The following is a 54942-nucleotide window of genomic DNA, read 5'->3' as shown; positions in this document are numbered from 1 at the left end:
CTTCACCGAGCTAGGGGTGCCGCTCATCTGGGCGCCGCTGGAGGAGGAGCCCTCGGCGCGAAAGGCCGTGGAAGCCTATCTCCTCGCCGTGGCGGCGAATTTCCCCGTGACCAGCGACAAGCCTGCGGGCTGCATGGTCACCTTGTCGGCGGTCGGCCAGGAGGGCTGCGAGACGCTCGGCGAACTCGTGGCGAGCTATCGCCGGGAGGGGATGAGGCGGCTGGAAGCGCGCCTTTCCCGCGCGGTCCGCGAAGGGGAGCTGCCGCCCGGCACCGACACGGCCGCGCTCGCCCGCTTCTTTCTCGCCGTTCAGCAGGGAATGGCCATCCAGGCCCGCGACGGCGCGAGCCGGGCCGAGCTGGAAAGCATCGCGTTGGCTGCGATGGAGCGTTGGCCTCGCGCATAATCTCGCTCGTCCTTTGTCCATCTTTCTGCCAAGCCATGGTCGGGCTATGAGACGCGAGATGCATAAGCGCATGCCTATCTCTGAACCGGATGCGCTCGGGCGTGGCGCTTACGGAGCGGCAGAGAGCCTACGCCTCCTCAACTTCGCTCGTGATCCGGCGGCAGGGCATCGTAAGCTCTCGCGGCAGACGCTCTCGCGCTGGCTGCGTGGCTATGATTTCGGGGCTGGCGAGCACGCTGGACATTCCGATCCGCTCTGGCAGCCGGATTACGCGAACGACGACGATCGTATCGAGCTGAGCTTTCGCGACCTGATCGAGCTGCGCTTCGTGAAGGCCTTCCGCGATCTCGGCCTTGCACTGCCGACGATCCGGGAATGCTTCGAGCGGGCCGTCGAGGAAGTCGGCGACGAGCGCCCCTTCTCGACCCGGCGGTTTCGGACCGACGGCAAGACCATCTTTCTCGACATCACGCGTGACGTGCGCGAGGGCGAGCTTGTCGACCTGAAGCGGCGTCAGGGTGTGTTCCGGGCGGTAGTGGAACCGAGCCTGCGCGACCTGGAGTTCGATGCCGATGTCGTGGCGCGCTGGTTCCCGCTCGGGATGGGCCGGCGCTCGATCGTGATCGATCCCGCCCGCGCCTTCGGCCGGCCGGTGGCAGCGGAAGCCGGCGTTCCGACCGAGGTGCTGGCGGATGCCGTCGCCGTCGAGGGATCGCCCGAGAAGGTGGCTCGGCTCTATGAAGTGTCACCTGCGGCGGTCCGAGATGCGCTGCGCTTCGAGCAAGTTCTCGCTGCTTGAAGCTGCTGCTGGATCACAATCTCAGCCCGCGCATTGCGCGAGCTCTCAATGCCCTATTCTCGGGTGAGCATCAGATCTTCGCTCTCCGGGATCACTTCCACCCCGCTGCCACGGATACCGAGTGGATCAAGGCTCTTGATCGCGAGGGTGGCTGGGCGGTGCTGACACGAGACCTTCGTCTCAGAACGCGGCCGCACGAGCGGGACGCTCTGGATCGGGCTCAGATCGTGTTCTTCTTCCTCGATGGCAGTTGGCGGAAATACGACGTCGCGGAGACGACCGCACGGCTCATCAGGTTGGTGCCGAAAATGGCCGCGCAGGTTGACCTCGCGGAGCGTGGCCGCTTCGACCTGCCGATCAACGCGGCGTCGAAGCTCCGGCCGCACCGGGATTGAACTCGGGGCCTCACATCACTGCCCCGATCTGCCACGGCACAAATTCCGCATCGCCGTACCCAAGCTCCTCGCTCTTCGTGTGCTCGCCGGATGCGACCGCGAGGATCCTGGAAAAGATCTCGCGGCCCTTCTCCTCCACCGACATGCCTTCGAGGATGTCGCCGCAATTGATGTCCATGTCGTCGATCATGCGGCGGTAGATGTCGGAGTTGGTAGCGAGCTTGATCGAGGGGGCGGGTTTTGCGCCGAAGGCGGAGCCGCGGCCGGTCGTGAAGCAGATGAGGTTCGCGCCGCCCGCGACCTGCCCGGTGGCGGCGACCGGGTCGTAGCCCGGCGTGTCCATGTAGACGAAGCCCTTCTCCGTCACGGGCTCGGCATATTCGTAGACGGCTCGCAGGGTCGAGCGGCCGCCCTTGGCGGCGGCCCCGAGCGATTTCTCGAGGATCGTCGTGAGCCCGCCCGCCTTGTTGCCGGGCGAGGGATTGTTGTTCATCTCGCCGCCGTTCTTGGCGGTGTAGTCCTCCCACCAGCGGATGCGGTCCACGAGCTTCTGGCCGACCGCGACGGACGCGGCCCGGCGGGTCAGCAGGTGCTCCGCGCCGTAGATCTCGGGTGTCTCGGACAGGATCGAGGTGCCTCCGTTGCGCACCAGGATGTCGGAGGCGGCGCCGAGCGCCGGGTTCGCGGTGAGCGCCGAATAGCCATCGGAGCCGCCGCATTGGAGGGCGAGAACGAGGTCGGAGGCGGGGCGGGTCTCTCGCCTCGCGGCGGCCGCGAGCGGGAGCATGTCGCGGATCGCCGCGACGATCGCCTCCACGGTCTTCTTCGTCCCTCCCGTCTCCTGGATGGTGAGGGTCCGGAAGGTGTCGGATTCCGACAGCCCGTATTCCTGCTTCATCCGGCCGATCTGAAAGACCTCGCAGCCGAGGCCGACCATCACGATCCCGGCGAAGTTCGGGTGGCTCGCATAACCCCACTGGGTGCGGCGGAGGACCTCGAAGCCCTCGCCATAGGCGGCATGGCCGCAGCCGGTGCCGTGCACGATCGCCACCACGCCGTCGACGCCCGGATATTCGGCCAGCAGGCCCGAGCGCTCCACCGCGTCCGCCGCGAACCGCGCCACGGAGGCCGAGCAGTTCACGCTCGTCAGGATGCCGATGTAGTTCCGCGTGCCGGTCTTTCCGGAAGCGCGTCGAAAGCCCTGGAAGGTGGCGCGCTCCGCTTCGGGCAGGAGGCCGTCGTCCCGGGCGTCCTCCGCGAAGCGATAGTCGCGCTCGAAGTCGTGCAGGCCGACATTGTGCTCGTGCACCCATTCGCCGGGCGCGATGTGGCTTTTGGCGAACCCGATGATCTGGCCGAATTTCACGATCGGCTCGCCTTCGCGGACGGGCAGGACGGCCATCTTGTGGCCCTTCATGATCTTCTGCCGCGCCGTGATGCCGTGGGCCGTATCGCCCTGCCCGACGACATCGACCGCGATCACGACGTTGTCCGTACCTCCAAGGTGAATGACGCGCGGCGCGTTCATGGCGAGTTCATGCCTCCCTTTGGAAGCATTCCATACGGCGTTTCCGAGCACGATGCGAACGACATCGGGCCGCGCCGTACGGGGGAGCAAGGTCATGTCGGGGGGATCTGCCGGTCGCGCGCCGGTGCTGAACATCTGGGACGATCACTGGGATTTCCGCCCAGAAGACTGCCCCTGCGACGTGGATTTCGTCGCATGGCTCGACGAGCAGGGCATCCGGGATGCCTCGATCTATCATTTCGGCACCGGCGGGCATCACCATGTCGGCATCGAATGCGCCAAGCCGGAGCGGCAGAACCACGTCCTCGCCATCACGGCCGCGCCGCGCGAACACGAGGCCTTCGTCCAGCTCGCCGTGTCGCGGCCGGAGGTGCTGCGCTTCTACAATGCCGTCTTCGGCGACATCTATCTTATCAACGAGCAGCTGCTGCCCGAATTCGACGTCGTCACGCTGTTCCACCTCTGCGAGTTCAGGGGGGCGGCGAACGACGAATACGGCGCCCTGACCGATCTCGACGTGACCCGGATCCTGACGCGCCGGCTCAGGCCCGGCGGGTATATCCTGTTCTTTCCCGGTTCCTTCGCCTGGGATCGTACCAACGACAGCGCCAAGGATGTCGTGGCGGAATGGGAGCGCGACGGCGGCGTGGAGTTGGTCGGCCGCTTCAAGTCGCTGATCGTCTATCGAAAAGCGCCGTAGGGCGGTCGGCAAACCCTCGCGACAATCGCCATCCGGAGGGGAAGAAAAGCCCGAACGCGCAGGCTCCATCCTCTCCGGCAGTATCGAACCCCCTCATCCGGGCCGCGTTTGCGGGACAGGCCAGGACGGCCGGACAGGAGGCGGCGATGCGGAGCGTGTTGCTGGGATTCGCGGCGAGTGCCGCCGTGTGCCTTTCGGCGGCTGCAGCGAGCGCTGCGCCGGGCATGCCAGGCGGGACAGCCGGTGCGGGCGCGGCGCGGCCGGTCGCGATGTGCGGCTATTCGTGCCGGGACGGCGGACGCTACATGCCGGGCCCGCCGAGCGTCTGCCACGAGGAGGGCATGCGCCATTGCGGCCCCATGATGCGCGACATGATGCGCGACGACCGTCCGCGTTACCGCGAGCGCCGGCGCGATTGGGACGATGACGACTACGACCGTCCACGGCGCCGCGATCGTGGCGACGACTACGACCGTCCGCGGCGGCGGGACTTCCACGACGAAGAGTGACGAACGGGCCCCGCCGCGGCACGCAGCCGACTTGCCGGAAATTCGGGGTCGGGTCATGAGTGCGGGATGACCATCCATGCCGTCCCGCCGCTGACCAACGCGCCCGCGCAGGTCCTGCTGGAGCATCTCGTCGAGCGGCTCGGCGCCGCCCATGTCCGCACCGACCCGGACGAGATCGCCCTGCACCTGCGGGAGGAGCGCGGCCTCTACCAGGGAAGCGCCCTCGCGGTCGTGCGACCGGGCTCCAGCGAGGAGGTCGCCGCCGTGGTGCGGGAATGCGCGGCGGCTGGCGTCGCCATCGTGCCGCAGGGCGGCAATACCGGGCTCGTCGGCGGCGGCGTGCCCTATGGTGGAATCGTGCTCTCCCTCGCGCGCCTCAACCGCATCCGCGAGGTCGATGCCGTGAACGCCACCATGGTGGTCGAGGCCGGCTGCGTCCTGGCGGACGTGCAGAAGGCCGCCGATGAGGTCGGGCTCCTGTTTCCGCTGTCGCTGCCCTCCGAAGGCTCGTGCCGGATCGGCGGCAACCTCGCCACCAATGCCGGCGGCACGGCGGTCCTCCGCTACGGCAATGCGCGCGAACTCGCGCTCGGGCTCGAGGTCGTGCTGGCCGACGGGCGGATCTGGAACGGGCTGACGGCCCTCCGCAAGGACAATACCGGCTACGACCTCAAGAACCTTTTCATGGGCTCGGAGGGCACGCTCGGCATCATCACGGCCGCGGTGCTGAAGCTGTTCCCGGGCATACGCTCGCGGGCGACCGCCTTCGTCGGCCTCGCCTCCCCGGGCGATGCCCTGAAGCTGTTCGAGCGGCTCCGTGCCGCCGCGGGCGCCGAGCTCACGGCCTTCGAGTACATGCCGCATTTCGCGCTCGAGATCGTGCTGCGGCACCACGCTGCGGCCGTGAAGCCGCTGGCCGGCGAGCACCATTCCTACGCCCTCATCGAACTCGCCTCGCCGCAGCAGGATGCGGACCTCACCTCCATCTTCGAGGAGGTCATCGGGGGCGCCATCGAGGACGGATTCGTGGAGGACGCGACGATCGCCGCCTCGGATGCGCAGCGCCTCGCCCTGTGGGACCTGCGGGAGCGCCTGTCGGAGGTGCAGCGCTTCGAGGGCGGCTCGATCAAGCACGACGTCGCGGTGCCGGTCTCGCGCGTCGCCGAGTTCGTGGAGCGCGCGAGCGCCGCCTGCGAGGCCGAGATGCCCGGCGTCCGGGTCTGCGCCTTCGGGCATTTCGGCGACGGCAACATCCACTTCAACCTGTCCCAGCCCGTCGGGATGGACAAAGGCGCCTTCCTGGCGACCTGGGAGACCTTCAACCGCATCGTGCATGACATCGTGCGGGAGATGCACGGCTCCATCTCGGCCGAGCACGGGATCGGGCTCATCAAGCGCGACGAGCTTCCCCACTATAAGGACCCGGTCGCCCTCGACCTCATGGTCACGCTCAAGCGTGCGCTCGATCCGGAGAACATCCTCAACCCCGGAAAGGTTTTGGCCTTAGGCGAAAACCTCCCGGATGCGCTTCCCGGCGGAGGTGCCTGACCATGGCGGCCGAGGCGGAGTTCGATCTTCTCGCCTTCGGCGAGCCGTTGATGGAGTTCGCCGAGATCACCCGGGACGGCGAACGCCTCTATCTCCCGGGCCATGGCGGCGACACCTCGAACGTCGCCATCGCGGCGGCGCGCTGCGGCGCCCGGACGGCGTTCTTCTCGCATCTCGGCGATGACGCATTCGGGCGCGGCTTCCTCGAACTCTGGGACCAGGAAGGTGTCGACCGCTCGAGCGTCGTGATCCGCAACGGTGTCCGCACCGGGATCTACTTCATCTCCTACGGCCCGGACGGGCACGAATTCAGCTATTTCCGGGGCGGCTCGGCCGCGAGCCTGGTCCGGCCGGAGGACCTGCCGCTCGACCTGATCGCGCGGGCCCGGGTGCTGCATCTCTCCGGCATCAGCTCGGCCATCTCCGCCTCCTGCGCGGATTCGGTCTTTGCGGCGATGCGGCACGCGAAGGCGAATGGCCGCCTCGTCTGCTACGACACCAATCTGCGGCTCGCGCTCTGGCCGCTCGATCGCGCGCGCGCCACCATCCACGCGGCCGTGGCGCTCTGCGATATCGCCCGCCCCGGTCTCGACGATGCGAGGAAACTCACCGGCCTCCAGACGCCGGACGAGATCGTCGATTTTTATCTCGGACTCGGCCCGAAGATCGTGGCCATGACGCTCGGCAAGGACGGCACGATCGTGGCGACCCGGGACGAGCGCAGGATCGTGCCGAGCCAGCGCGTCCAGGCGGTCGACGCCTCGGGCGCGGGCGACACCTTCGGGGGGGCGTTCGTGGCCGAATGGCTCCGGTCGGGCGATCCCTTCCGGGCAGCCGAATTCGGCAACGCCGCCGCGGCCCTCAAGACGCTCGGCTACGGCGCGGTGGCGCCGATGCCGCGGAGGGACGCGGTGGAGCAGTTCATCAGGACGGGCGAGGTGGAGCCCGCCTCCTGACGATCAGGCAGGAAGCAGGGCTTCGCAGACTGCAACGACGACGACGGCCGAGGCGAGGACGGCCAGAGCAATACGCAACACGATGCTTGGTCCAAAGTAACGTGCGAACCGAACGCCCGTAGGCGCGGTCTGTTCAGGGCCGCGACGCTGCTTCGCACCGGAAGAGGCCGCGGCCGGCATCTGGAGATGCCACCACGGATGTCCTAAGACGCCGTCAACCCGGCTCGCCTCGTGCGGCCACGGAGGAGACAGACAGATATGTATCCAGAGGTCCTTCTGCACGTGGCCGGCGAGTGGCGCGGCGCCCGCTCGGGTGAGACCCGCCCGATCGTGAACCCGGCGACCGCCGAGGAAATCGGCCGCCATCCGGTTGCCGGCAAGGCGGACATGGACGAGGCCCTGGATGCAGCCGAGCGCGGCTTCAAGACCTGGCGCGCCGTCTCCGCCTTCGAGCGCAGCAAGATCATGCGCAAGGCCGCGAACCTGCTGCGGGAGCGCGTGGACGAGATCGCCCGGATCATGACGATCGAGCAGGGCAAGCCGATCGCCGAGGCCAAGGGCGAGACGCTCGCCGGTGCCGACACGATCGACTGGTTCGCCGAGGAGGCCCGCCGCGCCTATGGGCGCGTGGTGCCCGCCCGGCAGGACGGCGTGATGCAGATCGTGGTGCGCGAGCCGGTCGGGCCGGTCGCGGCCTTCACGCCCTGGAACTTCCCGATCAACCAGGCGGTCCGCAAGGTCTCCGCCGCTCTCTGCACCGGGTGCTCGGTCATCCTGAAGGGCCCCGAGGAAACCCCCGCGAGCTGCGCCGAACTCATTCGCGCCTTCCTCGACGCCGGCGTCCCGAGCGATGCCCTGTCGTACCTGGTGGGCGTCCCGGCGGACATCTCGTCCTACCTTATCCCGCACCCGGTCATCCGGAAGATCTCGTTCACGGGCTCGACCGCCATCGGCAAGCAGCTCGCCGCGCTCGCGGGCCAGCACATGAAGCGCGTGACGATGGAGCTCGGTGGGCACGCCCCGGCGATCGTGTTCAAGGACGCGGACCTCGACAAGGCGGTCTCGGTCCTCAGCGCGAACAAGTTCCGCAATGCCGGCCAGGTCTGCGTCGCCCCGACCCGCTTCCTGGTGCACGACTCGGTGAAGGACGAATTCGTCACCCGGTTCACGGCCGCCGCGAAGGCCATCAAGGTCGGTGACGGCCTGGATCCGAACAGCCGCATGGGACCGCTCGCCCACGACCGCCGTATTTCCGCGATGGAGAGCTTCGTCGCGGACGCGCAGGCGAGCGGTGCGGAGCTGACGACCGGCGGCAAGCGCATCGGCAACCAGGGCTACTTCTTCGAGCCGACCGTCTTCACGGACGTGCCGCTCACCGCCAAGCTGATGAACGACGAGCCCTTCGGACCGATCGCCGCCATCCGTGGCTTCTCGGACGAGGAGGAGGCCTTCGCCGAGGCGAACCGCCTGCCCTATGGGCTTGCGGCCTATGCCTATACGCGCTCGACGGATACGGCCGAGAAGATCGCCAGCCGCGTGGAATCGGGCATGGTCTCGATCAACCACCACGGCCTCGCCTTGCCCGAGGTGCCCTTCGGCGGCATCAAGGATTCCGGCTATGGCAGCGAGGGCGGCTCGGAGGCGATCGAGGCCTACCTGAACTCGAAATTCGTCACGCAGGCCCGGGCCTAGCTCTCCAGGATGGGCGGTGCGCCGCCTGGCGCGCCGGTCTCGATCGCGACGCTCTTGACGATCGCGTAGACGGGCCGGCCGGGCTCCAGGCGAAGCTCGGCCGCCGAGAGGCGCGTGATGCGCGCCACCAGGGTTTCGCCTCCGCACGAGACGGAGACGAGCGTCGATGCGGGGCCGTTCTCCCCCACGCTGACGACGCGCCCCTCCAGGACGTTCAGGGCGCTGATGCCGGCCGGGCGCTCGGTCGCCAGCATCACGTCGCGCGCCCGGATATGGACCCGCACCGAGGCCCCGATGGCGAGGGGTGGATGGGGCACTCGTAGCGGCCCGGCCTCCGTCGCCAGGGTCGCGAGCCCGAAGTGGCCGTCATGCCCCGTGACCCTTCCGCGGATGACGGTACCCGCCTCCGCGGCGAGGCCGGGGCGGCGCAGGATCTCCCCGGCGGAGCCCATCGCCACGACCCGGCCGCTCTCCAGGAGGACGACGCTGTTGGCGAGCCGTGCGACCTCGCCGGCCGCATGCGACACGAAGAGGATGGGCACCTTCGCGACGTCGCGCAGGCGCTCGAGATAGGGGAGGATCTCGGCGCGACGCCCTTCGTCCAGGTTGGCGAGTGGCTCGTCGAGCAGCAGGAGGCGCGGGGAGGCGAGGAGCGCCCGGCCGATCGCGACACGGCTCCTCTCGCCGCCCGAGAGGGACACGGGGCGGCGCCCGAGAAGATGCCCGATCCCGAGCAGTTCCACGATCCCGTCCATGTCGGGGGCCGGCTCCGCCCGGGGCGCGAACCAGCGCCCGAAGCGGAGGTTCTGCCGTACGGAGAGATGCGGAAAGAGGCGCGGTTCCTGGAAGACGTAGCCGATCCGGCGGCGGTGCGCGGGCACGACGATGCGCCGCTCCGTGTCGAGGAGCACGCGCCCGTCCACCCTGACGCGCCCGCGATCCGGCCGAAGCAGGCCCGCCACGATGCGCACGAGCGATGTCTTTCCCGAACCGGAAGGCCCGAAGAGCGCCGTCACGCCACCCTCGGCCACAAAGGCGGCCTCGAGCCGGAACGCGCCCTGCCGGTGCGCGACGTCGATCTCCAGGCTCATAGGGCGTGGCTGCGCCTGTTGACCATCCGTGCGAGGGCCTCGGAGGCGGCGAGCGCCGCGACCGAGATCACGACCGACACGAAGGTCAGCCGCAGCGCGCCGGCTTCGCCTCCCGGAACCTGGGTCAGGGCATAGATCGCGGTCGGAAGCGTCTGGGTCTCGCCGGGAATGTTGGACACGAACGTGATGGTCGCGCCGAACTCGCCCATGGCCTTGGCGAAGCAGAGGATCGCGCCCGCGATGATGCCGGGAAGGCTGAGCGGCAGCGTGACGATGAGGAAGACCAGGGTTGGGTTGGCGCCGAGCGTCGAGCCCGCCTCCTCCAGCCCGCGGTCGACCGCCTCGATGGACAGCCGGATGGCCCGGACCATGAGGGGAAAGCCCATCACGGCGCAGGCGAGCGCGGCTCCCGTCCACCGGAAGGCGAAGACGATGCCGAATGTCTCCGCCAGGAAGGAGCCGATCGGGCCGCGGCGGCCGAAGCCGAGCAGGAGGAAGTAGCCGGTGACCACCGGCGGCAGCACGAGCGGCAGGTGGACGAGGACGTCGAGCGCGCCGCGCCCCCAGAATCTCCCGCGCGCCAACGCGTGCGCGACGAGGATCGCCGGAACGAGGCTCGCGGCCGTCGCGGTCGCGGCGACCAGGAGGCTCAGCCGGACAGCGGTCCACTCCTCAGGCGTGAGCCAGCCCGTCACGATCCGGAAGAGGGGCGTCCGAGAACCGCAAATCCCTGTCGTTCGAAGGCCTGCCGGGCCGCCGGGCCGCGCAGGTAGATCAGGAGCGCCTGCGCGTCGGGATTGCGCGAATCCCGTGTGACCGCTGCCGGATAGACGATCGGCGGATGCAGGTCCTCGGCGAAGGTCGCCACGATCCGGACATTCGGCTCCGCGGCCGCGTCGGTGCGGTAGACGATCCCGAGCGGGGCCTCGCCCCGTGCCACGAGCAGGAGCGCCGCCCGCACGTTGTCCGCCAGCGCGACGCGATCCTTCACGCCGGCCCATGCTCCCAGCCTGTCGAGGGCGCTGCGACCGTATTTGCCGGCGGGCACGGCATCGACATTGGCCATCGCCAGGCGCCCGTCTCCGAGCGCGGCCTTGAGGTCGAGCCCTGGAGCAAGCGCCAGGTCGGCCTTGGAGTCCTTCGGGGCGACGAGGACGAGCCGGTTCGCGAGCAGGTTCAGCCGCGTCTCAGGCCGGATGAGGCTGCGCTCCGCGAGATAATCCATCCAGTCGAGATCGGCCGAGAGGAAGAGATCCGCCGGCGCGCCCGCCTCGATCTGCTTGGCCAGCGTGTTCGATCCCGCATAGGAGATCCGGGCGCGCTTGCCGGTGTCCCGCGTCCAGCCGGCCGAAATCTCGTCGAGCGCCGTCTTGAGGCTCGCGGCCGCGAAGATCACGACATCCCCGCCTTGGGCGAGGGCGAGGCGCGGGAAGGCGGCCAAAGCCGCGGCGCCTCCCAAAAGGCCGAGGACCTCTCGCCGTGTCATCCGCAAGCTCCCTGAAAGACTGCCCGGGAGCCTATCAGCTCGAAGCGGCGACCGGAACGGCTAGGCTCTGGCCAAGGCCCCCTGTTTCGAGGCGTCGCCCTGCCGGATCATCAGCACGGCGATCGCGGCCAGCATGCAGGCGGCGCCTGCCGTGTAGAAGGCTGGCAGATAGCTCGCGAAGGCGTCGCGGCTGATGCCGGCGCCCAAAGCGGCGGTCGCGGCACCGAGCTGGTGCCCGGTGAACACCCAGCCGAAGACCAGCGCTGCCTTCTCGCGCCCGAATTCCTGCCCGGCGAGCTTCACGGTGGGCGGCACGGTCGCGATCCAGTCGAGCCCGTAGAAGACCGCGAAGAGCGTCAGCCCATAGAACGAGAAGGTCGACATGGGCAGGAACAGCAGCGAGAGACCGCGCAGCCCGTAGTACCAGGCGAGAAGCTTGCGGCTGTCGTAGCGGTCGGAGAGCCAGCCCGAGAGCACCGTCCCGACGAAATCGAAGGCGCCCATCATGGCGAGGACCGAGGCCGCCTCGACGTTCTGCATTCCGAAATCGAGGCAGAGCGGGATGAAGTGGGTCTGGACGAGCCCGTTCGTCGAGAGCCCGCAGACGTAGAAGGAGAAAAACAGCACCCAGAAGGCCGGGCTGCGCGAGGCCGCGCCGAGGATGATGAACGCCGTCTTGAACGGGTTGGACGAGGGCGGCGGAGGAGGGGGCGCGACGGCCTTCTCGCCATAGGCGGGAAGGTTCACGTCGGACGGGTGGTCGCGCCCGAGCAGGAGCATCAGCAGCCCCGCCGCCGCGCAGGCGATCACCGCCGGGATGATGGCCATGCGCCAGCCGGCATTGTCGGCGATCATGGCGGCGAGCGGCAGGAAGGCGAGCTGGCCCGTGGCCGAACTCGCCGTCAGGATGCCGATCACGAGGCCGCGGCTCTGCGTGAACCAGCGGTTCGCCACGGTCGCGCCGAGCACCATGGCGGTCAGGCCGGTGCCGAGCCCGGTGAGCAGGCCCCAGTAGAGCCAGAGCTGCCAGAGCTGGTTCATCAGGGTGGAGAGGCCGAGCCCGACCACCACGAGCGCGAGCGCCACCGTCACGATGCGGCGTAGCCCGTAGCGCTGGATCAGGGCGGCGGCGAAAGGCGCTATGAGGCCGAAGAGGAGGAGCCGGACCGCGAGGGCGCCGGAGATCGAGGCCGTGTCCCAGCCGTATTCCTTCTGCAGCGGCACGAGGAAGACGCCGAGATTGCCCATGGCGGCCGCGGTCGCGACCATGACCAGGAAGGTCACGGCCACCATGACCCAGCCGTAGTGGATGCCGCGCCGCGCCAGAGCCGGCGCCAGGACGTTCGAGAGCATGGAGACCTCCGGGCCGCTCAGCGGGCCTTCTCGAAATCGAGGGCGGTGACGCCCGCAAGGGTTTCCCGGAGCGCTGCCGCGCGCTCCGGGCCATAGACCTCGTCGAACCTGGCCTGGGCGGCGGCCCAACCTGCGCGCGCCGCGCGCAGGCGCTCCAGCCCGAGATCGGTCACGCTGAGCGCCCGCCGCCGCGCATCGCGCGGATCAGGCGTGATGGAGACAAGCCCGTCGCGCTCGAGCGGCCGGACGTTGCGACCCATGGTCGTGCGGTCCATCGCCATGATGGAGGCGAGCTCGTTGATCGTGCGCGGCCCGAGGCGCTGGAGGTGGGCGAGCACCGAGTACTGCGTCACCTTCAATCCCGTCCCCGCGAGGTGCCGGTCATAGTGGCTCGTGATGTGACGAGCCGCTTTGCGGATCGCGAGCGCGTTGCACAAGTCAGGTTTCGTGATGGGAGACATCAAGCATTCTGCGCCGCTGGCTCTTGCGTCGGCCATATAGGTGCATATACGCTTATTTTGCAACCTCCTCGGTGAAGGGGTGCGGAGATGCGGATGAGCGATGGACGCGAAGCCGGCGAGCGCCGCCGTACCGTAACCTGGTCGGACCCGAAGGCGCTCGCGGCGGCAGGCCGCGGCCTTTCCGGAGCCGCTCACCTGCGGGCCATGATGGCGGGCGACCTGCCGCCCCCTCCCGTGATGGCGCTGCTCGGCATCACGCTCGACACGGTCGACGAGGGGCTCGTGCGAATGCAGCTCCAGGCCGCGGAGTACCTCTACAATCCGATCGGCACGGTCCATGGCGGCATCGTGGCCACGATCCTGGATTCCGTGATGGGCTGCGCCGTGCACAGCACCCTGCCGGTCGGGCGCGGCTACACCACCCTCGAGATCAAGGTGAACTACCTGCGGGCGGTCACCGAGGCGGCGGGCATCGTGACGGCGGAAGGCCGCGCCGTGCATGTCGGGCGGACCACCGGGGTCGCCGATGCCCGGCTCTTCGACGCGGCGGGCCGCCTCTACGCGACCGCATCGACGACCTGCCTCGTCTTCGACCTGCCGCCCGCGAAAGCCGGCGCGTGAGCGGGCCCGGCGTCGCGCTCGATCCGCGCACACGGACCCTCCTCGAGGCGCCCATCCTGCCGACGCTGGTGCGGCTCGCCTGGCCGAACCTCCTGGTCATGCTGGCCCAGGCCTCGACGGGGCTCATCGAGACCTATTGGGTCGGCAAGCTCGGCACGGATGCGCTGGCCGGGATGGCGCTCGTCTTCCCGGGCGTAATGCTGATGCAGATGCTGTCCGGCGGTGCGCTGGGCGGCGGGATATCCTCCGCGGTCGCCCGCGCGCTCGGGGGAGGGCGGCGGGAGGACGCGAACGCGCTCGTCCTCCATGCGATCGTCATCAATGCCCTGATCGGTGCCGGCTTCTCGGTCGCGATGCTCCTCTTCGGACGGCCCTTCTATCGGGCCCTGGGCGGCGAGGGCGCCTCGCTCGAGGCCGCGCTCGCCTATTCGAACGTCGTGTTCTGCGGCAACACCATCCTTTTCGTGATGAACGCGCTGGCGAGCGTGCTGCGGGGCACGGGCAACATGCTGGTGCCCGCGCTCGTGACTTGCATCGGGGTGGTGCTGCTTCTGCCCCTCTCGCCCATCCTCATCTTCGGATGGGGCCCCGTGCCGGCGCTCGGCGTGGCCGGAGGCGGGTTCGCGCTGCTCGCCTTCTACGTCGCGGGCGCCGCAATCCTCGCCTGGTACCTGCTGGCGGGGCGAAGCGTCGTGCGGCCCGCCCTCGCGCCCCTGCGCTGGCGGCTGTCCCGGGACATCCTGCGGATCGGCGCCGTGGCGGCGGTGTCGTCGATCCAGACCAATGTCGTGATCGGCGGCGCGACGGCGCTCGTGGGCCTGCAGGCGGGTGCCGCGGCGCTGGCGGGATTCGGCACGGGTGCCCGGCTGGAATACCTCCTCGTCCCGCTCGTGTTCGGGATCGGGGCTCCCCTCGTCGCCATGGTCGGGACGAGCGTCGGCGCGGGCCGTCACGACCGGGCCCTGCGGGTCGCCTGGTCGGGCTGCGCCCTGGCCTTCGTGGTGACGGAAACGGTCGGCATCGCGGCTGCGATCTGGCCGCGCGCATGGCTGGGCCTGTTCGGCACGGATCCCGCCATGCTCGATGCCGGCGCCGCGTACCTCCGCGCCGTCGGGCCGTTCTACGGCTTCTTCGGCATCGGCCTGTCGCTCTACTTCGCGTCTCAAGGAGCCGGGCGGCTGCTCTGGCCGCTGGTCGGCGGATTTCTCCGCATGATCGTCGCGCTCGGCGGGGGCTGGATCGCGATGCGCCTTACGGGACGGATCGAGGCGCTCTACGTCGCCCTCGCGCTGGGGCTCCTGGCCTATGGGGTCACGGTCGCGACGGCGGTCGCCCGGGGCGTGTGGTTCGCACGGCCCGAGACCTCGCCCGCGCCAGCGACCGATCTGGGGCCCGCGCGGGCCTGATCCGCCGGTTTCACCCGACCGGGTTTATGTCGCCTACGAACCGGATGAGGTCGGCCATGGTGAAATGGCCGGCCTGCGCGGATGGCAATTCCGGCTTCCAGTTGGAGCGCTGCCAGAGGAAGGATTCGTGGTCGCCGTGAACGAGGCCGAGAAAGGTCTCGGCCACGATCGTCGAGGCCATGGGCCCGAGGCGCTTTCCGCCGTGGAAGTGCTCCGCCTCCTTGAGGACGTAGTACCAGAGTGGCGTCGCCTCATGCAGGCCCTGCCGCTTGGCGGCGGCCCCGTCCGGACCCTTGGCGACTTCGAGCGGCGTGAGCGGCGTCAGCCCCATCGCGCGGCAGACGTCCTGGCCGGAGGGCAGCCCGATCTGCACGCCGCGACGCAAGTTCCGGAACGGCAGGATGAACTCCCGCCGTTCCGTCTCCGTGGGATCCTTGCGCAATCCTGGAAGCGTGTGGAGCGCGGGCGTGATGAAGGGGTCGAGCCGGCGCGAGTGGTTGAACGTGAAATCGTCGCCGCCCTCGCCCTCGATGTCGAAGAACCGGCGCCAGTCGATGATCCAGTTCGAAGGGAGGAGAGCTTGGGCGGCGGGCGGAGGCTCGGGAGGGCTCGGGGCCAGTTCTCCGACGATGAAGCCAGACTTGCCCGTGAACCGGAAGAGAAGCTCGAGCGTGCCGTTCCCGATCGTCCCGTCGACCGGGTTGAACACCCGGTTGTGGCTGTAGGTCTCGCGCACCATCGAATGGCCGAGCCGATAGGCGGCCGCGGCGAATTCGGCCGGCATATAGGGCCGCTCGCGGAACCGGTAGAACCGCCGTCCTCCTGCTTGATCTTCATCACCAGGCCCGGCTCGGTCAGCCGCTCGACGAAGTCGAACAGCACGATCCACTGGTAGTGCCAGGTCACGATGCGCCGGGCTTCCTTGAAGAGCGCCGCGCCCTTCAGGCCGGGCTGCTTCGTGCCGAGCAGATCCACCACCTTGTTGTGAAACTTCAGCATCAGGAGGTGGAACTGCGCGACCAGCAGGTTTTCGTCGTTCCGTTCGTCGAAGATGAGGGCATGGCCGACCTGGTTCCTGGGCAGGTCGTTTGGATGGGCTGGGACCTTTGCGCCGCCCTGGATATCCGCGATGGATTCCGCCGTGTGGCCGATCAGCAGCTTCGCCGTGACATGAAAATCCGTCGGGTCGCGCTGGTAGAGGTACGGATGAATGCCAGGGCCGTCGCCGTACACTGAATCGAGGTCGAGCGCCGGCGTTCGAAAATTCGTGGTCGCCTTCGGGTCCGCGTGCTGCTGGTCCAGCGGCGTCGTGTCGAGCGTGATGTCGTGGTCGACGAACTGGCCGAGATAGGTGTAGCCGGCCGGAATCTCCGGATTATCCCCGCCGGGGAGCGGGTTGCCGTCCGAATCGAGCTTGTCCTTCATCGCCTCGGCGAGCTTGACGAGGGCGTCGTCCCCCACCGTGAGCGGGACGAGGTTCGGGAACATGAGCCCGAACTTGCCGGGATCCCCGATGCCCGAGAAGGAATGAAGCGTTTCCGGCTTCATGCCGCGTACGCCGTGGCCATGCATCGCGAGCTCGGTCATGCCGCCCCCCTCTTGGGCGCCGGCACCCTCGCCGACACGGAGGTTATGATCGCATAGGTTGTGTTGATTGCAATCTAGATGTGTGTGGATCGGTGATTAGGGTGACAGGCAGGGCCGGCCGTGCATCCTGGGCACGCGCTGGAGTGCCCCGATGAATCCCGAACAGAAGCTCGCAGAGCTCGGCCTCGAACTGCCGGTCCTTTCGACGCCGGTTGCGAACTACGTTCCGTTCAAGCGGGACGGGAACATCGTCTACCTGTCTGGCCAGGGTCCCCGCCGACCCGACGGCACCTACCCGGCCGGCAAGGTCGGGCGCGACGTCACGATCGAGGAGGCCTACGGCCACGCCCGCCAGACGGCGCTCGGCCTGCTCGCGGCCGCCAAGGCGGCCGCCGGATCGCTCGACCGGGTGGAGATCCTGAAGGTTTTCGGGATGGTGAACGCCGTTCCGGACTTCGCCGACCAGCCCAAGGTCATCAACGGCTGCTCGGATCTCCTCGTCGAGGTGCTGGGCGAGCGCGGGCGGCATGCCCGCTCGGCCGTCGGCCTCGGCTCCCTTCCTAACAACATGACGGTCGAGATCGAGGCCGTCATCCGCGTGCACGAGTGATGCGCGCGCTCTACGAGACGGTCGCGCGCGAGGTCGGCACGCCCGCCGCGATCGTCGATCTCGACATCGTCGAGCGGAACATCGCGCGCATCCAGCGTGCCTGCGACGAGGCCGGGCTGAAGAACCGCCCTCACATCAAGACGCACAAGAGCCCGCTCCTCGCGGACATGCAGCGGGAGGCGGGCGCGGCCGGCATCACCTGCCAGAAGCTCGGCGAGGCCGAGATCTTCGCCGAGGCGGGCCACCGCGACATCCTGATCAGCTACAACATCATGGGCGAGGAGAAGATCGCCCGCCTCGCCCGGCTGACCGAGCGCGCGGACATGATCGTTGCCACGGACAATCCGGTCAGCATCGCGGCGGCTTCGGAGGCTGCGACCCGGGCAGGGCGCGAGATCGGTGTCGTGGTCGAGTGCGATACCGGCCGCAGGCGCGCCGGCGTCGAAACTCCCGGGGAGGCGATCGCGCTTGCTGGCGAGATCGCCCGCGCGGCCGGCCTGCGCTTCGACGGCTTCCTGCTCTACCCGCCGGAGGACGCCTTTCCGGCCACCCAGGCGTTCCTCGATGCCGCGACGGAGGGGGTCCGCGAGTTCGGCCTGTCCCCGCGCATCGTCTCGACGGGAGGCACCCCCAACCTCGCCAATCTCGGCCGCATCCGGGGCGCGACCGAACACCGGCCGGGCACCTACATCTTCAACGACCGCATGATGATGGCGGCGGGCGTCGCGGCGCTCGGGGATTGCGCCCTGACGATCGTCTCGACCCTTGTCAGCCGCGCGACACCTGCCCGTGGCATCCTGGATGCCGGGTCGAAGACGCTGACGAGCGATCTCGGCAAGCTCAAGGGGCACGGCCTCGTCCGCGAATACCCGGAGGCCGTCATCCATGCCCTCGCCGAGGAGCACGGCTTCGTCGATCTTTCCGCCTGCGCGAGGCTGATCGAGGTCGGCGAACTGGTCGGAATCGTGCCGAACCACGTCTGCGTGGTCGTGAACCTGATGGACCGGCTGATCGCGACCCGCGGCGGCGAGATCGTGGGCGAGATCCCGGTCGCCGCGCGGGGACGGATCAGGTAGCCGCCGCGCTCCTCGCGACAGCATCCTGTCGACTGCTTCGACCAGAGGCGTATCCTCCCTGCGGGCAGGCCTGCCCGCAGGGAGGACCGAGCATGGATCGGGATACGACGCGCCGCTCGACGGCGGAGTTTTTCGGAACCTTCTGGCTCACTTTCGGAGGATGCGGGGCGGCAGTGCTGTCCGCCGCTTTCCCGCAATACGGGATCGGGTTCGCAGGCGTCGCGCTCGCCTTCGGGCTCACGGTTCTCTCGATGGCCTATGCCGTCGGCCATATTTCCGGAGGGCACTTCAATCCGGCCGTGACCCTCGGCCTATGGTCCGCTGGGCGTTGCGCGAACCGTCACGTGGTTCCCTATGTCGTCGCGCAGGTCGCGGGCGCGATCGTGGCGGCCGCGGTTCTCTACCTGATCGCCTCCGGAAAGCCGGACTGGGTTCCGGGCGGCTTCGCGTCCAACGGATACGGCGAGCTGAGCCCCGGGAAGTACCGGCTTTCCTCGTGCTTCCTGATCGAGCTCCTGGCGACGTTCTTCTTCCTGTTCATCATCATCGGGACGACTTCGAAGGGGGCGGCGAGCGGGTTTGCCGGGATCCCCATCGGGTTCGCTCTGGTTCTCATCCACCTGATCTCGATCCCGGTCACGAACACGTCCGTGAACCCGGCGCGCAGCACCGGGCCGGCCCTCTTCGCGGGTGGACCATACGTGGCGCAGCTCTGGCTCTTCTGGCTGGCGCCCATCCTGGGCGCGGTGGGAGCAGGGCTCCTCGCCAAGTGGCTGTATGAGCCGGTCGACGCGGTCGAAACGATCGTCGTCGAGGAGCGCGTCGTCTAGCGGCAGGGGTGGCGCGCCGCTCCTTGCCCTGCGCTGCCGCGTCGATACTCTCCTCCCGGGCGCATCAAGACGTCCGGGAGGAAAAGGCCAGGATGAAGACCGTAGGGATTACCCGGAGGACCGCGCTCGCCGGTCTCGCCCTCAGCCCGCTCGCCCGGCCAGCCCTGGCCCAGGTCGGCGACGGCTGGCCGAGGCAGCCCGTCCGCATCATCGTGCCATACCCGGCAGGCGGCTCGACCGACGTCCTCACCCGCATCCTGGCCGAGCGGCTCAAGGACAAGCTCGGCGGGACCTGGGTGATCGAGAACCGGCCGGGTGCGGGCGGCAATGTCGGGATCGACGGGGTCGCGAAGAGCGAGGCGGACGGCCATACCATCGGCTCCGCCACGGTCGGCCATTTCTCCATCAACCAGTATCTCTACGCCAAGATGTCCTGGGATCCGGACCGGGACCTCGCGCCTGTCTCGATGACCTGGGAACTGCCGAACGTCGCCGTCGTGCCGAGCGAGCATGTCCCGGCAAAGACGCTCGCCGAGTTCATCGCCTGGGCGAAGGCCAAGGAGGGCGGCATCTTCTTCGGCAGCCCGGGTGTCGGCACCACGCCGCATCTCTCCGGCGCTCTCTTCTGCACCCGGAACGGCATCAGGGGGACGCATGTGCCGTTCCGGGGCGCGGCCGCGACGATTCCCGCGATGCTCAAGGGCGACGTCCAGTTCGCGATCGACAATCTCGCCTCGTACACGGGCATCATCGAATCCGGGCAGATGCGGGCGCTTGCCGTGACCTCCCCCACGCGATGGCCGACCATGAAGGACGTCCCGACCATGAAGGAGGCCGGGATGGACGATTTCGTGGTGACCTCCTGGGCAGCCTTCGTGGTTCCCAAGGCGACGCCGCCTGCAGTGGTCCAGAAACTGTCGCAGGCGCTGCAGGAGATATCGAAGGAGCCTTCTGTCCAGGAGCGCTTCCAGATCGCCGGCGCCCGGGTGCTCGGAACCCCGCCCGAGGAGGTCACCAGCCTCGGGCACAAGGAGCGCCCGATGTGGCAGGAGATGGTGCGGGTCTCGGGCGCCAAGCTCGAGTGAGGCGTTTTCGTCTCTGGCCGGCTTCCCAGGCGGGCCGCCCTTGCCGTAAGGGAACCGGCAACAGGGTTCAGGGTCTCCGTCCATGGACGCGATGCGTCAATCCCCGAAGTTCGTGACCGTGTTCGGCGGCTCGGGCTTCCTTGGCCGCCATGTCGTGCGCGCGCTCGCGAAGCGCGGCTATCGCATCCGCGTGGCGGTCCGCCGGCCGGATCTCGCCTTCTTCCTCCAGCCTCTCGGCGCTGTCGGGCAGATCCAGCTGGTCCAGGCCAATCTCCGCTACCCGGATTCGGTGAAGCGCGCCGTCGACCGGGCCGATGCGGTCGTGAACTGTGTCGGCATCCTGAACGAGAGCGCCCGCCAGCGCTTCAGCTGGGTCCAGGCCGAAGGCGCCAGGGCGGTTGCGGAGGCGATGGGGGCCGGACACCCGCTCGTCCACGTCTCCGCGATCGGAGCTGACGCGAATTCCGAATCCGCCTATGCGCGGACGAAGGGGTTGGGCGAGCAGGCCGTGATGGCGGCCCGGCCGGATTCCGTGATCGTCAGGCCCTCGATCCTGTTCGGGCAGGGCGACAGCTTCTTCAACCGGTTTGCCGGACTTGCCCGGGCCCTGCCGGTGCTGCCCATCGCCGGTTCCGATACGCGCTTCCAGCCGGTCTGGGCCGGGGACGTCGCCGAAGCAATCGCGCGCGCGGTCGACGGCAAGGTCGAGAAGGGCCGGACCTACGAGCTCGGCGGGCCAGAGGTGAAGACGCTGCGGGAACTCGTCGAGTACGTGCTGCAGGTGACGGAGCGGAAGCGCGCGGTCGTCGCCCTCCCGGAAGGCGTCGCCCGGATCCAGGCGCGGCTGCTCGAGATCGCCGATACGCTGACGTTCGGCCTGCTGCCCGACGACCTGAAGCTCACGCGCGACCAGCTGATTCTGCTCCGGTCCGACAACGTCGTGTCCGAACAGGCCAAGGCCGAGGGACGGACGCTCGAAGGCATGGGCGTCACGCCGCGGGCCATGGAGGCCATCGTCCCCGGCTATCTCACCCGGTTCCGCAGGACCGGCCAGTTCGACCTCGAACGTGCGGCCTGAGCCGCATCTGCAATCAAGACACCAAGTAGGGAGACACGCGCATGCGTGACATCGGGCATTTCATTGGCGGCAAGAACGTCGCCGGCACCTCGGGACGACACGCGGACGTGTTCGAGCCCATGACCGGAGAGGTCCAGGCGCGGGTCGCGCTGGCCTCGAAGGCGGAGCTTCGGGCGGCCGTGGAGAACGCCAAGGCGGCGCAGCCCGCCTGGGCGGCCACCAACCCGCAGCGCCGCGCGCGCGTCATGATGCGCTTCCTCGACCTCGTGCAGCGCGAATACGATGCGCTGGCCGAGTTGCTCGCCCGCGAGCACGGCAAGACGGTGCCGGACGCGAAGGGGGACATCCAGCGCGGCCTCGAGGTCGTCGAGTTCGCCTGCGGCATCCCGCACCTGATGAAGGGCGAGTACACGGAAGGCGCGGGCCCGGGCATCGACATCTACTCGATGCGCCAGGCGCTCGGCGTCGTTGCCGGCATCACGCCGTTCAACTTCCCGGCCATGATCCCGATGTGGAAGTTCGCCCCGGCGATCGCCTGCGGCAACGCCTTCATCCTGAAGCCGTCCGAGCGCGATCCGGGCGTGCCGATGCGGCTCGCCGAGCTGATGCTGGAGGCGGGGCTACCGGCCGGCATCCTCAACGTCGTGAACGGCGACAAGGAGGCCGTCGACGCGATCCTGGACGATCCGGACATCAAGGCGGTCGGGTTCGTCGGCTCCTCGCCGATCGCCCAGTACATCTATCACCGCGCGGCCGGCACCGGTAAGCGCGCCCAGTGCTTCGGCGGCGCCAAGAACCACATGATCATCATGCCGGATGCCGACATGGATCACGCGGTCGATGCGCTGATCGGCGCCGGCTACGGCTCGGCCGGCGAGCGCTGCATGGCGATCTCGGTCGCGGTGCCGGTCGGCAAGGCGACCGCCGACAAGCTCCTCGAGAAGCTCATCCCGCGCGTCGAGAGCCTGAAGGTCGGCCCGTCGACGGACCCGTCCGCCGATTTCGGGCCGGTCGTCACGCAGGCGGCGCTCGACCGGATCAAGGGCTATGTGGACCTCGGCATCCAGGAAGGCGCCAAGCTCGTCGTCGACGGCCGCGGCTTCAAGATGCAGGGCTACGAGAACGGCTTCTACATGGGCGGCTGCCTCTTCGACGAGGTGACGCCGGACATGCGGATCTACAAGGAGGAGATCTTCGGACCGGTCCTCTCCGTGGTTCGCGCGAAGGACTACGCCGAGGCGCTGCGCCTGCCGACCGAGCACGAATACGGCAACGGCGTTGCGATCTTCACCCGCGACGGCGACGCGGCGCGCGACTTCGCCGCCAAGGTCGATGTCGGCATGGTGGGCATCAACGTGCCGATCCCGGTTCCGATCGCCTACTACACCTTCGGCGGCTGGAAGGCCTCCGGGTTCGGCGACCTCAACCAGCACGGCCCGGACTCGATCCGGTTCTACACCAAGACCAAGACCGTCACCTCGCGCTGGCCCTCCGGCGTGAAGGAGGGCGCCGAGTTCGTCATCCCGACGATGCAGTAGCGGAGGCTGGCCGGCCTGCCACGATGGAGCCTCGCCGAGGCTGCATCGGATGGGGGCGGAGCCGGCCATTCCTTCCAGGCTCGTGAAACGGGTTCCGGCCTTTCCCGGAACGCCTCTGCGACGAACTGAAGACAATCCCGCGTGGGTCGGACAGGCGTTCGGCCAGTGTTGCACGGCTCCTACAGCCACGCTGTGGGGCGGCGACTAGGGTCCGGCGGCTGGGATTACGATGGCCAGCGGCTGACGATAGGGCCATGGCGCGCGCGCCCTCCACCGATCCGGCGAAAGACGCCGCCGCACTGCTCCGCCGGCTCGGCTTCGCGACCCTGATGCTGATTCTGCCGCTCGTGGCGTCGTTCTCGCGCCGCGGCGTGGTGCTCTTCCTTCCGATCGGCGTCGCGCTCCTGGTGATCGCGAGCGTGCTGGACGGGGCCTACAGGCCCCTGCGGATCAGCGCCGACCGGCTCACTGCCTCCGCGGGCGTCCTGGCGGGGGGATTCGGCCTCGCCTGGGCGGCGGTCTCGCTGGCCTGGACGCCCGACCTCTCGGACGCCACCGAGCGGCTGCTCGGGCTGTTCGGCAGCGTCGGCCTGGGGCTCGCCGCCTATCTGTCGCTGCCCGATCGCATGCGGGCGGCCAATCTCTACCTGATCCCCGTGGGAGCGGCGCTCGCCGCGGTCGCCGTGATCGTCGGAGCCTTGGCGATCCCGAGCCTCGTCGATCCGGAAGCCGAGGGGCAGAGCCTCTACCGCGGCCTCTCGGTCATCGCCCTCCTGACCTGGCCCGCTCTCGCCTGGCTGAGGTCCCGGAACCGCGATCTGGAGGCGATCTGCCTCGTGCTGGTGATCGGGCTGGCGACCCTGCTCGGCCCGGAGCCGGCCATCTCCGCCGCGTTCGCGAGCGGTGCGCTCGCCTGGGTTCTCGTGGCGCTCTCGCCGTCGGTGGGCGTGATCATCGTGGGCACGGTCCTGGCAGCGATCGTGCTCCTGTCGCCGCTCCTGCCGTTTCTGCTCTCGCCCTTCGCGCATCATCTCGCGATCGGCGGTTTCCCGGAGGCTTTAGCCGGCTGGAAGTCGCTCGTCGGGTCCGCGCCCGCGCGGCTGCTCACCGGCCACGGCTTCGGGGCCTTCATCCAGGCTCGGATCGGCTACGCCCTGCCGGTCGGCACGCCCGATACGCTGCTGGTCCAGGTCTGGTACGATCTCGGCGCGGTCGGCGCCCTCGCGGCCGGAATCGCCCTCTGGGCGGGGCTGAGGGGTGCGGCTTACAACTATGTGCCGCTGCTGCCCGGCGTCGTGGCGGCGTTCGCGGCAGCCTTCGCGCTCGCCTGCGCGGGGGTAGGCAGCGGCCAGGCCTGGTGGCCGGCCGCGCTGGTCGTGCTCGTCATTGCCTTCGTGGGGGCGGAGCGCGGGCAGTTCCGGACCCGGCGGCCGCGCGCACGCGACCTCGCCCGGGTCTGATCCGTCTCAGCGTCCGTCCAGCCAGGCGGCGATCTGCCGCCGCTCCGCCTCGGTCATGCCGGAGACGTTGTTCGGCGGCATGGCGTGGGTCATCACGGCCTGCACCCTGATCGCCTCGGCGTAGCGCGCCACGCGCTCGGGCGTGTCCAGCAGGACGTTCTTCGGTGCCACCTCGATCCGGTCCCAGAACGGCTCCGCGGCATGGCACATGGCGCAGCGGCCCGTGACGATGTTCACGACATGGTCCGGCGGCAGCGCCCGCGTCGCCACAATAGTGGAGGGCGGCGTCTGCGCGGGCGCGAGGCCCAGCTTCGCCCGTGCCCCCGGGGAGGCGCTCATGGCGATCCACAGCGCGGTCCAGATCGCCAGCATGGCCACCGCGATCGCCCACCAGGGCGACCGCGCGTGGTCGGCATGGCGGACGTTGTAGAAGTGCCGGATGAGCGCCCCGCCCACGATGACGAGGGCGGTCTCCACGGGGATGATGGCCGGATTGGCGAAGGTCACCGGGTAGTGGGTGGAGATCATCATGAAGATGACCGGCAGCGTGATGTAGTTGTTGTGCGCCGAGCGCTGCTTGGCGGCCTTCCCCCAGGCTGGATCCGGCACTCGCCCTGCGAGAAGCGCATTCGTCTGCTTCCTGGTGCCCGGGATGATCACGAAGAAGACATTGGCGCTCATGATCGTCGCCATGAGGGCGCCGGTATGGATCATGGCCCCGCGGCCGGAGAACACCTTCGAGAAGGCCCAGCTCGCGGCGACCACATAGGCGAAGCCGATCACCCCGAGCAGGACGTCGTTCTTCTTCAGCGGCGACTTGCAGAGCCCGTCGTAGATGATCCAGCCGAGCGCGAGCGCGAGGAGGCCGATGCTCCCGGCCGCGAGCGGCGAGAGCTCCATGACGGCCGGATCGATCAGGTAGAGTTCCGACTGGAGGTAATAGATCCAGACCAGGAGGAAGAAGCCCGAGATCCAGGTCCAGTAGGCCTGCCACTTGTGCCAGGTCAGTTCCGGGGGCAGGGCCTCGGGCGCGGTCATGAATTTCCGCATCTCGTAGAAGCCGCCGCCATGCACCTGCCAGGCCGAGAGCTGGCCCTCCGGCATGCCCGGCCGCCGCCGGAGGCTCGCATCGAGATGCATGTAGAAGAAGGAGGAGCCGATCCAGGCAATCGCCGCCACGATGTGGAGCCAGCGCAGGAGCAGGCTGCCCCATTCGTGCAGATAGGCTGCGGTCATCCGTTTCCTCGGGTTCTCCGGCGAGCTTCCGAATACCGCGGGCGGCGTCAAGCCGAACGCGAGCCGCCTTCACGCCGAAGGGCGCAGGCACTATCGTCCAGCCCGTGACCAGGCACCCCCACGACACCACGCCCCCAAGGGCCGCTCGTCTCGCGGAGGCCATTAAGATCATCCCGCTTTCGAACGCCGACCTGCCGCGAGCACGATGACCCAGCTCGACCTCGACGCGCTGAACAGGGCGCCCAGCTCCGAGTTCGTCTCGGCCCTGGGCGGCATCTTCGAGCACGCTCCCTGGGTGGCGGCGGCGGTGGCCGGCCGGAGGCCCTATGGCAGCGTGGCCGACCTTTTCGCGGCCATGCGCCAGGCCGTGCTCGATTCAGACGAGGAGCATCGGCTCGGGCTGCTGCGCGGCCATCCGGAACTCGCCGGGGCTGCCGCGAAGTCGGGCAACATGACGGCCGAATCCGTGGCGGAGCAGGGCAGCGCCGGGCTCGACAGGCTGCCGTCGCGCCGCGTCGCCCTCTTCGAGGAGCTGAACCGCGCGTATCGCGAGAGGTTCGGCTTTCCCTTCATCATCTGCGTTCGGCGGCACGGGAGCGATTCGCTGCTGCGCGAATTCCAGCGGCGGATCGAGCTGAAGCCGGAGGCGGAGCGCTCGACGGCGCTCGCCGAGGTGTTCCGGATCGCAGCCTTGCGGCTCGATGCGGCGGTCCAAGGCCCCGACCGCCTGCCCGTCGCCGGGCGCCTCTCGACCCATGTTCTCGACACGGCGAACGGGGTGCCGGCGGAAGGCGTCGCGGTGGCTCTCGTCGAGCTGAGCGAAGCCGGCGAGCGGCCGGTTGTCTCCGCGGTCACCAACGCGAACGGTCGAACCGATTCCCCCCTCGTGGGCGACCGGCCTGTTCCGCGCGCGGCCTACGAGCTGCGCTTCTCTCTCGGCGAGTATTTCAGGGCCAGAGGCACGCCGATTGCAGACCCGCCCTTCCTCGATCTCGTCCCGATCCGGTTCGGGGTAGCTGACCCCGAGGGGCATTATCACGTGCCACTCGCCGCCAGCCCCTGGAGCTATTCGACCTATCGCGGCAGCTGAGCCGCCGGAGCCTTCGACGTGACCCGTACCAACCTGACCATCGACCCGGACCGCCTCTGGGGGACCCTGATGGAAACGGCCGAGATCGGCGGCACGCCCAAGGGCGGAATCTGCCGCCTGACCCTGACGGAGGAAGACCGGCGGGTTCGGGACTGGTTCGCGGCTGCCGTGCGGGCGGCAGGGCTGGAACTCGGCATCGACCAGATGGGCACGATGTACGCCACGCGGCCCGGGCGCGACCCATCCAGAAAGCCGATCGCCATGGGGTCTCACCTCGACACCCAGCCGACGGGCGGCAAGTTCGACGGCATCCTCGGCGTGCTCGCGGGCCTCGAGGTGATGCGCACCCTCAACGATGCCGGGATCGAGACGGAGGCGCCGATCACGCTCGTGAACTGGACCAACGAGGAAGGCGCCCGCTTTGCGCCCGGCATGGTGGCCTCGGGCGTCTATGCCGGCGAGGTGGACCAGGCCTGGGCGATGGAGCGCGAGGATGCCGAGGGGATCAAGTTCGGCGATGCCCTGGACGCGATCGGCTATCGCGGGACGGAGCCGGTAGGCCAGCGCTGCTTCGGCGCGATGGTCGAGCTGCATATCGAGCAGGGCCCGATCCTCGAGCTCGAGGACAAGACCATCGGGGTGGTGACGGCCGCCAAGGGGTCGATCTGGGCCGATTGCAAGGTATCGGGGCGGGAAAGCCACGCCGGCTCGACGCCCATGAACGTCCGCCGCGACGCCCTCATGGCGTTCGCGGAATTCGCCCTCGCGGTCGAGAGGATCGCCCGGGAGAACGGTCCGGACGGGGTCGCCACGATCGGCGTCGTCCAGGCGCTCCCCGCCTCCCGCAACACGATCCCCGGCGAGGTCAGGTTCACGCTGGACTACCGCCATCCCGACACGGCCGCGCTCGAGCGGATGACGGCCGCCATAGACGAGGCGGCGACCACGATCCAGGCGGAGCGGAAGGTCGAGATCGCCATCGATCGGTTCTGGAACAAGCCGCCGATCCACTTCGACGAGAGCATCTGCGGAGCGGTACAGAAATCCGCGGCCGAACTCGGCTATTCGTACCGGACGATCACATCCGGCGCCGGGCACGACGCGGTGCTCACGGCCTCCGTCGTGCCGACCGCGATGATCTTCGTGCCCTGCAAGGACGGGATCAGCCACAACGAGGCCGAGAGCGCGACCAGGGAGGATTGCGCCGCCGGCGCCAATGTCCTTCTCAGGACGGTGCTTCAGCTGGCCGGCTGAAGCGGCTCAGGGCCGCGCGGCGCGAAGGAGCACATCCACGCCCTTGGCGGCGGCGCGGACGAGGTCCGGCTGTTTCGCGCCGGCCCGGGCGCGGACCGAAAGCGTATGGAGAAGCGCAGACGCCATGAAGGCGAGCGCTTCCGGGTCCGCGTCGCGCGCCACCTCGCCGCGGCGCTGGCCGTGCTCGAACAGCGCCACGAAGGCGCGGTCGATATCCTCGAGCCCCTCGAGAAGCGCCTCGCGGAGTTCGGGATCCGAGACTGCGCCGACGAGGGCTGCCCCGGTCATGAAACAGCCGCGCGCGCCCTTCTCGCCCGAGAAGTAGAGCTTCAGGGCGGCCGCGCAGGTGTTGACCAGCGCGTCCCGGACGGAAGGGTTGTCGGTGATGAGCTGCGACAGACCCATCTCGCCGCGCGCCCGGTAGGCCATCAGCGCCTTCAGGAACAGCGCCCGCTTGTCGCCGAACGCGCCATAGAGGCTCGGCCGGTTCATGCCGGTTGCGGTGCTGAGCTCGTCCAGGGACGTGGCCTCGAAGCCCGACGTCCAGAATGTCTCGAGGGCCCGCGCGAGCGCCTGCTCGGCGTCATACGCCGGCGGCCGCCCTCGCCGTCGGACTTCCTTATTTTGTACCACGTCGCAAGAAAATCCCTTGACCCGGAAAAATCTATGCGAGACGGTACAGAAATCAAAGGGAGAGCCCCGATGGACCTGTACTTCGCCCCGCTCGCCTGCTCGATGGCGACCCGCATCGCCCTTTACGAAGCCGGAGCCCAGGCCAACTTCATCCAGGTGGATGGCAAGACCAAGCGCCTGCCGGACGAAGGAGATTTCCGGGCCGTGAACCCGCTCGGGCAGGTCCCGGTGGCACGCACCGAGGATGGAAGGTTGCTCACCGAGAACTCGGCCGTGCTGCAATATGTGGCCCGGCGTCACCCCACGGCAGGGCTGCTCGGAAGCGAGGAGGAACTGCCCTGGCTGCAGCAATGGCTCGGCTTCGTTGCCACCGAGCTCCACAAGGGCGTGTTCACGCCACTCTTCGATTCCAACGCGTCGGAGGACGCCAAGGCGACAGCGCGCGAGTGGTCGGCGGCGCGTCTCGACATTCTCGATCGGCATCTCGCCGGCCGCGAGCACCTTCTCGGCTCGTTCACGGTCGCGGACGCCTATCTCGTGGCCGTGCTGAATTGGTGCCGCGCCGTGGGGATAGACCTCAACCGGTGGCCGGCCGTGAAGACCTATTTCGCGAAGCTGCGAGCCCGGCCGAGTGTCGCCCGGGCCATGGAGGAGGAAGGCGAGCTTTACGCCGCCGAGCAGGCCCGGAAGGCGGCCTGACCCGCCGTTGGCCCCGGTGCAGGCCGGGGTCCTGGCGAAGGCTGGCGCCCACCGACCCGGCTGCCGGTGTCTATCGCCGGCCCGATGCTCGTCTCAGCGGGGTAAGTCAGCGGCGCGGCGCGGCGTCGGGCGACTTCTCGCGAGTGAGGTACGCGCCAAAACCCTTCTCGCCCAGGAGTTCGCCGTCGCGCATCACGGTCTTGCCACGGACCATGGTCAGGACGGGCCAGCCCTTCACCTCGATGCCCTCGTAGGGAGTGTAGTCGGACCCGTCCTTCATGAGATCGTGCGTGAGGGTGAGCGTGCGCTCCGGGTCCCAAATCGCGATGTCGGCGTCGGACCCGACCGCGATCGTGCCCTTCTTCGGATAGAGCCCGTAGGTCTTGGCGTGGTTCGTGGCGGACAGGGCCACGAACCGGTTCAGGTCGATCCGGCCTTTCGACACGCCCTCCGAGAACAGGATGGGCAGGCGCGCCCCGACCCCCGGGATACCGTTCGGCACCCAGCGGAAGCTCGTCCGGCCCTTGGGGTTCAGCTTGCCGGCTGGGTCGTCGTAGCGGAACGGGCAGTGGTCCGACGAGAAGACGGAGAACACGCCGGTCTCCAGGCCGCGCCAGCAGGCCTCCTGGCTCTCCTTGTCGCGCGGGGGAGGGGAGCAGACATATTTCGCGCCCTCCATGTTGAGGCCCTCGAGGTCCTTCTCGGTGAGGACGAGGTATTGCGGGCAGGTCTCGCCATAGACCTTGAGGCCCTTGGCCTGGGCCCGCCGGATTTCCTCCATGGCTTCGCCGTTCGAGACGTGGACGATCATGATCGGCACGTCGATGATCTCGGCGAGCGAGATCGCGCGGTGCGTCGCCTCGCGTTCGACCGGGATGGGGCGGGAGATCGCGTGGTAGTAGGGCTCGACATGGCCCTCGCGCTCCAGCTTGTCGACCAGGAAGCGGATCGCGTCGAAATTCTCGGCATGGATCATGACGAGCGCGCCGGTGCGGCGCGCGACCGACATGACCTCCAGCATCTCCATGTCCGTGAGGGCCATGCCCTCATAGGTCATGAACACCTTGAACGAGGTGTAGCCGTCCTCGACCAGGGCCGGCAGTTCCTGCCCGAGCACCTGCTCCGTCGGATCCGCGATCACGAGGTGGAAGGAGACGTCCACGTAGCATTGGCCGTCGGCCTCCGCGTGGTAGGCCTTTAGGGCCTCGCGCAGGCTCTGCCCCTTCTGCTGGACGCAGAAGGGAAGCACGGTGGTGTTGCCGCCGAAGGCTGCCGACCGGGTGCCGCTCTCGAACCCGTCCGCCATGACGATCCCGGGCCCGGACGGCTGGGCGAAATGGACATGGCTGTCGATGCCGCCTGGAAGGACGAGAAGTCCCGTCGCGTCGATCACCTCGCCCGCGTCGCCGAGGTCGTGGCCGAGCGCCACGATCCGCCCGCCCGATATGCCGATGTCGCAGGAGAACGTATCGGCGGCGGTCGCGATCGTGCCGCCGCGGATGATGGTTTCGAAGCTCGGCATCTTGGACCCGGTTGACCCTGTGGACAGGCGTTCCGGTATGGATGCCGCCCCGCGCTCAGCGAGGCAAGTGTCGCGCTCGAACGCGCGTCAGCTCGGAGGCTGAAGCGCCGCCATCGTCATGCGGTCCGGCCCGAGATCCTCGATCTGCTCGACGGCCAGGAGCTCCTGCAACCGCACGCGCGCGCGGTTCACCCGGCTTTTCACCGTGCCGATGGCGCAGCCCATGATGGCGGCGGTCTCCTCGTAGGAGAAGCCCTGCGCGCCGACCAGCAGCAGCGCCTCGCGCTGGTCCGGCGCGAGCCGCGCGAGCGCTGCGCGAAAATCGTTCATGTCGGCGCGCCCGTCCTGCTCGGGCAGGCTCGATAGCCGGCCGGCATAGGTCCCGTCGACATCCTCGACCTCCCGCTTCCCCTTGCGAAGGTTCGAGAAATAAAGGTTGCGGAGGATCGTGAAGAGCCAGGCGTTCAGGTTCGTGCCACGCTCGAACCGGTCGATCGCACCCCAGGCCCGCATGATGGTGTCCTGAACGAGGTCGTCCGCCTTGTCCACGTTCCCGCAGAGAGAGATCGCAAACGCCCGAAGGCTGGGAAGCGCCGCGAGCATCTGGTCGCGGATCGCCGGTTCAACATTCATTCCGCCTCGCGTCCTTTGCTCGGGCCGCCCCCGCGCGCGGTTCGTCTCATAGGATATAGGACCGTTCCCATTCGATTGACACCCGTCGATGCTCTCCGAGGCCGCCTCGGTCATTCCGTTACGGCCAAGCTTCCACCCCAGGCCTGATCGAATTCGGCGATCACATGTCGGTACGACCGTACCTCGTCATCGCGGTGCCGCGTGCTTTGAGGCTTCAGCATGAACAGGAGAAGTGACCGCGCCGTAACAGCGTAGTCGTGTCCGAAATCGAACGCTGGGGCTTCCTCGAGGTCGGGCTGGTTCGTGTCGACGAGGCAGATCCATTCCCGGCCGCCAGCGGCCTCTGGCAGCGTGAAGTTCACAACGTCGTGATAGGAGTTCACGACGAGCAGAAGCGTCGAATCGGTGCCGGGCCGGCGAACGCCCGTCGGCTGCGCGCGGCCGTCGAGCAGCACGCCGAGGCAGCGTGCATTCCCGTCGCCCCAATGCTCGTCCGTCATCTCGTCGCCCGCCGGCGTGAGCCAGCTGACGTCCTTCACGCCGAGCGTCTCGTCGTACTGGCCCGTGAGGAAGCGCCCGCGCCGGAGCATGGGGAGCGCCTGCCGCAAGGCGATCATCCGGCGCGTGAACTCGGCGAGTACGCGTCCTTCCTCGTCCATCTCCCAGTCTATCCAGCCGATCTCGCTGTCCTGGGCGTAGGCGTTGTTGTTGCCGTGCTGCGTCCGGCCGAACTCGTCTCCGGCGAGCAGCATCGGCGTGCCGCGCGAGAGGAAGAGCGTCGCCAGGAAGTTCCGCATCTGGCGCAGCCGGACCTCGCGGATCTCCGGATCGTCCGTGGGGCCCTCGGCGCCGTAGTTGTAGGAGAGGTTGTGGGAGTGGCCGTCCCGGTTCTCCTCGCCGTTCGCCTCGTTGTGCTTGTCGTTGTACGAGACGAGGTCCCGCAGCGTGAACCCGTCATGGGCGGTGATGAAGTTCACGCTGGCCCAAGGCTTGCGGCCCCGCTTGTTGAACTTGTCGGCGGATCCCGTGAGACGCGAGGCCATCTCGGGAAGCTGCCCCTCGTCGCCCTTCCAGAAGGCGCGCACGGTATCGCGGTACCGGTCGTTCCATTCTGCCCAGCCCGGCGGGAACCCGCCGACCTGATAGCCGCCCGGACCGCAATCCCAGGGCTCCGCGATCAGCTTCACGGATGAGAGGACCGGATCCTGGCGGCAGGAATCGAGGAAGCCGCCGCCCTCGTCGAACCCGTAGGGTTCCCGGCCGAGGATCGTCGCGAGGTCGAACCGGAACCCGTCGACATGCATCTCCTGCGCCCAGTAGCGCAGCGAATCCGTCACCATCTGCAGCACGCGCGGATGGCTGAGATTGAGCGTGTTACCGGTGCCGGTATCGTTGATGTAGTAGCGGTTCTGGTCGGGCAGGAGCCGATAATACGAGGCGTTGTCGATGCCCTTGAAGGACAGCGTCGGCCCCATCTCGTTGCCCTCGGCCGTGTGGTTGTAGACCACGTCCAGGATCACCTCGATCCCGGCATCGTGGAACTTGGCGACCATCTCCTTGAACTCGTTGACGACCGGCGTCGCCATGTAGCGCGGCTGGGGCGCGAAGAACCCGATCGTGTTGTAGCCCCAGTAGTTCCGCAGGCCCTTCTGGAGGAGAAAGTCGTCGTCCACATAGGCGTGGATCGGCAGGAGCTCGACCGAGGTCACGCCCAGGCTCTTGATGTAGTCGATGACGGCCTTGTTGCTCATTCCCGAGAAGGTGCCCCGCAGGTTCTCGGGCACGGCGGGGTGGAGCATCGTGTAGCCGCGGACATGGGTCTCGTAGAAGACCGTCCGTTCCCAGGAGACGCGGGGCGCCTTCTCGCGGCCCCAGGTAAAGGCCGGGTCGATGACCCGACATTTCGGCATGAACCGCGCGCTGTCGCGCTCGTCGAAGGTGAGATCGTCCGTCCCCGCCTCGTAGCCGAACACGGCCGGGTCCCAGGTCAGCTCGCCGACCAGCTGCTTCGCGTAAGGGTCGAGCAGGAGCTTGTTGGGATTGAACCGGTGGCCGGCCTCCGGCTCGTAGGGGCCGTGCACGCGATAGGCATAAACCGTTCCGGGCCGGGCATCCGGGAGATAGCCGTGCCAGACCTCGTCGGTGAATTCCGGCAACTCGACGCGCTCGATCTCCGTTTCACCCTTCTCGTCGAACAGACAGAGCTCGACCTTGGTGGCATGGGCCGAGAAGAGAGCGAAATTGACCCCCAAGCCGTCCCAGGTGGCGCCAAGCGGGTGGGGGAGGCCTTCCCGGACGCGAGGGCGCTGCAGCACGGCGGGAGCGGCGCTCCCCGAGGCCGCGGCACCAGGGGCGGTCTTTTTTGAAGGCATGGGTGATCGAACGTCCGGAAAGATCGGCAGGCCGACAACGCCGTTCCCTCCGTTTGGGTCCCGCCGGATCGAGGAGTTTCGTTCAGCCGCCCGGCTTCGCTACCCCGGTTGACCGTTGCCCCTAGGCCGGAATTGCTTTTCGTTCATCGCCCGGGCATCCCGTACGAAAAGCGTCGGGCTTCGGTGGAGGTGCAGCGTGCGGGTCGCAATGGTGGGGTCCGGCTATGTCGGGCTCGTGTCGGGGGCGTGCTTCGCCGATTTCGGCCACGAGGTCGTGTGCATCGACAAGGATGCCGACAAGGTCGCGGCCCTGAAGGCGGGGAGGATCCCGATCTTCGAGCCCGGGCTCGATGCCCTCGTACAGACGAACGCCGAGGCGGGCCGCCTGTCCTTCACGACCGACCTCGCGCTGGGCGTGCAGCGCGCGGACGCGGTGTTCATCGCGGTCGGCACGCCGTCGCGCCGCGGCGACGGCTTCGCGGATCTCTCGTTCGTCTACGCGGCTGCCCGCGAGATCGCGGCCGCCATGGACGGGTTCACGGTCGTGGTGACGAAATCGACCGTGCCCGTCGGCACGGGCGACGAGGTGGAACGGATCATCCGCGAGATGAGGCCCGATGCCGAGTTCTCGGTCGTGTCGAACCCCGAGTTTCTCCGGGAAGGCGCTGCCATCCTGGACTTCAAGCGGCCCGACCGCATCGTCATCGGGGCAAACGACGAGAAGGGGGCGAGCGTCGTCAGTGACCTCTACCGCCCGCTCTACCTGAACCAGGCGCCCATCCTGGTCACCGGCCGGCGCACGGCCGAACTCACGAAATACGCCGCGAATGCCTTCCTGGCCACGAAGATCACCTTCATCAACGAGATCGCGGATCTCTGCGAGCAGGTGGGGGCGAACGTGCAGGAGGTCGCGCGCGGCATTGGGCTCGACAACCGGATCGGGTCGAAGTTCCTGCACGCGGGCCCCGGATATGGCGGCTCCTGCTTCCCGAAGGACACGCTCGCGCTCATGAAGACGGCGCAGGACCACGGTGCGCCGGTCCGGCTCGTCGAGACGGTCGTGTCCGTCAACGACCAGCGCAAGCGCGCCATGGCCCGCAAGATCATCGCCGCCTGCGACGGCTCCGTCCGCGGCAAGCTGATCGGGGTGCTCGGCCTCACCTTCAAGCCGAACACCGACGACATGCGCGATGCCCCTTCCTGCGCGATCATCTCTGCCCTGCAGGATGCGGGCGCACGAATCCGCGCCTTCGATCCCGAGGGGATGGATCAGGCAAGGAAGGTCCTCACCGACGTCGAGTACGCCAACGACGCGTATTCCTGCGCCAAGGGCGCGGATGCGCTCGTCCTCGTGACGGAGTGGGATGCCTTCCGGGCGCTCGATCTCGCGCGGCTGCGCAAGATCCTGGCCGCCCCGGTCTTGGTGGATCTGCGCAACGTGTATGTGCCGGACGACATGCGGCGGCACGGCTTCCGCTATGTCAGCATCGGACGGCCCGAGGCCGCTCCGCCACGCGACTAGGTTCCGGACTTGGCCGCGCCCATCCTCGTCACCGGCTCGGCCGGCTTCATCGGCTTTCATGTCGCCCGGCGCCTGCTCGACGAGGGAGCCACGGTCGTCGGGGTCGATTCCTTCTCGGGTTATTACGATCCCGGGCTGAAGCAGGCGCGCTTCTCACAGCTGGAGAGCCGGCCCGGCTTCACCGGCATCCGCCTGGACCTCGCGGATGCGGAGGGGACGCGCGCGCTGTTCGGGCAGCACGGGTTTCGTCGCGTCATCCACCTCGCGGCACAGCCGGGCGTGCGCTACGCCCTGACGCATCCCCATGTCTATGCGGGCGCGAATCTCGGCGCTTTCCTGAGCGTCCTCGAAGCTTGCCGCCACGCGGGCGTGGAGCATCTCGTCTACGCCTCGTCGAGCTCGGTCTATGGCGGCAACACGAAGATGCCCTTCGCCGAGGGCGACCCGGTCGACCACCCGATCAGCCTCTATGCGGCCACCAAGCGCGCCAATGAGCTGATGGCGCATTCCTATGCCCATCTCTTCGGGCTGCCCACGACAGGGCTCCGCTTCTTCACGGTCTACGGGCCGTGGGGGCGGCCCGACATGGCGATCTATCGCTTCACGGAGCAGATCTCGCGCGGCGAGCCGATCGAGGTTGCGGCGGACGGCAAGGTCTGGCGCGACTTCACCTTCATCGACGATGCGCTCGAGGCGGTGATGCGGGTCCTGAACGGGCCCGCGCCGGCCAGGAGCGCCGGCGAGACCGGGCCCGACAGGAGCACGATCGCGCCGTTCCGGCTGCTCAATATCGGGGGCGACCGCCCGACCGAGCTGAACCACGTCATCGGGCTGATCGAGGCCGCGCTGCGCCGAAAAGCACTTCGCAATTCCACGCCACTACCTCGCGGTGACGTCGTCATGACCTCGTCCGATGTCGCGACGTTCTCGGAATTGTATGGCCGCCCGCCCGCCACCGGCATCGACCGGGGCATCCGGCTCTTCGTCGACTGGTACCGGCAGTATCACGGAACCGCCTGACGCTGCTTGACAGCGTGACGTTCTGAGAATATAGACCTAGTCTGCTGCCGCATTCCGGGCTGGCAAAATCGCCGGCCGGGGCAGCCCATTCCCACAATTCGCGCCTTCCCGCTCGCGCCGCCCCGGCGCGAGCCGCGCCGTCCTGCACGCCCATCCAGCCATCGAGGAGAAACCATGCCCAAGCTGCGTGTCGAATTCCATGCGCTCGGAAGCGGCCGAGGGCGGCTCGGGGGGCAGATCGACTGCCTGGCCGCGACGCCGCTCGGTTCCGCCACCCTGGAGGTCGGGTCGGTCGCGACCGCCCCGGAAGATCGCCTCCCAGTGCCGACCGGCCAGGGAACCGTCTTTGCGCGCCTCTTGGCGGTCGAGAGCGCGATCTACGCCGACGTCGGACTGGCGCCGGACCCGGACGCGGAGCCCCGCCTTCTGCTGCTGCCTGGTCGTGCCCAGCTGGTTCACGTGCTGCCCGGCCAGTCCATCGCGGCCATCCTGGCGTCGGACGTCTCCGCCCCGGCGGATTCGGGCGGCGCCGCGCTGGTCGACCGCTCGGGCACCCTGAGCGCGTCCGGCGTCGCTCAGCAGGCCTGTCCCGCCAATCCGGGCCGCCGATTCCTCCTCATCGCCAATCCCGACGAAACGCGCAGCTTCTGGTTCTCGGCCGGCGGGGCGGCCTCGACCGGAGCCGGATCCGTCCAGGTCGGCCCGGGAGGCGCCTTCGCGTTCGACAAGGTGGTGCCCGCCGGGGCGATCTCGGTTTGTGGCCCCGCTTCCGGACAGCCCTTCACCGTGGCGGAGGCGTGAGATGGCGGCCGTTCTCTCCGCACCTTTCCGCGGCACGCCGGCCCATCGGGCCCTGCAGCGCGGCGCGAAGTTCCTGCTGCCCGCAGGCGTGAAGCTTGCCGCGCTCGGCTCCTCGTCCATCGAACGCAATACCGGCGCGTACAGCACCTCGCCTCCCATGATTTCCGGCCAGGCCTCCGGTGGCCTGACCTACGCCCGGATGCGCGATCCGCGGTTCGACTTCACCAACTGGTTCGATCTCGCGGACCCGCTCGGCCGCAAGATGTCCGGCGCCAATTTCGGCAAGTCCGGCTCGGGCATGACGCAGCAGGCCGAGCTCGTCGGGACGATCATTGCGCGTGGATACGGCGCCTGCCTGCTCCAACTCGGGCAGAACGACCTGAACGGCCCCGAGAAGGTCCCGGCGCTCCTGGCGAAGTATGAAGACCTGTTCCTTCGGCCCCTCAAGGCGGCGGGCGTGGCGTGCTACGTGGCCACCCTCAATCCGCGGGCCCATGCCGGAACGGCGAATAACGGCAGCGCGCTGCCGCCCGGTGATCCCTTCTTCCGCAAGAGGCTCGAATTCAACGCGGCCCTGCCGGCGCTCTGCGACAAGTTCGGCGCCGAGCTGATCGATTCCGGGCCTTATCTGGAGGACCCCGCCTCGCCGGTCAGGGCGGCGCGTGCCGGCGTGTCGGAGGACGGGCTGCACCTCACCCCCTTGGGGTGCTGGCTCTGGTCCGCCGCGGCGCAGGAGGTCTTCGCAAGGACGATCGAGTCCGGCTCCGGCCATCTCGTGAGCTCCGGCGCACCCGGGAACCTCTTCTCGAACGGCCTCCTGGCGGGGTCTGCCGGTGTCGCCGGGCTCGGCGCGTCCGGCGCGCTTCCCGACAAGGTTCGGGCCAGCACGCTCGGGGGAGCCGCGATCACGGGCTTCGCCAACAGCATCGTGGCGGATCCGGGCGCCGGAAACGCGATTCGAAGCACGATCAGTCTCGCCTCGGCGACGGGCGACGTCGCCCGGTGGCTCTTCACCGACTTTCCCGGCACCTCGGCGAGTTCCTTGTCCACCCCTGGGCTGGCCGGGATCTGGGTGCGGGCGATGCTTCGCGTCTTCGTCGAAAGCGGCGCCGAGCACCTCCAGGACCTCGGGCTGTTCTTGCGACCGCGCGCGACCTCGACGGGGGCCGACCTCTTTCAGGCCTCCGAAGCCACGAGCAACCGGAGCGCGACCGAGCCGGTCGCGGACGGGAGCATGAACGGCCGGAGCCTGTGGTTCGTCACCGAACCGATGCTCTGTCCTGCGGGCTCCGAGTTTCTCAATTTCAGTCTCGAGGCGTACCTCGCCGGCAGCGGGGTCGTCGTCATGGAGGTCTCGCAGCCGCGGCTCTGGGCGGTTCCCAACCCGCGGTTCTGGCCGGAGGGCGTGGGGTAGCGGGCGAGGCGCCTCCCGCTTCGTTAACCTCCCGTCAACCAACGGGCCGTCATGCCAGGCTTGGCGCCAGCACGCGCCCCCGTCAGTGATGCGGCGGACCGCCCCGCCCGGCCAAAGGTCGGGCGGGGTTCCCCGTGGGCAGCGGCCGGCGGGCTGCTGGCTTCGCGGACCGGCGCGCCGGTTCGGGAAAGCCGTCCCGGTGTTGACCTCGACGCTTGAGCCGATAAGCGACGCGCCACGGATGACTCAAGCGGGAGGGAATCGCCCATGACGAAGGCGTTCGCGTCGACCTCGGACCTCTCGGACAAGAAGATCACGTTCGCCGAGATCGGCCGGGATCTCTTCGCCTTCACGGCCGAAGGGGATCCTAACTCGGGCGTCATCGTGGGCGATGACGGCTGCATCGTCTTCGACGCGCAGGCGACGCCCGCGATGGCGCAGACCGTGATCGAGCGGGTGAGAAGCGTCACCGACAAGCCGATCCGCTATGTGGTGCTGTCTCACTACCACGCGGTGCGGGTCCTCGGCGCCTCGGCCTATGGCGCGCAGGGCGTCGTCGCCTCGGGCGAGACCTACCGGCTGATCGCCGAACGCGGCCAGCAGGACTGGGATTCGGAATACGGCCGGTTTCCGAGGCTCTTTCGGGATGCAGAGAGCATCCCGGGCCTCACCTGGCCGAGCCTCACCTTCTCGGGTCGGATGTCCATCCATCTCGGCAAGCGCGAGGTCCAGCTCATGCAGCTCGGGGCCGGGCACACGTCGGGCGACATCGTCGCCTGGGTGCCTGATGCCGGCGTCATGTTCACGGGCGACCTCGTGGAATATCACTCCGCCTGCTATTGCGGCGACGCCAAGCTGCGCCAATGGCCCCGCACGCTCGATGCGATCCGCGACTTCAACCCGACCGCGATCGTGCCGGGCCGGGGGGATGCGCTGCTCGGCGCCCGCACGGTGACCGAGGCCATCGCCCTCACGCGCGATTTCGTGACCACCCTCTATGGGGTGGCGGAGATGTCGGTGGCACGGGGCCTCACCCTCAGGGAGACTTTCGCGGCGGCCCGCGAGGTCATGGACCCCAAGTTTTCGTCCTACGCCATCTACGAGCATTGCCAGCCCTTCAATGTCGCGCGCGCCTATGACGAAGCCTCCGGGATCGATGATCCCGTCATCTGGACGGCCGAGCGCGACCGGGAAGTCTGGGCGGCGATGAACGGCTGATCCACCGCTCGCTGGAGCCTTCCCAGGACGTGGCAGGCCAGCGGCTCTGGTTATCTTCGCATGTTGTGTGGCAGCGCACTTACAGCCGTGGCTCGGCCCTCACTCACTCTTCCTTGTGCCCGCATGACCCGGCATAGGTCGATGCGGTTCGGAGTTGCGGACGCAGCATGATCGGGCAGGCGAGCCATTGGGGGCCGGGCTGGGCCGTGGCGGGGCTCACTGCCGTATTCGCCGTCAAGCATTTCCTGGCGGATTTCGTGCTGCAGACGGGCTGGATCGCGCGCGGAAAGGACTGCCACAAGACCTGGGTGGTTCCGCTTCTGACGCATGTCGCCGTCCACGCCGTCGCCACGCTCGTGATCGCCCTCATCGTGGCGCCGCACCTGTGGTGGCTGGCCCTGGTGGATTTCGGCATCCACTTCGCCGTGGACCGGGGCAAGACGCTCCTGGGGCGCTGGGGCCGCTGGAGCCCGCACGACGCCCGCTACTGGTGGCTGTTCGGCTTCGACCAGCTCCTCCACCAGCTCACGAATATCGGGATCGCCCTCGCGCTTGTCCTCCTCTGAACGCGAGGGGGGCGCCCCGCACGGGGCGCTTCTCGCGACGAGGTCAGGAGCCGAGGTGCTCCCGCACGAAGTCCTTCAGGTACTCGAGATCGCCCTCGGCGCTGTCGGCGCGCGCCTCGGCGGCCGAGAGGCGCTCGCCTGCCTCGGTCAGCATGGCCTGCGTCTTGTCGAGGAGCTCGGTCGAGCGCCGCTGCAGGTCTTCGGCCCGCGTCCGCTCCCGGCGGGCTTCGTCCTGCGAGGCGCGAAGCTTTCCCTCGGTCTCCGAAAGCCGGGCCGTCTGCGCCTCCAGCATGGCCTCGGTTTGCTGGAGCCGGTTCTCGAGCGCTGCGATGGCTTCCTGGCGCGCCTCGTGTCGCGCAGCGGCCTGCGCGATCGCATCGACGATGGCTTTCAGCGCCGGCCGCGTGGCGGCTTCCCGTTCGGGGAAGGACTTGGCCACGGCAGAGCCGGAGCGGGTCGCACGGAGCTGGTTCGCGAGCTGCCGGACCAGCGGCGTCAGGGTCTCGTTGGTGCCGGCGATTTCTTCATTCGGGGCCATGGGGGGATTCTCCTCTTCCCGTTCGCTCGCCCGCCTATGGTTAACGTCCGGTTAACCTCTTGGACAGGTCACTGGACAAGGCTGATGCTCCTCTCAGTCTTCGGGCCTACCCCTTTCGGGACGGGGATGTCCGTCGCGGAGTAGTTGGTGTTCAGGTAGAGGTTCGGGCCGTCGAACAGCTCGACCTGCTTGGCCACGATGATCGTGTAGGCGGAGCGGTCCGCGACGGGTTTCTTGGCATCGATCACGAGACGGCCGGCCGGCAGGTAGATGGTGCCGAGCAGGTTGCGGGCGTTGTCGCTCACGATCCGGTAGGTGCGCATGGGCGTCGAGCCCAGCGGAGGCGGCGGTACCGGGGACAGCAGGTCCAGCAAGGGTTCGAGCGGATTGCTCACCGTACGGTTCTCGAAGAACAGGAGCCCGGCCATGGGGCCGTCCTTCGGGGCCGAGAGGTCGATCGTGCTCTTGGGATCGAAAACGAGGCCGCCGGCATCACCCGTGAAGTAGAAGCCGACATATTCGCCCCGGATCGAAGCATTCTCCACCTTCAGCGGCCCGTCATCGATCGTGTAGATCCCCGCCATCAGGGTGACTTGTGCACCCTTCGTAATCTTCAGACCGCCGCAATACCGGCCGGGCATGAGGCTCAAGGTCGGCGTCTTGCTGCCATCGACGACGCGGTTGGTGTGGTCGCAACCCGAGACGGTCGGGGGCGTGCGCGCGGCGAGAGGGTCGGCCTTGGCAGGACAATCGGTCATCTGCTCGGCGTTGATCGTCGCCGACTTCACCTCGACTCCACCTGCCGAGCAGAGCAGCGACGCCGTCACATTCGCGTTGTCCTCGATCTTCGCCGCGCTACGCGCGCTGGAATTCGTATAGAGGGCGCAGCCCTCCGCCGTGACCCGGGCGCCCTTGTGGAGGTGGAGCGTCTCCCTCGCCTTCGTATCGAGCGCGAGCAGGCAGATGCGGCTGGTCCCCACGACCTGGCCGGTCGCGCTGACGCTCACTTCGGAGGATGGCAGGGTCAGCGCCCTGCCGATGACGCTCTTCACCGTTTCCGTGATCTCGACCTTCACCCAGGAGCGCCGGTTCTGGATCTCGGCCCGGACGCGGGTGATTTTCGGGTCGGTGGCGCGCGCCGCGTCGAAGGCGGCTTCCACCGCGAGATTCTGGATGTAGGTGTCGGAACTGACGAGCGCGAGTTCGTTGGCGGCCCGCAGGGCGGCGTTGTCCGCGGCGTTCTGGAGCTGCGTGCGCCGCAGGGCGATGTTCCCATATTCCACGGAAGCTGCGACGCCGAGCACCACCGCCGGAGCGGAGAGACCCATGATGAGGGCCACTCCACCCCGCGTGTCGCGAAACAATCTTGCGATGAGACCCATGGACGCCCGGCGGTGTCAGCTCATCTGTCAGATGATCCCCCCCACCTTTCCGCTTCGTTCAAGCCGGTGAGAGACCGCTTTCTGGTTGCTTGTAGGTTGAACGAACCCTTGCTCGATCCCCTGCAATGCGGCCGCGCCACCTCCCGGTCGATCGGAAGAAAAAGCCCCGGCAAGCTGGGCTAGCCGGGGCCAAGTCTGGGAGGAACGTCCGATGAGGACGGATGCTGAACGTGTGAGAGCTCGGACGGTTCGGCGCGGAAACTGTACCGACGCGCTTGGTCCTCAATCGAGCGCTTTCCCGGCCGGGGCATCATTCGTATGCCCGCGCCCTCCCGTCCGAGAGAACGCGCTCCTGACGGCCTTCGGAATTCATGAAAAAGGGGAAAAGCCGCCGGACCTCATCAAGCGTCCGTTAACGATACGGATCGCGCGCATTCTATCTGTCGAAAACAACCCGAATGCCCGGATGTTGTCCGTCTATCCCAGCCACATCCGATAGGTCTGTTCCGATGGCACAACCTGGCAAGATATATTACGGAAGAAACGATTACGGTGGGTATGACAATCGTAATCAGGAGATGCTTGGCGGCGCCAACACCGCGCCTGCCGAGCAAGCATCATCTACTAATCAACTTGGAGGCCTTGGTCCCGTCAACTCGACTCCCGAACCTGCCGCGCCAGCGGATGGCGGCGGTTCTCCGGACCTCTCCGGTCAGCCCGGGATCGGTTCGCAGGCCGGCACGGAGGGGGCAGGCCAGAACGCTGGTAACGGCGCGCCGGTCCAGGAGGTCAGCGATCCCGGCCCGAGCGCTGGCGGTGGAGATGCCGGAGGAGCCGATCCGGGCGGCCAGCCCATCCCGATCGACGGCACGCCCGGGACAGGCGCGCCCGTTGCCGGTGCCCCCGCCCCCGGCGACGGGACGGCTGAAGCGCCTTCGCCGGGCGGCGGCGGAACCGCTCCCGGCGTCGGCGGTCCGGTCGCCGACGCGGGAGGAGGGACCGCCCCCGGCCAGGGCGCTTCCCCCGGCGACGGGGCGGGCCCTGTCACGGGCGAGGCTCCTTCCTCCGGCGGTGGGGCGAGCCCCGGCACCGGGACGGCTGGTCCCATTCTGAGCCCGATCTTCCAGCCCGGCGCGGAAGCGGGGCTCGGCGGGATCGGCGGCGCGCTCGCCGGCGTAGTCAACGAGGTGGGACTGAGCCCATCGGCCGGTGACGGAGGCGTCCTGGGCGCCGTGACGGGGGCGCCGGGGATCATTCTGTCGGGTGCCCCGATCGGCGGCGCGATCGGGCCGGTCTTCACCGAGCTCGGCCACGTGCTGGACGGGACAGGGAACCTCGTCTCCGAGCTGGGCTCGGCGGTCGGTATCGGCGGGCTCGGCTCCGTGATCGGATCCGTCGGCGGCGTCATCAGGGCGACCGGGGACGTGGCCGATTCGCTCGGCGAGGTGTCCCTTGCGGATGGTGTTGGTCTCGGATCGATCACCGGGGCCGTCAACGGCGCCGTGCTGGGCATCACCGACACGGTCGGCGCGATCGGCGGGAACACGCCCCTCGGCGGGGTGCTGGGCGCAGTGACGGACACGATCGAGTCGACCGGCCTTGGTCATCTCGGGACGGAGGGGCCGGACGGTGATTCCAACCTGCTCACGTCCGTGCTCGCCGTGCCGGGCGCCGTCCTGGGCGGCGATGACGTCGGGGGCAGTCTCGATTCGGTCCTCGACAACGCCGGAGACACGCTCGAGGCGGCCGGTGGCATCGTGACGAGCACCGTGTCCCTTGTCGGGGGCCTGGTCGGGGGCTCCGGGCCGGCGGCCGACGGGCTGACCGACACCGTCTCCGGCCTCACGGGCGGGCTCCTCGGCGGGGACGCGCCGATCGACGTGGGCGGATTGCTCGGAAACGGTGGCGGCCTCCTGTCCGGGCTGCTCGGCGGCGGGGCGGGCGACACGGCCGAGCCGCTCGTCGCGGCCGATATCGGCGGAGATGGGCTCGCCTCCGTGGTGGGGGCGAACCTCCTGTCCTCCGGCGACAGCTCGCCGTCGTCGATCGAGGTCAACGCAATCGACACGAGCCAGCCGACGGCCGTCGACGTCTCGCTGCTCGCAGGCGACCAGCTCAGCTTCCAGTCGCTGGGCGGGGCAGGCGCGGACTCGCTCGTCGGCGCCCTGCTCGACACGGCGCCGCTCTCGCTCGCCTCTGCCGAGCCCGCATCGCTGGACACGGGCCTCGGCCTCGATCTGGGCATCCTGGATCTGGCGATCGTCGCCGATCACGACGCTCATGCAGGCGCGCAGGGCGGCTCGCTGCTCTCGGGTCTCGGCCTCTGACCCGCACGGGCCCGGGGCGCTCCTGCGCCCCGGGCTCCCTCCTGTTCCCCCAGTCTCGCGGGGTCCGCGCCCGCAACCCACAGGATCCATGAAGCAGCAGCCCAGGCGGGACGCGGTCGGTCAGGTCACGCTGGCGGATGTCCTCCAACCCTGCAGAAGCGCCCTCATGGCGATCGGGCTCGTCAGCGGGCTGATCAACATCCTCATGCTGACGGGCCCGCTCTTCATGCTGCAGGTCTATGACCGGGTCCTCCCGAGCCGCAGCATCCCGACCCTCGTCGGGCTCGGTCTGCTCGCCCTTGTCCTGTTCGCCATCCAGGGCCTGCTCGAGGTGCTGCGCTCGCGAGCCTTGGGCCGGATCGGCCGCGTGGTGGACGAGCGTCTCGCGAGCCGGCTGTTTCGGAGCGTGGTGGCGACGGCCGCCGAGAAACGCGACACGGTCCGCAGCCTGCAGGCCCTGCGCGACCTGGACACGCTCCGCGGCTTCCTGGGGAGCAGCGGGATCACGGCCGCGTTCGACCTCCCCTGGATGCCGATCTACCTGGCCGTTTGCTTCCTGTTCCATCCCCTGATCGGCGTCGCCGTGACGGTGGGCGCCCTGCTGCTGACGGCCGTGACCTGGCTGACCGACCGGCTGAGCCGGGCTCCGGCGGAGGCGGTGGTGACCGCGGCCGCCACCCGGCAGGCTCTCGCCGAGACGGCCTGCCGAAACGCCGAGCTCATCCATGCCCTCGGCATGCGCCGCTGCATGGCCGGGCTATGGGCACGCGAGAACGACGGCTACCTCGACCGCCTCGCCCAGGGGAGCGACGTGGCGGGCGGGTTTTCCGGCCTGTCCCGCTTCCTCCGGACCGTCCTTCAATCCGCCATCCTCGCCCTCGGAGCCTTCCTCGTCATCGAGGAACAGGCGACGCCCGGCGTGATGCTGGCCGCCACCATCCTGTCGACGCGGGCCCTTGCGCCCCTCGACCAGACGATCGCGAATTGGCGCGGCTTCGTCGGTGCGCGCCAGAGCTGGTTTCGGCTGCAGGACTGGCTCGCGCAGGCGAGAGGGGAGACGGACCGCACACCCCTTCCGGCGCCGACCAGGAGCCTGCGGCTCACCAACGTCTCGCTCGCGCCGCCCGGCACGGATGCGCTCATCGTCCACAATCTCAGCTTCGCGGTCGAGGCGGGGAGCGCGCTCGGGGTCATCGGGCCCAGCGGTTCGGGAAAATCCTCGCTGGCGCGCGCGCTCGTCGGTGTATGGCGCCCGGCGCGCGGCGTGGTCCGGCTGGATGGCGCGACCCTCGACCAGTGGGAACCGGACGCGCTCGGAGCCGCGGTCGGGTACCTGCCCCAGGAAGTCGAGCTCCTCCGTGGAACGGTCGCGCAGAACATCGCCCGCTTCGCCGCAGCCCCGGACCACGCGGCCCTCGTATCCGCCGCCAAGGTCGCGGGCGTCCACGACGTGATCCTGCGGCTCGCGAACGGCTACGACACGGAAGTCGGCGAAGGCGGTGCGCGCCTTTCCGGCGGTCAGCGGCAGCGGATCGGGCTCGCGCGGGCGCTTTATGGCGACCCATTCGTCGTCGTGCTGGACGAGCCGAATTCGAACCTCGATGCCGAAGGGGAGCGCGCCCTCACGGCGGCCATCCAGGCCGTTCGCGCGCGCGGCGGCATCGCGGTGGTGATTGCGCATCGCCCGAGCGCCCTGGCGGCCGTCGACACGATTCTCGTCCTGAACGAGGGCCAGGCACAGGCCTTTGGCCCGCGTGCGGAGATACTGCCCCGCCTGATCGGACCGTCCCGCCCTACCACCGTCCCGTCGGAAGCCGGCGAACCGGCTGCGGCGAGGAGCGCTTGATGGATACTCCCTCGACAAAAACCCTTCGCTCTGTCGGTCGCCATCTCGCCCTGATGCTGGGCGGGGCAGTGCTGCTCTGCGGCGCCGCCATCGCGGGAGCGACTGTCGAGCTTTCGGGAGCGATCGTGGCTGCGGGCTCGCTCGTGGTCGAGTCCAGCGTCAAGAAGGTCCAGCACCCGACGGGAGGCGTCGTCAGCGAGCTCTTCGTTCAGGATGGCAGCCGGGTCCGGGCGGGCGATCTGCTCCTGCGCCTCGACGCGACCACCGCCAAGGCGAACCTCGATGCCGTGACCAAGGCGATCTGGGAGCTCTGGGCGCGACGGGCGCGGCTGGAGGCGGAACGGGATGGCCTGGACGATGTGGCGGTCTCGAGCGAACTCGGCGACGCCGCCAGGCAGGATCCCGACATCGCCCGGATCGTCTCCGGCGAGGCCCGCCTGTTCGGCCTGCGCCGCGAGGCACTCTCCGGACAGAAGGCTCAGCTCCGGGAGCGCATCGTGCAGCTTCGCGAGGAGATCAAGGGGCTCCAGGAACAGGGTGCCGCCAAGGCGCAGGAACTGGAGCTCGTCGCCAAGGAATATGCCGGCGTCCGTGAGCTATGGGACAAGAAGCTGATCCAGATCACGCGGGTGACGGCGCTCGAACGAGAGCAGGCGCGGCTGAGCGGCGAGCGAGGGCAGCTCGTCGCGGCCGAGGCGCAGGCCCGCGGCAAGATCTCCGAGACGGAGCTTCAGATCATCCAGCTCGATCAGAACATGCGCAGCGAGGTCGCAAAGGAGCTAGCGGAGATCCGCGCGAAGCTCTCGACCCTCGTCGAGCAGAAGGTCACGGCCGAGGACCAGCTCCGCCGCATCGACATCCGCGCGCCGCAGGCCGGGATCGTGCACGAGCTTGCGGTTCACACGCATGGCGGCGTCGTCACCGAGGGCGAGCAGCTCATGCTCATCGTTCCCCAGGGCGACGCGCTCGTGGTCGAGGTGCGCATCGCTCCGCAGGACATCGACCAGGTCAGGATCGGGCAACCGGCCGCGCTGCGCTTCACGAGCTTCAACCAGCGCAGCACGCCCGAGCTCGACGGGGAAGTCGTCCGGATCTCGGCGGATGTCACCGAGGACAAGCGGACGGGCATGAGCTTCTTTCTCGTCCGGATCGCGCTGCCGTCGCAGGAAGTGAAGAAGCTTGGCGAGGCCCGGCTCGTCCCCGGGATGCCCGTCAGCGCCTTCATCCGCACGAGCGACAGGACGATCCTGTCGTATCTTCTCAAGCCCCTGCGAGATCAGGCGCAGCTCGCCTTCCGGGAGAAGTGAAGGAGCAGGAGCGGTTTTCCGCCGGAGGGCGTCCCTGGTGGGAGGCGCGCTCTCCAGACCGAAGCCTGTGCCTGAGACTAGGCGACGTCCTTCAGATCCCACAGGCCGAGATAGTTGGTGGCCCACAGCGTGCGCTTCCAGTTGAACGGCGGGGCCGTGATGTCGAGGTGTCTCGTCTCTCCGCCATGCTCTCCCGACAACTCCGCGTTCTGGTGCCCGAAGTTGTTCGAGGCGAGGAGGTACCGGGTGTCCGAGGCCTTCATATTGGCCAGCGCCTGGGCGACGTCGGGAAGGGAAAGGTGGTTGAAGAGATCCTTGCAGAAGATCAGGTCGGCCGCGGGCGGGACCTGCGAGGTCACGTCCAGGACCTCGAAGGAGTGGCCCGGGTTGTCGGTCCTGTTCTTCTGGACGAGGGCCGGGACGATGTCGAAGCCCCGATAATCGATGGGGTGGTTCGCCAGGAAGCCGGGCATCCAGTTGAAATCCCCGCAGGGGATGTCGACCATCGACCTGACCTTGTAGGTCTCCACGACGTAGGCGAGAGCTTCCAGGGAGGCGTGAACCGAGGGCGAGTCCTTACGGGAACCCCATCCGGAGACGCTCTCGGGATCACCCCAGGCGTTCTTCTCGTAGACCTCGGTGAACCGCTGCGTGAGTTTCATGGAAGATGCCGGGCTCTTGCTGAACAGGCGCATCAAAGCTTTCACGTCCAGGGGGACTCCTAGATGAGGCAGAGAGCCTCGTGGAGGGCCTTCAGGGTGACGGGCCGGTGAGCAGCGGGGTTACGCCAAATGGCTCTCCTGAAGGCCTTTGGCACGTGTTGCGCTCACGAGGCGAGGGCGGGCTGCCCCAAATCCAGGGAACCTCTCCCCAGCATAGCCGGGCCTACGGAGAACGGTAGGGGGAGGCGTGGACGGGCCAGACCAGCCCGTTCGGGTCTGTCGAGATGCGAAGCCGTTCGCGCCGAACTCGGAGGTCGACCGGCTGGACGAAGCTTCTGAAACGCCGCGGCTCATCGGCCACAATGATCGCGCCGGGCGGACAGCCGGATGATGCGGCTCGGCCTACCTGGCGGCTTGGATGCTGAGCTTGGATGGAGTTCCGGTCGAAACCGTCGAAGTGGTGGAGCCAGGCGGGATCGAACCGCCGACCTCGTGAATGCCATTCACGCGCTCTCCCAACTGAGCTATGGCCCCAATCACGTCCGCGGCGCTGGGAAGCCGCGGGCGCCGCCGAAGCAGCGGCGCCTCCTATATGGCCCGGCGGAGCCTAGTTCAAGGCCCAATCGCACCGAAGCGGAAGTTAGCTCTCTTCCTCTTCCTCAATGTCGCCATCGATCAGGTCCGTGACGTCGTCGCCACCTTCCTCTTCCTCCTCGAGGAAGGCGTCATCGGAGCCACCCTCGTCCTCGAGCGTGACATCGTCCTCGGCCGTTGCCGCAGCGTCCTCGCCCTCGGCCACGTCCTCGAGCGAGATGATCTCCGCGCCGCCGGCGGCAGCTTCCGTCTCGTCCTCGTCCTCGTCCGGACGGGCGCGCGTGCCGGCCGCCGGCTTCGTGGCCAGCTCGAATGCCGAGCGCGGGACGACCTCGCCCGTGTAGGGCGACACGATCGGGTCGCGATTGAGATCGTAGAATTTACGGCCGGTCGTCGGACAGACGCGCTTCGTGCCGAGCTCTGGTCTAGCCACGTGCAAGTTTTCCGCTGGGTGAGAACGGCCCCGTTAGTCGCGGAGCTTTGCCCTGTCAATTCGTTGTGGTGCGGGCGCTTTTCAAGCGCGGATGACGCGCGGGGGGCCGCGTGCTACCCACGGCCCGTTCTTCCGACAGCGCTAAAGTATCGTGTCCCGGTCTCATCCCGCTCCTTCCCCTCTCGCATCGCGACCCGGCTCCCCCCTGCGTGGGCGAGTGCGGGTGCCGGGCGACAAATCCATCTCGCACCGCGCGATGATCTTCGGCCTGCTGTCCCGCGGCGAGACATCGATCGGGAATCTGCTCGAATCCGAGGACGTGGTGAACACGGCCAAGGCTGTGGAAGCGCTCGGCGCGAGGGTGACGCGCGAGGGCGAGGGGCGCTGGCGCGTCATCGGGGCGGGGATCGGCGGCCTCGCCCAGCCGGCGGACGTGCTGGATTTCGGCAATGCCGGGACCGGCTCCCGCCTGATGATGGGCGTTGCCGGCTCCCACCCGATCACCACCACCTTCGACGGCGATGAATCGCTTCGGTCGCGGCCGATGCGGCGCATTCTCGATCCGCTCGTGCAGATGGGTACGCAGGTCGTGTCCGAGGCGCCCGGCGGGCGCGTGCCGCTGACCCTGCGGGGACCCCGCGAGACGATCCCGATCACCTACGAGACTCCGGCTCCCTCCGCCCAGATCAAGTCGGCGGTGCTGCTTGCCGGCCTCAACTCGCCCGGCATCACGACCGTGATCGAACGCCAGGCGACGCGCGACCACACGGAGCGGATGCTCTCCCATTTCGGCGCGACCCTCACGGTGGAAGAGAGCGGGGCAGGGCGCCGCATCGCTCTCCAGGGGCAACCCGATCTCCGGGGTGCCGACGTCCTGGTGCCGGCGGATCCGTCCTCCGCGGCGTTCCCGCTCGTCGCGGCCCTGGTCACGCCCGGGTCCGAGATCATCATCGAGAACGTGATGATGAACCCGCTGCGGACGGGCCTCATCACGACACTTCTCGAGATGGGCGCGGCGATCGAGTTCCTGGACGAACGCGATATCGGGGGCGAGACGGTCGCGGATATCCGGGCGTCCTATGGACCTCTGGTGGGCGTGGAAGTGCCGCCCGAGCGCGCGCCGTCCATGATCGACGAATACCCGGTGCTGGCCGTTGCGGCGGCCTTCGCCACGGGCCCCACCGTGATGCGGGGCCTCGAGGAGCTCAGGGTCAAGGAATGCGATCGCCTCGCGGCCGTTGCCGATGGGCTGGCCGTGAACGGGGTCCGAACCGAGGTCATCGGCGATGACCTGACGGTGCACGGATGCGGCGGGCCGGTTCCCGGCGGGGGGCTGGTCGCCACGCATCTCGATCACCGCATCGCGATGGCGTTCCTGGTCATGGGGCTTGCCGCGAAAGAGGGGGTGACGGCCGACGACGCGACCATGATTGCGACGAGCTTCCCGAGCTTCGCGCCCCTGATGCGCGCGATCGGTGGCGAGCTGGCCTGATGATCATCGCGATCGACGGCCCGGCGGCGTCGGGCAAGGGGACGCTTGCACGGCGCCTCGCGCGCCATCTCGGGCGGCCGCACCTCGATACCGGCCTGCTCTACCGGGCGGTGGCGCGCGACCTGCTGGACCGGCGCGAGCCTCTGTCGGACCCGGACATCGCCACCCGGGCGGCCGGGTCGCTCGATCTCGCCGGGCTCGACGATCCGCGGCTCAGAAGCCGGGACATGGGCGAGGCGGCATCCATCGTGTCGGCCTTTGCGGGGGTGCGCGAGACGCTTCTCGGCTTCCAGCGCCGCTTCGCCGGCCAGGAGGGCGGTGCCGTGCTCGACGGGCGCGACATCGGCACGGTCGTCTGCCCCGAGGCGGATCTCAAGTTCTACGTCACGGCGACCCCCGAGGAGCGGGCCCGACGCCGGCAGCGGGAGCTCGCGCAATCCGGTGAGCCTTCCGATTTCGCCGACGTTCTGGCCGACATTCAGCGCCGCGACGCCCGTGACCAAGGCCGTCCGAACGCCCCGCTGAAGATGGCGAGCGATGCCATCCTGCTCGACACGACCGAGCTCGATGCCGAGGCGGCGTTCCGCGAGGCCCTCGGGATCGTCGAGTCACGTATGCGTGCGTGACAGGGTCCGGGGCTGGACCATTGCTTGCATCGTCCCCGTCACCTGCCAAACTGGCAAGGTCCTTGGGGAGTGCGCGATGCGGCGCTGTCTCTTCCGGTTGGCGGCCCCGCTCCTCGTCTGCGCGGGGCTGATATCCACTTCGGCCCGGGCCGAGGTCGAGGTCGACCTGGCGCTGGTGATCGCGGTCGACGTCTCCTTCTCGATGGATCCCGACGAGCAGACCCTCCAGCGGGAGGGCTTCATCGAGGCGTTCCGGTCCCCCGTGGTCCACGATGCCATCCGGCGCGGGGCGGTCGGCCGGATCGCGGTCACCTACATGGAATGGGCGGGCGCGAGCGACCAGCGCACCCTCCTGCCCTGGACGATCATCGAGGGTTCCGACAGCGCGAACGGCTTCGCCGAGATGCTGTCGCGCAAGCCGACCCGGCGGGCGTCCCGCACCTCGATATCGGGCGCGCTCGATTTCGCATCGAAGATGCAGGAGGAGAGCGGCGTCACGGCGCTTCGCCGTGTGATCGATGTTTCGGGGGACGGCCCGAACAACCAGGGTCGATCGGTCCTGGCCGCAAGGGCGGATGCCATCGCCCGTGGCATCACGATCAACGGACTTCCCATCATGCTCAAGGATGCCGGCTATTTCGACATCCAGGAACTCGACCTCTACTACCGCGACTGCGTGATCGGGGGGCAGGGGGCCTTCATGGTCCCGGCCAAGGACAAGGAACAGTTCCGCGACGCCGTGAAGACCAAGATCATCATGGAGATCGCCTCGATGCCGACGCCCGGCAGGGCCGCCGAGCACGAGGGCGGCTCCCACGTGGTGCTCGCGCAGGACGGAAACCGCGCCAACTGCTTCGCGGGCGAGCAGCAATGGCGCGACCGGATGGGAAACTGAGGCCCCATCCGGCGCACGCGTCCTTTCTCCGAGCCTTCAGCCCTTCGGGCCGGCGCCGTACTGCTCGTCCGTGACCGGCTCCATCCAGGTCACGTGCTTCTCGCCGTCGAACTCGTGCATCGCGATGTGGACCATGCCGTGCGTCGGGGTGGCACCGTGCCAGTGCCGCTCGTTCGGCGGAATCCAGACGGTGTCGCCGGCCCGGATGGTCTGGATCGGCTCGCCCTCTTTCTGGACGAGGCCGATTCCCTGGACGACATGCAGCGTCTGGCCGAGGGGGTGCGTGTGCCAGTTGGTGCGCGCGCCGGGCTCGAAGGCGACGCGTGCGGCCCTCACGCGCGCCGGGGCGGGCGCCTCGACGATGGGGTCCTGCCAGACCGTCCCGGTGAACCAGTCGGGGTTCACGCGGCGGCTCGGATTCTTGGTGGGCGGGATGATGTCCATGGGGTTCCTCCGGGGTGGTTCGTAGCTTTCGCCCGCACGCTCGACAAGGCGGCGGAGCTTCGCCGATGATCGGCACCGCGGCCGGGGCAACCGGCCCGGGAGGCGACGGCCAGGATGAAGCTCTACGGCTATTTCCGCTCGAGCGCGGCGTTCCGGGTGCGCATCGCCCTCAACCTCAAGGGTGTCACGGTCGAGCACGCCTTCTGCCACCTTCGCCGCGGCGAGCAGAGCGCTTCGGACTACCTGAAGCTCAACCCGCAGGGCCTCGTCCCGACCCTGGTCCTGGATGATGGGACCGTCCTGACCCAGTCGCTCGCCATCATCGAATGGCTCGAGGAGACGCGCCCGGAGCCGGCCCTGCTTCCCGCCGATCCGGTTCGCCGGGCCAAGGTCCGCGCCCTTGCCGGAGCGATCGCCTGCGATACTCACCCGTTGCAGAACCTGCGCGTGCTGCGGGAGATCCGAAGCCTCGGGGGCGGGGAGGCGGCCCAGGCCTGGGCGCGACGCGTGAACGAGCAAGGGCTCGCGGCCTGCGAGATGCTCGTCGCTGCCGAGCCCGGCCCGTTCTGCTTCGGCGAGCGGCCCACGATGGCGGATATCTGCCTCGTGCCGCAGATGGCCAATGCGCGCCGCTACGGCGTCGAACTCGCCGGCTTCCCGCGCCTGCTCCAGGCCGAGGCGGCCGCTATGGCGCTGCCGGCCTTCGCCGACGCCCACCCCGACCGCCAGGCGGATGCGGAGTAGCGTCAGATTTCGCCCGACGGACGTCCCCGGCCCGCCTTCACGCGCGACCGGATGGTCTTCGCCTCGAGGCGACGCTTCTTCGACGCCAGGGTCGGGCGGGTCGGGCGGCGCGGCTTCGGTGCGACCGAGGCCTCCCGGATCAGGGCGACGAGCCGGTCGAGCGCGTCGGCCCGGTTCAGTTCGCGGGAGCGGAAGCGTTGCGCGTCGATGACGATCACGCCGTCCTGCGTCATGCGCCGCCCCGCGAGGACGCGAAGGCGGTGAAGGACGCTCTCGCTGAGCGCCGGCGAGCGAGCGGCGTCGAAGCGGAGCTCGACCGCGGTCGAAACCTTGTTGACGTTCTGCCCGCCCGGGCCGGACGCCCGGACGAAATTTTCCGTGATCTCCGCCTCGTCCAGGACGATGGACGGCGTGACATGGATCATGGGTGGGTGCCGCCCGGCTTCACGGCCGCCGCAAGGTAGTTGACGGCCGTGTCGCGGGCGAGGGACCAGTCCCGCTCGAGCGGATTGAACACCATGCCGCGGGTCCTGTAGCCGGTCAGCCCGGCCGTCTCGACGGCGTCCCGCAGCTCGTCGGGCGTGACGAACTTTTCCCAGTCGTGGGTGCCCTTCGGCAGCCATCTCAGGACGTATTCCGCCCCGACGATCGCGAGCGCAAAGGACCGCATGGTCCGGTTGATCGTGGCGAGCAGGAGCAGGCCGCCGGGTACAACCGCATCCGTGCAGGCCCGTATGAAAGCGTCGATGTCGCGGACATGCTCCACGACCTCCATGGCCATGACGATGTCGAAGCGCTGGCCTGAATGCGCGACGGCCTCGACGGTCTCCGCCCGGTAGTCGATATCCAGGCCACTCTCCGCCGCGTGGTGGCGCGCGGCCTCGATGTTGCGCGTGCTCGGGTCCAGCGCCGTGACGGTCGCGCCCAACCGGGCCATCGGCTCCGAGAGCAGCCCCGCCCCGCAGCCGACGTCCAGGACGGTGAGCCCGGAGAGCGGGAAGGGCTGCTTGGCGTCGCGGCCGAAATGACGGCACGCCTCGTCCCGGATGAAGACGAGCCTGAGGGGATTGATGCGATGCAGCGCCCGCATCGGGCCGTTCGGATCCCACCAATCCGCCGCGAGTCGATCGAAGCGGTCGACCTCGCCGCGATCGACGGTGCCGGCGTGGCGGAAAGCGCTCTGCGTTGACATCGCGCGACCATACGCGATACGCGCCCCGTGGGCGACAAGCCCGGCTCCATTCCTCGGCATCGGCGGCACACACCCTCACACGATTTGATCCGATGCCTCGTCTCGTCATGAAGTTCGGCGGCACCTCCGTCGCCACCGTGGAACGCATTCGCAACGTTGCGCGCCATGTCCGGCGCGAGGTCGAGGCCGGCTACGACGTAGCGGTCGTGGTCTCCGCGATGGCCGGGAAGACGAACGAGCTCGTCGCCTGGTGCAAGGAAGCGGC

At 68.6% G+C, this 54942-nt stretch carries 54 protein-coding genes, 1 tRNA gene and 1 pseudogene (2 of these 56 only partly in view); 35 read left to right on the top strand and 21 right to left on the bottom strand.

Annotation, left to right across the window (positions count from 1 at the left end; translation table 11 throughout):
- From ACO2SS_RS17390 to ACO2SS_RS17380, 3 genes are all read left to right on the top strand, one after another.
- A protein-coding gene (locus ACO2SS_RS17390; protein WP_423279018.1) for a TetR/AcrR family transcriptional regulator crosses the window boundary here: on the top strand, positions 1–406 show its 3' portion. The gene continues 251 nt to the left of window position 1, outside the view; the window shows 406 of its 657 coding nt (coding positions 252–657); its start codon lies off the left edge, out of view; its stop codon occupies positions 404–406.
- Positions 407–476: 70 nt separating this feature from the next.
- Positions 477–1205, top strand: coding sequence for a DUF433 domain-containing protein (locus ACO2SS_RS17385; RefSeq protein WP_423279017.1), 729 nt, complete (start codon positions 477–479; stop codon positions 1203–1205).
- Entirely contained in the window at positions 1202–1600 is a 399-nt protein-coding gene (locus ACO2SS_RS17380; RefSeq protein ID WP_423279016.1) for a hypothetical protein, read from the top strand. The genes ACO2SS_RS17385 and ACO2SS_RS17380 overlap by 4 nt, the downstream gene beginning before the upstream one ends.
- Before the next feature lie 10 nt (positions 1601–1610).
- Here the strand turns inward: ACO2SS_RS17380 and ACO2SS_RS17375 are convergent, their stop codons facing one another.
- Positions 1611–3128, bottom strand: coding sequence for a UxaA family hydrolase (locus tag ACO2SS_RS17375; RefSeq protein ID WP_423279075.1), 1518 nt, complete (start codon positions 3126–3128; stop codon positions 1611–1613).
- Between the two features lie 94 nt (positions 3129–3222).
- Between ACO2SS_RS17375 and ACO2SS_RS17370 the strand changes: the two genes are divergently transcribed.
- The 5 genes from ACO2SS_RS17370 (at position 3223) to ACO2SS_RS17350 (ending at position 8533) form a co-directional block, all read left to right on the top strand.
- A complete protein-coding gene (locus ACO2SS_RS17370; RefSeq protein WP_423279015.1) occupies positions 3223–3828 on the top strand; it encodes a hypothetical protein in 606 nt (201 codons plus the stop codon).
- Between the two features lie 146 nt (positions 3829–3974).
- On the top strand, positions 3975–4337 hold the full coding sequence (locus ACO2SS_RS17365; protein WP_423279014.1) for a hypothetical protein: 363 nt from the start codon (positions 3975–3977) through the stop codon (positions 4335–4337).
- 66 nt (positions 4338–4403) lie between these two features.
- Positions 4404–5885, top strand: a complete 1482-nt coding sequence (locus ACO2SS_RS17360; protein WP_423279013.1) for an FAD-binding oxidoreductase — start codon at positions 4404–4406, stop codon at positions 5883–5885.
- Between the two features lie 2 nt (positions 5886–5887).
- A complete protein-coding gene (locus ACO2SS_RS17355) occupies positions 5888–6841 on the top strand; it encodes a sugar kinase (protein ID WP_423279012.1) in 954 nt (317 codons plus the stop codon).
- 258 nt (positions 6842–7099) lie between these two features.
- A complete protein-coding gene (locus tag ACO2SS_RS17350) occupies positions 7100–8533 on the top strand; it encodes an NAD-dependent succinate-semialdehyde dehydrogenase (RefSeq protein WP_423279011.1) in 1434 nt (477 codons plus the stop codon).
- On the opposite strand, the gene modC is transcribed toward ACO2SS_RS17350, so the two are convergent.
- From modC to ACO2SS_RS17325, 5 genes are read right to left on the bottom strand one after another with little or no spacing between them, the layout of a single operon-like run.
- Positions 8530–9624: a molybdenum ABC transporter ATP-binding protein gene (modC, locus tag ACO2SS_RS17345; RefSeq protein WP_423279010.1), complete on the bottom strand. Its 1095-nt coding sequence runs from the start codon at positions 9622–9624 to the stop codon at positions 8530–8532. The two genes, ACO2SS_RS17350 and modC, sit on opposite strands and share 4 nt — an antisense overlap.
- Positions 9621–10319, bottom strand: coding sequence for a molybdate ABC transporter permease subunit (gene modB / locus ACO2SS_RS17340; protein WP_423279009.1), 699 nt, complete (start codon positions 10317–10319; stop codon positions 9621–9623). Before modB ends, modC begins: the two co-directional genes overlap by 4 nt.
- Complete coding sequence (gene modA, locus ACO2SS_RS17335; protein ID WP_423279008.1) at positions 10316–11110, bottom strand: molybdate ABC transporter substrate-binding protein; 795 nt, start codon at positions 11108–11110, stop codon at positions 10316–10318. The genes modB and modA overlap by 4 nt, the downstream gene beginning before the upstream one ends.
- A gap of 60 nt (positions 11111–11170) precedes the next feature.
- A complete protein-coding gene (locus tag ACO2SS_RS17330; RefSeq protein WP_423279007.1) occupies positions 11171–12463 on the bottom strand; it encodes an MFS transporter in 1293 nt (430 codons plus the stop codon).
- Between the two features lie 17 nt (positions 12464–12480).
- The gene (locus ACO2SS_RS17325) at positions 12481–12924 is read right to left on the bottom strand and encodes a MarR family winged helix-turn-helix transcriptional regulator (RefSeq protein WP_423279006.1); all 444 of its coding nucleotides are present in this window, start codon (positions 12922–12924) and stop codon (positions 12481–12483) included.
- Positions 12925–13017: 93 nt separating this feature from the next.
- Between ACO2SS_RS17325 and ACO2SS_RS17320 the strand changes: the two genes are divergently transcribed.
- Together ACO2SS_RS17320 and ACO2SS_RS17315 are read left to right on the top strand one after the other, a co-directional pair.
- Positions 13018–13545 (top strand): PaaI family thioesterase, encoded by a 528-nt coding sequence (locus ACO2SS_RS17320; protein WP_423279005.1) that lies wholly within the window; start codon positions 13018–13020, stop codon positions 13543–13545.
- Positions 13542–14951, top strand: coding sequence for an MATE family efflux transporter (locus tag ACO2SS_RS17315; RefSeq protein ID WP_423279004.1), 1410 nt, complete (start codon positions 13542–13544; stop codon positions 14949–14951). The genes ACO2SS_RS17320 and ACO2SS_RS17315 overlap by 4 nt, the downstream gene beginning before the upstream one ends.
- 10 nt (positions 14952–14961) lie before the next feature.
- Here ACO2SS_RS17315 and ACO2SS_RS17310 read toward each other — a convergent pair whose 3' ends face one another.
- Positions 14962–15735, bottom strand: coding sequence for a hypothetical protein (locus ACO2SS_RS17310; protein ID WP_423279078.1), 774 nt, complete (start codon positions 15733–15735; stop codon positions 14962–14964).
- A 122-nt stretch (positions 15736–15857) separates the two neighbouring features.
- Positions 15858–16376: pseudogene (locus ACO2SS_RS17305) on the bottom strand (peroxidase family protein); the annotation flags it as partial.
- Between ACO2SS_RS17305 and ACO2SS_RS17300 the strand changes: the two are divergent.
- The 8 genes from ACO2SS_RS17300 (at position 16278) to ACO2SS_RS17265 (ending at position 24215) form a co-directional block, all read left to right on the top strand.
- Positions 16278–16595, top strand: coding sequence for a hypothetical protein (locus ACO2SS_RS17300; RefSeq protein ID WP_423279077.1), 318 nt, complete (start codon positions 16278–16280; stop codon positions 16593–16595). The pseudogene ACO2SS_RS17305 and the gene ACO2SS_RS17300 overlap by 99 nt on opposite strands.
- 94 nt (positions 16596–16689) lie before the next feature.
- The gene (locus tag ACO2SS_RS17295) at positions 16690–17148 is read left to right on the top strand and encodes a RidA family protein (RefSeq protein WP_423279003.1); all 459 of its coding nucleotides are present in this window, start codon (positions 16690–16692) and stop codon (positions 17146–17148) included.
- Positions 17145–18224 (top strand): D-TA family PLP-dependent enzyme, encoded by a 1080-nt coding sequence (locus ACO2SS_RS17290; protein WP_423279002.1) that lies wholly within the window; start codon positions 17145–17147, stop codon positions 18222–18224. Before ACO2SS_RS17295 ends, ACO2SS_RS17290 begins: the two co-directional genes overlap by 4 nt.
- Before the next feature lie 92 nt (positions 18225–18316).
- Positions 18317–19054: an aquaporin Z gene (gene aqpZ, locus ACO2SS_RS17285; protein WP_423279001.1), complete on the top strand. Its 738-nt coding sequence runs from the start codon at positions 18317–18319 to the stop codon at positions 19052–19054.
- 92 nt (positions 19055–19146) lie between these two features.
- Complete coding sequence (locus ACO2SS_RS17280; protein WP_423279000.1) at positions 19147–20139, top strand: Bug family tripartite tricarboxylate transporter substrate binding protein; 993 nt, start codon at positions 19147–19149, stop codon at positions 20137–20139.
- Positions 20140–20221: 82 nt separating this feature from the next.
- A complete protein-coding gene (locus ACO2SS_RS17275; protein ID WP_423278999.1) occupies positions 20222–21217 on the top strand; it encodes a complex I NDUFA9 subunit family protein in 996 nt (331 codons plus the stop codon).
- 41 nt (positions 21218–21258) lie between these two features.
- Positions 21259–22755, top strand: coding sequence for a CoA-acylating methylmalonate-semialdehyde dehydrogenase (locus tag ACO2SS_RS17270; protein ID WP_423278998.1), 1497 nt, complete (start codon positions 21259–21261; stop codon positions 22753–22755).
- 254 nt (positions 22756–23009) lie between these two features.
- Entirely contained in the window at positions 23010–24215 is a 1206-nt protein-coding gene (locus ACO2SS_RS17265; RefSeq protein WP_423278997.1) for a peptide ABC transporter permease, read from the top strand.
- 6 nt (positions 24216–24221) lie between these two features.
- On the opposite strand, the gene ACO2SS_RS17260 is transcribed toward ACO2SS_RS17265, so the two are convergent.
- Entirely contained in the window at positions 24222–25451 is a 1230-nt protein-coding gene (locus tag ACO2SS_RS17260; protein WP_423278996.1) for a urate hydroxylase PuuD, read from the bottom strand.
- A 205-nt stretch (positions 25452–25656) separates the two neighbouring features.
- On the opposite strand from ACO2SS_RS17260, the gene uraD reads away from it, so the two are divergent.
- A complete protein-coding gene (gene uraD, locus ACO2SS_RS17255; RefSeq protein WP_423278995.1) occupies positions 25657–26541 on the top strand; it encodes a 2-oxo-4-hydroxy-4-carboxy-5-ureidoimidazoline decarboxylase in 885 nt (294 codons plus the stop codon).
- A gap of 18 nt (positions 26542–26559) precedes the next feature.
- Complete coding sequence (locus tag ACO2SS_RS17250) at positions 26560–27795, top strand: Zn-dependent hydrolase (RefSeq protein WP_423278994.1); 1236 nt, start codon at positions 26560–26562, stop codon at positions 27793–27795.
- Between the two features lie 6 nt (positions 27796–27801).
- On the opposite strand, the gene ACO2SS_RS17245 is transcribed toward ACO2SS_RS17250, so the two are convergent.
- The gene (locus ACO2SS_RS17245; protein WP_423278993.1) at positions 27802–28428 is read right to left on the bottom strand and encodes a TetR/AcrR family transcriptional regulator; all 627 of its coding nucleotides are present in this window, start codon (positions 28426–28428) and stop codon (positions 27802–27804) included.
- Between the two features lie 69 nt (positions 28429–28497).
- Between ACO2SS_RS17245 and ACO2SS_RS17240 the strand changes: the two genes are divergently transcribed.
- Entirely contained in the window at positions 28498–29127 is a 630-nt protein-coding gene (locus ACO2SS_RS17240) for a glutathione binding-like protein (RefSeq protein ID WP_423278992.1), read from the top strand.
- Positions 29128–29233: 106 nt separating this feature from the next.
- Here the strand turns inward: ACO2SS_RS17240 and hydA are convergent, their stop codons facing one another.
- The 3 genes from hydA to glgX form a co-directional block, all read right to left on the bottom strand.
- Positions 29234–30649, bottom strand: a complete 1416-nt coding sequence (hydA, locus tag ACO2SS_RS17235; protein WP_423278991.1) for a dihydropyrimidinase — start codon at positions 30647–30649, stop codon at positions 29234–29236.
- An 87-nt stretch (positions 30650–30736) separates the two neighbouring features.
- Positions 30737–31282, bottom strand: coding sequence for a sigma-70 family RNA polymerase sigma factor (locus ACO2SS_RS17230; RefSeq protein WP_423278990.1), 546 nt, complete (start codon positions 31280–31282; stop codon positions 30737–30739).
- Between the two features lie 110 nt (positions 31283–31392).
- Positions 31393–33654, bottom strand: coding sequence for a glycogen debranching protein GlgX (glgX, locus tag ACO2SS_RS17225; RefSeq protein WP_423278989.1), 2262 nt, complete (start codon positions 33652–33654; stop codon positions 31393–31395).
- A 196-nt stretch (positions 33655–33850) separates the two neighbouring features.
- Between glgX and ACO2SS_RS17220 the strand changes: the two genes are divergently transcribed.
- From ACO2SS_RS17220 to ACO2SS_RS17195, 6 genes are all read left to right on the top strand, one after another.
- Positions 33851–35176, top strand: coding sequence for a UDP-glucose dehydrogenase family protein (locus ACO2SS_RS17220; protein WP_423278988.1), 1326 nt, complete (start codon positions 33851–33853; stop codon positions 35174–35176).
- A 9-nt stretch (positions 35177–35185) separates the two neighbouring features.
- Positions 35186–36196, top strand: a complete 1011-nt coding sequence (locus ACO2SS_RS17215) for an NAD-dependent epimerase/dehydratase family protein (RefSeq protein WP_423278987.1) — start codon at positions 35186–35188, stop codon at positions 36194–36196.
- Positions 36197–36370: 174 nt separating this feature from the next.
- Entirely contained in the window at positions 36371–36997 is a 627-nt protein-coding gene (locus ACO2SS_RS17210) for a hypothetical protein (RefSeq protein WP_423278986.1), read from the top strand.
- Position 36998: 1 nt separating this feature from the next.
- A complete protein-coding gene (locus ACO2SS_RS17205) occupies positions 36999–38411 on the top strand; it encodes an SGNH/GDSL hydrolase family protein (protein WP_423278985.1) in 1413 nt (470 codons plus the stop codon).
- A gap of 267 nt (positions 38412–38678) precedes the next feature.
- Positions 38679–39629 carry an MBL fold metallo-hydrolase gene (locus ACO2SS_RS17200; RefSeq protein ID WP_423278984.1) on the top strand — a complete coding sequence of 317 codons (951 nt, stop codon included), beginning with the start codon at positions 38679–38681 and terminating at the stop codon, positions 39627–39629.
- Between the two features lie 167 nt (positions 39630–39796).
- On the top strand, positions 39797–40195 hold the full coding sequence (locus ACO2SS_RS17195) for a DUF3307 domain-containing protein (protein ID WP_423278983.1): 399 nt from the start codon (positions 39797–39799) through the stop codon (positions 40193–40195).
- 43 nt (positions 40196–40238) lie between these two features.
- Here ACO2SS_RS17195 and ACO2SS_RS17190 read toward each other — a convergent pair whose 3' ends face one another.
- Together ACO2SS_RS17190 and ACO2SS_RS17185 are read right to left on the bottom strand one after the other, a co-directional pair.
- On the bottom strand, positions 40239–40733 hold the full coding sequence (locus ACO2SS_RS17190; protein ID WP_423278982.1) for a hypothetical protein: 495 nt from the start codon (positions 40731–40733) through the stop codon (positions 40239–40241).
- A gap of 68 nt (positions 40734–40801) precedes the next feature.
- Entirely contained in the window at positions 40802–42115 is a 1314-nt protein-coding gene (locus ACO2SS_RS17185; RefSeq protein ID WP_423278981.1) for a TadE/TadG family type IV pilus assembly protein, read from the bottom strand.
- Between the two features lie 509 nt (positions 42116–42624).
- Here ACO2SS_RS17185 and ACO2SS_RS17180 point away from each other — a divergent pair.
- The 3 genes from ACO2SS_RS17180 (at position 42625) to ACO2SS_RS17170 (ending at position 47595) form a co-directional block, all read left to right on the top strand.
- Positions 42625–44442, top strand: coding sequence for a hypothetical protein (locus ACO2SS_RS17180; protein WP_423278980.1), 1818 nt, complete (start codon positions 42625–42627; stop codon positions 44440–44442).
- An 88-nt stretch (positions 44443–44530) separates the two neighbouring features.
- A complete protein-coding gene (locus tag ACO2SS_RS17175; protein WP_423278979.1) occupies positions 44531–46288 on the top strand; it encodes a type I secretion system permease/ATPase in 1758 nt (585 codons plus the stop codon).
- Positions 46288–47595 carry an HlyD family type I secretion periplasmic adaptor subunit gene (locus ACO2SS_RS17170; RefSeq protein WP_423278978.1) on the top strand — a complete coding sequence of 436 codons (1308 nt, stop codon included), beginning with the start codon at positions 46288–46290 and terminating at the stop codon, positions 47593–47595. The genes ACO2SS_RS17175 and ACO2SS_RS17170 overlap by 1 nt, the downstream gene beginning before the upstream one ends.
- A gap of 77 nt (positions 47596–47672) precedes the next feature.
- Here ACO2SS_RS17170 and ACO2SS_RS17165 read toward each other — a convergent pair whose 3' ends face one another.
- From ACO2SS_RS17165 to ACO2SS_RS17155, 3 genes are all read right to left on the bottom strand, one after another.
- A complete protein-coding gene (locus ACO2SS_RS17165; RefSeq protein ID WP_423278977.1) occupies positions 47673–48257 on the bottom strand; it encodes a class I SAM-dependent methyltransferase in 585 nt (194 codons plus the stop codon).
- 458 nt (positions 48258–48715) lie between these two features.
- A tRNA-Ala gene (locus tag ACO2SS_RS17160) sits at positions 48716–48791 on the bottom strand.
- Positions 48792–48897: 106 nt separating this feature from the next.
- Positions 48898–49284, bottom strand: coding sequence for a TIGR02300 family protein (locus ACO2SS_RS17155; protein WP_423278976.1), 387 nt, complete (start codon positions 49282–49284; stop codon positions 48898–48900).
- A 151-nt stretch (positions 49285–49435) separates the two neighbouring features.
- Here ACO2SS_RS17155 and aroA point away from each other — a divergent pair, with 151 nt between their 5' ends.
- From aroA to ACO2SS_RS17140, 3 genes are all read left to right on the top strand, one after another.
- Positions 49436–50776, top strand: a complete 1341-nt coding sequence (gene aroA, locus ACO2SS_RS17150; RefSeq protein ID WP_423278975.1) for a 3-phosphoshikimate 1-carboxyvinyltransferase — start codon at positions 49436–49438, stop codon at positions 50774–50776.
- Entirely contained in the window at positions 50776–51402 is a 627-nt protein-coding gene (gene cmk / locus ACO2SS_RS17145; protein WP_423278974.1) for a (d)CMP kinase, read from the top strand. The genes aroA and cmk overlap by 1 nt, the downstream gene beginning before the upstream one ends.
- Before the next feature lie 76 nt (positions 51403–51478).
- A complete protein-coding gene (locus tag ACO2SS_RS17140) occupies positions 51479–52297 on the top strand; it encodes a DUF1194 domain-containing protein (RefSeq protein ID WP_423278973.1) in 819 nt (272 codons plus the stop codon).
- Between the two features lie 36 nt (positions 52298–52333).
- On the opposite strand, the gene ACO2SS_RS17135 is transcribed toward ACO2SS_RS17140, so the two are convergent.
- Positions 52334–52741 (bottom strand): (R)-mandelonitrile lyase, encoded by a 408-nt coding sequence (locus ACO2SS_RS17135; protein ID WP_423278972.1) that lies wholly within the window; start codon positions 52739–52741, stop codon positions 52334–52336.
- Between the two features lie 114 nt (positions 52742–52855).
- On the opposite strand from ACO2SS_RS17135, the gene maiA reads away from it, so the two are divergent.
- Complete coding sequence (gene maiA / locus ACO2SS_RS17130) at positions 52856–53485, top strand: maleylacetoacetate isomerase (RefSeq protein ID WP_423278971.1); 630 nt, start codon at positions 52856–52858, stop codon at positions 53483–53485.
- Positions 53486–53487: 2 nt separating this feature from the next.
- Here maiA and arfB read toward each other — a convergent pair whose 3' ends face one another.
- Together arfB and ubiG are read right to left on the bottom strand one after the other, a co-directional pair.
- Complete coding sequence (gene arfB, locus ACO2SS_RS17125; RefSeq protein WP_423278970.1) at positions 53488–53910, bottom strand: alternative ribosome rescue aminoacyl-tRNA hydrolase ArfB; 423 nt, start codon at positions 53908–53910, stop codon at positions 53488–53490.
- Positions 53907–54677: a bifunctional 2-polyprenyl-6-hydroxyphenol methylase/3-demethylubiquinol 3-O-methyltransferase UbiG gene (gene ubiG, locus ACO2SS_RS17120; protein ID WP_423278969.1), complete on the bottom strand. Its 771-nt coding sequence runs from the start codon at positions 54675–54677 to the stop codon at positions 53907–53909. The genes arfB and ubiG overlap by 4 nt, the downstream gene beginning before the upstream one ends.
- A gap of 92 nt (positions 54678–54769) precedes the next feature.
- Between ubiG and ACO2SS_RS17115 the strand changes: the two genes are divergently transcribed.
- A protein-coding gene (locus tag ACO2SS_RS17115) for an aspartate kinase (RefSeq protein ID WP_423278968.1) crosses the window boundary here: on the top strand, positions 54770–54942 show its 5' end (the start). 1066 nt of this gene lie beyond the right edge of the window; only the first 173 of its 1239 coding nucleotides appear in the window; the start codon lies at positions 54770–54772; its stop codon lies off the right edge, out of view.

Origin of the sequence: Enterovirga sp. CN4-39 (genome assembly GCF_049446235.1) — a bacterium.
Taxonomy (GTDB): domain Bacteria; phylum Pseudomonadota; class Alphaproteobacteria; order Rhizobiales; family Beijerinckiaceae; genus Enterovirga.
Note: the sequence above shows the minus strand (reverse complement) of the source record. Positions and strands in the feature narration are given on the sequence as shown.

Bases quoted from the DNA above. Each gene is read 5' to 3' on its own strand.
- hydA (WP_423278991.1), bottom strand. From the start codon at position 30,649: ATGCCGAGCTTCGAAACCATCATCCGCGGCGGCACGATCGCGACCGCC.
- ACO2SS_RS17165 (WP_423278977.1), bottom strand. From the start codon at position 48,257: ATGAAACTCACGCAGCGGTTCACCGAGGTCTACGAGAAGAACGCCTGG.
- ACO2SS_RS17330 (WP_423279007.1), bottom strand. From the start codon at position 12,463: ATGCTCTCGAACGTCCTGGCGCCGGCTCTGGCGCGGCGCGGCATCCAC.
- ACO2SS_RS17135 (WP_423278972.1), bottom strand. From the start codon at position 52,741: ATGGACATCATCCCGCCCACCAAGAATCCGAGCCGCCGCGTGAACCCC.
- ACO2SS_RS17185 (WP_423278981.1), bottom strand. From the start codon at position 42,115: ATGGGTCTCATCGCAAGATTGTTTCGCGACACGCGGGGTGGAGTGGCC.
- ACO2SS_RS17170 (WP_423278978.1), top strand. From the start codon at position 46,288: ATGGATACTCCCTCGACAAAAACCCTTCGCTCTGTCGGTCGCCATCTC.
- ubiG (WP_423278969.1), bottom strand. From the start codon at position 54,677: ATGTCAACGCAGAGCGCTTTCCGCCACGCCGGCACCGTCGATCGCGGC.
- aqpZ (WP_423279001.1), top strand. From the start codon at position 18,317: ATGGATCGGGATACGACGCGCCGCTCGACGGCGGAGTTTTTCGGAACC.
- ACO2SS_RS17385 (WP_423279017.1), top strand. From the start codon at position 477: ATGCCTATCTCTGAACCGGATGCGCTCGGGCGTGGCGCTTACGGAGCG.
- ACO2SS_RS17355 (WP_423279012.1), top strand. From the start codon at position 5,888: ATGGCGGCCGAGGCGGAGTTCGATCTTCTCGCCTTCGGCGAGCCGTTG.
- ACO2SS_RS17240 (WP_423278992.1), top strand. From the start codon at position 28,498: ATGGACCTGTACTTCGCCCCGCTCGCCTGCTCGATGGCGACCCGCATC.
- ACO2SS_RS17210 (WP_423278986.1), top strand. From the start codon at position 36,371: ATGCCCAAGCTGCGTGTCGAATTCCATGCGCTCGGAAGCGGCCGAGGG.
- arfB (WP_423278970.1), bottom strand. From the start codon at position 53,910: ATGATCCATGTCACGCCGTCCATCGTCCTGGACGAGGCGGAGATCACG.
- ACO2SS_RS17140 (WP_423278973.1), top strand. From the start codon at position 51,479: ATGCGGCGCTGTCTCTTCCGGTTGGCGGCCCCGCTCCTCGTCTGCGCG.
- ACO2SS_RS17275 (WP_423278999.1), top strand. From the start codon at position 20,222: ATGGACGCGATGCGTCAATCCCCGAAGTTCGTGACCGTGTTCGGCGGC.
- uraD (WP_423278995.1), top strand. From the start codon at position 25,657: ATGACCCAGCTCGACCTCGACGCGCTGAACAGGGCGCCCAGCTCCGAG.
- maiA (WP_423278971.1), top strand. From the start codon at position 52,856: ATGAAGCTCTACGGCTATTTCCGCTCGAGCGCGGCGTTCCGGGTGCGC.
- ACO2SS_RS17360 (WP_423279013.1), top strand. From the start codon at position 4,404: ATGACCATCCATGCCGTCCCGCCGCTGACCAACGCGCCCGCGCAGGTC.
- ACO2SS_RS17195 (WP_423278983.1), top strand. From the start codon at position 39,797: ATGATCGGGCAGGCGAGCCATTGGGGGCCGGGCTGGGCCGTGGCGGGG.
- ACO2SS_RS17320 (WP_423279005.1), top strand. From the start codon at position 13,018: ATGAGCGATGGACGCGAAGCCGGCGAGCGCCGCCGTACCGTAACCTGG.
- ACO2SS_RS17280 (WP_423279000.1), top strand. From the start codon at position 19,147: ATGAAGACCGTAGGGATTACCCGGAGGACCGCGCTCGCCGGTCTCGCC.
- modA (WP_423279008.1), bottom strand. From the start codon at position 11,110: ATGACACGGCGAGAGGTCCTCGGCCTTTTGGGAGGCGCCGCGGCTTTG.
- ACO2SS_RS17325 (WP_423279006.1), bottom strand. From the start codon at position 12,924: ATGTCTCCCATCACGAAACCTGACTTGTGCAACGCGCTCGCGATCCGC.
- ACO2SS_RS17180 (WP_423278980.1), top strand. From the start codon at position 42,625: ATGGCACAACCTGGCAAGATATATTACGGAAGAAACGATTACGGTGGG.
- ACO2SS_RS17370 (WP_423279015.1), top strand. From the start codon at position 3,223: ATGTCGGGGGGATCTGCCGGTCGCGCGCCGGTGCTGAACATCTGGGAC.
- ACO2SS_RS17295 (WP_423279003.1), top strand. From the start codon at position 16,690: ATGAATCCCGAACAGAAGCTCGCAGAGCTCGGCCTCGAACTGCCGGTC.
- ACO2SS_RS17175 (WP_423278979.1), top strand. From the start codon at position 44,531: ATGAAGCAGCAGCCCAGGCGGGACGCGGTCGGTCAGGTCACGCTGGCG.
- ACO2SS_RS17205 (WP_423278985.1), top strand. From the start codon at position 36,999: ATGGCGGCCGTTCTCTCCGCACCTTTCCGCGGCACGCCGGCCCATCGG.
- ACO2SS_RS17375 (WP_423279075.1), bottom strand. From the start codon at position 3,128: ATGAACGCGCCGCGCGTCATTCACCTTGGAGGTACGGACAACGTCGTG.
- ACO2SS_RS17230 (WP_423278990.1), bottom strand. From the start codon at position 31,282: ATGAATGTTGAACCGGCGATCCGCGACCAGATGCTCGCGGCGCTTCCC.
- glgX (WP_423278989.1), bottom strand. From the start codon at position 33,654: ATGCCTTCAAAAAAGACCGCCCCTGGTGCCGCGGCCTCGGGGAGCGCC.
- ACO2SS_RS17310 (WP_423279078.1), bottom strand. From the start codon at position 15,735: ATGCCGGCCGAATTCGCCGCGGCCGCCTATCGGCTCGGCCATTCGATG.
- ACO2SS_RS17365 (WP_423279014.1), top strand. From the start codon at position 3,975: ATGCGGAGCGTGTTGCTGGGATTCGCGGCGAGTGCCGCCGTGTGCCTT.
- ACO2SS_RS17190 (WP_423278982.1), bottom strand. From the start codon at position 40,733: ATGGCCCCGAATGAAGAAATCGCCGGCACCAACGAGACCCTGACGCCG.
- ACO2SS_RS17350 (WP_423279011.1), top strand. From the start codon at position 7,100: ATGTATCCAGAGGTCCTTCTGCACGTGGCCGGCGAGTGGCGCGGCGCC.
- ACO2SS_RS17270 (WP_423278998.1), top strand. From the start codon at position 21,259: ATGCGTGACATCGGGCATTTCATTGGCGGCAAGAACGTCGCCGGCACC.
- modC (WP_423279010.1), bottom strand. From the start codon at position 9,624: ATGAGCCTGGAGATCGACGTCGCGCACCGGCAGGGCGCGTTCCGGCTC.
- ACO2SS_RS17200 (WP_423278984.1), top strand. From the start codon at position 38,679: ATGACGAAGGCGTTCGCGTCGACCTCGGACCTCTCGGACAAGAAGATC.
- ACO2SS_RS17265 (WP_423278997.1), top strand. From the start codon at position 23,010: ATGGCGCGCGCGCCCTCCACCGATCCGGCGAAAGACGCCGCCGCACTG.
- ACO2SS_RS17260 (WP_423278996.1), bottom strand. From the start codon at position 25,451: ATGACCGCAGCCTATCTGCACGAATGGGGCAGCCTGCTCCTGCGCTGG.
- cmk (WP_423278974.1), top strand. From the start codon at position 50,776: ATGATCATCGCGATCGACGGCCCGGCGGCGTCGGGCAAGGGGACGCTT.